This window comes from Plantactinospora sp. CNZ321 (assembly GCF_004217235.1).
This window is the reverse complement of sequence record NZ_SHKQ01000001.1, coordinates 234,666-292,336: the sequence shown is the minus strand read 5'-3', so window position 1 is coordinate 292,336 and position 57,671 is coordinate 234,666. Positions and strand designations below refer to the sequence as shown.

The following is a 57,671-nucleotide window of genomic DNA, read 5'->3' as shown; positions in this document are numbered from 1 at the left end:
ACTACGCGGCGCACGCCGAGCGGTTCCTCGCCGACGAGCCCGCCGACGCCGGTTCGATCGGTGCCACCTCGGCGTACGGCCGCTACTTCCCGATGGGCCCGGTGCTGGCGGTGATGCCGTGGAACTTCCCGCTCTGGCAGGTCATGCGGTTCGCCGCGCCCGCCCTGATGGCCGGCAACGTGGGGCTGCTCAAGCATGCCTCGAACGTGCCGCAGACGGCGCTGTACCTGGACGAGCTGTTCCGTCGGGCCGGTTTCCCGGCCGGCGCGTTCCAGACGCTGATGATCGGGTCGGAGCGGATCGAGCAGGTGCTCGCCGATCCCCGGGTCCGGGCCGCGACGCTGACCGGCAGCGAGGGCGCCGGCCGGGCGGTGGCGTCGATCGCCGGCAGGTACGTCAAGAAGACCGTGCTCGAACTCGGTGGCAGTGACCCGTTCGTGGTGATGCCCTCGGCCGACGTTGCCCGGGCCGCCGAGGTGGCCACGGTGGCCCGCTGCCAGAACAACGGCCAGTCCTGCATCGCGGCGAAGCGGTTCATCGTGCACACGGAGGTGTACGACGAGTTCACCGAGGCGTTCGTGGCCCGGATGTCGGCGCTGCGGCTCGGTGACCCGATGGACGACGGGACCGACGTCGGGCCGCTCGCCACCGAGCGGGGCCGCGACGAGGTCGCCGAGCAGGTCCGGGACGCCGTGGCCAAGGGTGCCCGGGTGCTCTGCGGCGGCGAGGTGCCGGACCGGCCCGGCTGGTGGTACCCGCCGACCGTGGTCACCGAGCTGACCCCGCAGATGCGGATGTACGCCGACGAGGTCTTCGGCCCGGTCGCCGGGCTCTACCGGGTCGGCTCCTACGAGGAGGCGATCGAGGTGGCCAACGGCACCGACTACGGCCTCGGCGCCAACGCCTGGACCCGGGACCCGGCCGAGCAGCAGCGGTTCGTCGCCGACCTGGACGCCGGGATGGTATTCGTGAACGGAATGACCACGTCCTATCCGGAGCTGCCGTTCGGCGGCGTCGGCAATTCCGGCTACGGCCGCGAGCTGTCGGCACAGGGCATCCGGGAGTTCTGCAACCTCAAGGCCGTCTGGATCGGTGTGGGCGCCTCGGCGGGTCCCGGCGCGGGCGCGCACAGCGAGTAGCCCGCCGGCGGAGCGGGCCGCGCGGTCCCCGGTCGCCGAACATTCATCCGCGCGCCGGGTGTGCGGGCCGGGGTCGGCGGGGTACGGGAGACCGCCATGACGGTCTTCGGGCTACACGCCTCACACGAGCAGATCCATCCCGCCGAGTTGCTCCGGACCGTCGTCCGGGCCGAGGAGGCGGGCTTCGACGCGGCCATGTGCTCCGACCACTTCTCGCCGTGGAGTGCCCGGCAGGGGCAGTCCGGCTTCGCCTGGTCCTGGCTCGGCGCCGCGCTCCAGGCCAGCACGCTGCCGTTCGGCGTCGTCAACGCGCCCGGCCAGCGTTACCATCCGGCGATCGTGGCGCAGGCGATCGGCACGCTCGCCGCGATGTATCCCGGCCGGTTCTGGGCCGCGCTGGGCAGCGGGGAGGCGAGCAACGAGCACATCACCGGGGCTGGCTGGCCGCGCAAGGAGATCCGGACGGCGCGGTTGCGGGAGTGCGTCGACGTGATCCGGGCGCTGTTGGCCGGCGAGGAGGTCAGCCACGACGGGCTGGTCACGGTCGACCGGGCCCGGCTCTGGACCCGGCCGGAGGAGCCGCCCGCGCTGGTCGGGGCCGCGGTCACCGAGGCGACCGCCCGGTGGTGTGCCGAGTGGGCCGACGGACTGATCACGGTGAACGCTCCGGTGTCCCGGCTGCGCCGGATGGTCGACGCCTACCGGGACGCGGGCGGTCGGGGAAAACTGCACCTCCAGGTCCACCTGAGCTGGGCACCCGATCCGGCGCAGGCGGCCCGGATCGCGTACGAGCAGTGGCGCAGCAACGTCTTCGCCCCGCCGGTCTGCTGGGATCTGGAGCTGACCGAGCACTTCGACGTCGTCTCCGAGCAGGTGTCGCCGGAACGGGTCGCCGAGGTGGTCAACGTCTCCGCCGACCTGGGCCGGCACGCGGCCATGCTGCGCGAGTACGCCGACCTCGGCTTCGACGAGATCTACCTGCATCACGTGGGGCAGCGGCAGGAGGCCTTCGTCGACGCCTTCGGTGCGAAGGTGCTCCCCGAGTTGCGTACGGGCGGGTGGGAGCGGAGCTGAGCCGGTGCCGGCTCAGCCGGCGGCGCCGTTGGCACACCGTCCATGGTGGCGGAGAATCTATCTACCACGATCACTGCGGACAGCACGACCACTGCGAACCGATCTCGCATCCGGCCCTGATGACCGGAGTCGCCCGGGCGGTGTCCGGGCCACCGGGCCGGTGCCCGTCCCTGGAGGTCACCGATGACGCAGACCGCCGCCGACCGATTTCCGACCAAGCACCTGCCCGGAGTCGCCGTCCGGGACCTACCCCCGCCGCCCCGATCAGCCTGGTCGATCCTCGGGCCGGGGGTGATCGCGGCCGGCGTCGGCCTGGCGTCCGGCGAGTTCATCCTCTTTCCGTACATCGCCTCGCAGGTGGGGCTGGTCTTCCTCTGGGCCGCCGCGGTCGGGATCGTCACCCAGTGGTTCCTGAACATGGAGATCGAGCGCTACACCCTGGCCACCGGGGAGACCGCGCTGACCGGCTTCTCGCGGTTCTGGCGGCACTGGGGACTGGTCTTCGCGATCATGGTCTACTTCGCCAACCTCTGGCCGGGATGGGCGTCCAGTTCGGCCACCATGCTGACGTACCTGTTCGGCGGCGACGCCACCTGGATCGCGGTCGGCCTGCTGCTGCTGATCGGCGCGACGCTCACCCTGGCCCCGGTGGTCTACACCGCGCTGGAGCGGATCGAGTTCGTCAAGGTCGGCCTGGTACTCCTCTTCATCGCGGTCGCGGTGCTCTTCGCCATCTCGGCCCAGGCCTGGGGCGACCTGCCGACCGCGGTGACCGCGCCGGAGTTCCCCACCGAACTCGGCTTCGCGCTGATGCTCTCTGCGCTGGTCTTCGCCGGTGCCGGCGGTGGGCAGAACCTGGTGCAGTCCAACTGGATCCGGGACAAGGGCTACGGGATGGGCCGGTACGTGCCCCGGCTGGTCAGCCCGGTCACCGGCCGGGAGGAGGCCGCCCCGGACGGTCGTGGCTTCGTCTTCGAGCCCACCGAGGAGAACCTGGCCCGCTGGCGGCGGTGGTGGCGGCTGGCCAACCGCGAGCAGTTGGTCACCTTCGCACTGATCTCGTTCCTCACCATCGTGCTGACCTCGCTGCTGGCGTACTCCACCGTGTACGGGGTGCCGGGACTGGCCAACAGCGTGGAGTTCCTCCAGGTCGAAGGGGAGCGGCTGAAGGAGATCGTCGGCCCGTGGTTCGGCACCCTGTTCTGGATGATCGGAGCGCTCTCGCTCTTCGCCGCCGCGATGGGCATCGTCGACTACACCAGCCGGCTCGCCGCGGACGTCGTCAAGACGGCGTACCTGCCCCGGTTCTCCGAGAGCCGGATCTACTTCGCGCTGGTCTGGGGGCTGGTCGGGCTCGGCTGCCTCATCCTGCTGGCCGGCTTCGACCAGCCGCTCGTCCTGCTGGTCATCTCGGCCTGCGTCGGCGGGCTGATGATGTTCTTCTACTCGATCCTGCTGCTGGTGCTCAACCGCCGGGTCCTGCCGGAGCAGATCCGGCCCCGGTCGTACCGGGTGGTGGCGCTGCTCTGGTCGGTACTGCTCTTCGGCGTCTTCTCCGCGTTGACCGTCTGGCAGCAGGGCGACCGGCTGCTCGACTGGCTGCGGTAGCCGGGGGTATCGGGGCCCCGGGGGTATCGGGATCTCGGACGGTACCGGAGAGCCCCCGGGTGGTACCGGAGCCCCGGGCGGGCAGAATCACGGGCCGCGCCCTTCCGGCGGCTCCTCCGGAGGCGGAAGCGTGTCCAGGCCGAGTCGTGCGGTCTCGGCCGCCAGCTCGTGCAGGAACCCGTCGACCCGCTCGTCGTCCATGGTCCGCAACTCGGTGCTGACCCACTCGATCCCGGCGCCGAACGCCTGCCGCTGTTCGGCGGCCATCGGCCACTGCAGCATCGCCCGCTCCGAGGCCCGGGGCTCGCCCCGATAGGCCACCACGGCGTCCGCCGGGAGGGAGTCGAGCAGGTCGTCACCGACGCCGGGAGCGGCACCCCGGTCCATCACCAGTTCCTCCGGATCCCTGGCCGGCCCGCGCGGCTTCGGCCGGCTCATGCGGTCGCACCTGGCCGGCTCCGGCCCGGGCGCGGCTGCTCCACGTCCCGGAGCAGTTCGACGTAGTGATGGAGTTCGTCGCGGAGCCGGAAGAAGAGGTACGCGGCGACGAGCCCGCCGACCAGCCCGACCGCGAAGACGCCGAGGTTCACCCGGATCTCTCCGAGCAGCGGTACGACCGGCCGGGCGACCATCCAGGCCGGCGGCGGCTGTACGTACAGCAGCACGGCGACGAGTGAGGTGGCTCCGGTGGCCACCAGCCCGGCGAAGGTGGTCAGCGAGGACCGTTGCAGTTTCTCCACCGAGTAGCCGACGAAGGTCGCCGCCACCGGCGAGATGGCCAGCAGGAACGCGAGCACGTCGCCGGAGATCCGGTCGCCGTCGTTGACCGGGACCAGGAGGGCGAGCAGGGTTATCACCAGTGCGGAGAGTGCGGCCAGCCAGGAGGTGAGGCCGAGCGCACCGGGCGGCACCTCGTCGAAGACCACCTCCATCACCAGGTCCGCCGGGGCCCGACAGGTGTCGAAACGCCGGGCGTAGAGGTGGGCGTACGGCAGGGCCTGGCGGTGTCGTACCCGCAGGTACGCGCGTTCGCTCATGGCACGGATCGCCGCCTGGTCGATGCTCGCTCCGGACTGCGCCAACTGCACCGAGTGCACCTTCACGTAGGTGTTCGCCCCGGCCCGCATCCGGAAGTGGTAGCTGGTGGCGGTGAAGGGCAGGTTCAGCGGGATGACGAAGGTGTTGGGCGCGAGCCCGAGCCGGACCCGGCGCCGGCCGCGGTGCGAGGTCGCCCGGCCGTACACCGGGATGGTCTTGGTGTAGTGCAGGATCCAGGCGCATCCGTCCGGCGGCGGCACCTCGGCGATGACCACGTAGTTGCGGACCAGGAACGAGCAGACTCCGCGGAGCCGGTGCAGCCGCGTCTGGGCGGCGCTGGCCCGGATCGGCGCGACGTTGCGGTCGAAGTACGCGTCCGCGTCGGCCACCGAGACCCGACCGGCCTGGAACACCAGCCGGAGCAGCGCGAAGAGCACCGCGTCGTGGCGTCGCTCGTCCGCCGCGTGGACCGCCTCGCCGAACGTCTCCCGGAACAGTTGCCGCAGCACGTGCGCGACCACGCCCCGGGCGTCCTCCTGGGACAGGAACGGCACGGGGTCACCGGACCCGTCGAAGGTCTCGACGTTGTCGAGCATCCCGCCCTTGGTGCTCAGGATCATCGGCACCAGCATCACCCGAGGCTGCCCTGCCGGCCCGGCCGGATCGTCCGGGCCGGTGGACCGACCGGTCGGGCCGCCGGTGTCGCCCGGTCCCGCCGTCCGGGTGAGTAGCGCGGAGGAGGCGGCGGTACCGGACGGGCCGCCGAGCCGGCGGCTGCCACCGTTGGCCCCCGAGCTACTCGGCGGGTCTGCTGGGGCCGGAGCATTCTCCGGTCCTCGCGTCGCGGGTGTCGCGGGTACGGCGTCCTCGCGGAGCCCCACCAGGTCCTCCGGGGTACCGCTGAAGGTCGTGGAGACCAGCACCCGTAGACACTCGTCGACCTGCTGGACCTCGTCGGTGATCCGGACCTGGTAGCGGGCCGGGTCGAGCAGGATCTGGCCGAACAGCCGGATGGCCGGGGCGGGATAGGTCCGGCTGACCCGGATCATCGACCGAAGGATCTCCCGGTCGGCGTCGCGCTGGGCGAGCGTGACCGAGGCGGGTCGTCCGGGAGCCCGGTCGAAGCGTTGCCGCCGCCACCAGTGCCGCTGCGCCGTGCGCCGGGCCGACACCACCAGCTCGGCCGCGGCCAGCAGGCCGACCACCCGGATCGCTCCCTCGGCCGGCCAGAGCGCGGTGTCGAGCCACGGGACCGCACGCAGCAGCAGGTCGGCCGGCCCGTCCACGATCGAGGCCACCGCGACGACCGCGGCGACGCCGAGCTGGGCCAGGCAGGTGGCGATCCAGCGAAATGTCTCTCCTCTGCGCACCAGACCTCCCCGGTCGCTCTTCGCCCGGCGAGTTCCGCGACGGCGTGCGCCGTCGGCGGTGGTTGCGCAGGGCAAAGGTGACGTCTCTTCGTGATGACAGCCTTGCGGAAAGTTAAGATCCGCTGCCTCCCCCGGACGGGCGCGGCCACGTCGAGATCGCCCGCCGAACCGGCCGGCCGGGCCGCCGGGCCGTCCCGTCCGGCCGCACTGGACGGAGGGGGTCACCCGGACCGAAGCGCCGACCGCCGATCGACCCACAGACGCCGGGCGATCCGGCCCGCACAGACGCCGGGTGAGCCCGCACAGACGGCGGGCGAGCCCGGACGCGACCAGTCGCGTCCGGGCTCGCCCTGTGGTGCGCCGGAGGTCAGGTGCAGGGAATGCCGTTCAGGGTGAACAGCGTGGGGTTCGGGTTCGGACCACCGGCGGTGGTGGCGTTGAAGCCGAACATCTGGCTGGCGCCCGGCATGATCCGCGAGTTGTACGACTCGTTCCGCGCGGTGACCCGGGCACCCGACTGGGTCACCTTCGCCATCCACGCCTCCCGGACCAACTGGTCTCCGTTGAACGCGAAGCTCAGCGACCAGCCGTTGATCGGGGTGGTGCCGGTGTTGGTGATCGTCGCCTGCCCGGTGAACCCGCCACCCTCGGCCCAGGTGCCGAAGTTGACGTACGTCACCCGGCAGGCCGAGCCGGCCGGCACCGAGGTGCCGGCGCCCTGGTCGGCGAGGAACGAGGCGATCCAGGCCAGCGCCGAGTTCCAGTTGATCGCCACCTCGTTGGTGGCGTACGAGGCGATGTCGTCGACGTAGCAGAACATCGGCGCGCAGCCGTCCAGCAACTGCTTGGCGAACGGGTCGTCGAGGCTGGCGTTCGCGCCACCGGCGATCGAGCCGGGCGGTGGGTTCGGCAGCGACTCGTCGTACTGGTGGCCGAAGATCCGGCTGTGCTGGTTCTTCGACGCCTTCTCGCCCCAGCCGGTCACGTACGACTGGTTGAGCGCGTTGCGGCCGAAGATGTAGTCCATGCCCTGCACCGCGCCGTCCCGGTACTTCGGCTGCCCGGTCAGGTCGAAGGCGGTGGCCAGCACGACCGCGTTGTTGATGATGTTGCTGTTGGCGCCCCAGAAGTAGCTGCCCGGGGTGCCCGGCATCGGCAGCCCGTACGCCTGGCCCTGCGCGGTCACCAGGTGGCGGTCGGCGGCGGCGACCACCGAGGCGCGGATCCGCTCCCGCTCCGCCGCCGGCAGCCCGCTCGGCACGGTGGCCAAATCGAGCCGGCCGAGCGCGGCGGTGCTGCCCCAGCCGAAGCCGTGCGCACCGAAGACATCGTCGTCGGTGTGGTGCGGCGAGGCGGTCAGGTCGGCCAGGTAGGACGCCTCACCGGTGCTCAGGTAGAGCTCGGCGGCGGCCCAGTAGAACTCGTCGGTGACGTCGCCGTCGGCGTAGGAACCGCCGCCGTTGCCGTCGGCCGGGTCGGCGTACCGGGTCGGGTTCGCCTTCGCCGCCGCGTACGCGGCGGTGGCCGCGGTCCGGCAGCGCTGCGCGAACGTGGCGTCGTACGGGGCGAACAGCCGGGCGCACTGCGCGGCGGTGGCGGCCAGGTTCAGCGTCGCCGCGGTGGACGGCGGGTGCAGCTCGCGCAGCTCCGGGTCGTCCTCGGGTTGCAGCGGCAGCCCGGTCCAGTTCTGGTCGTGGATCTTGTGGTGTGCCATCCCGGCCAGCGGCTTCCCGGCCGGCACCTGCATCCGGAGCAGGAACTCCAGCTCCCAGCGCGCCTCGTCGAGGATGTCCGGCACACCGTTGTCGCGTTCGGGCAGCCGCAGCGTGCCGTCGGCCAGCGCCGCACCACCACCGGCGGTGGGGGCGGTCTTGGTCCGTTCGAAGGCGTTCAGCAACTGGTAGGTGGCGATGCCGCCGTTGACCACGTACTTGCCGTGGTCACCGGCGTCGTACCAGCCGCCCCGGACGTCGAGGCGGTAGTCGCAGACCCCGGGCTGGCACGGTACGTCGGTGTCGCCCCGGTTCGGCGCCACGCCGAGGTGCCCGGCCGGCCGGGCGTACTCCTCGCCGACCAGGTCGCCGTCGATGGCGATGCCGCTGCGCTGGATGTAGAAGAACTGGAGCGAGTCGGAGCGCAGCTGCTTCCAGACGTCGGTGGAGATGTCGAACGGGTGGCTGGTCTCGCCGTCCGCGGTCAGCGTGTACCCGGTGCCGGGCGTGCGGAACGTGGAGAAGTCGACGGTGTGCACGTTCTGTGCCGACGCCTGGTCCACACCGCGCGGGGTGCTCTGCCCGCTGGCCAGGACGGCACCCGCGGCCGACTTCAGCTCCCAGCCCAGCGGTTCGGTCGACTCGGTGACGACGGTGGCGTTCTTGGGCCCGGCCGGCAGGTAGCCGACCTGGTTCACCCGGACCCGTGGCCCGGTGTCCGGCACGTACGGCGGCTCCTCCTCGCCGCCGAGCAGCGAGGCGTTGTCCAGGCAGAACTCGAAGGGCTCGGCGTTGCCGCCGACCTGGAACGCCACCTGGGCCACCTCGGTGTCGGCGGTGGCGTTGAAGGTCCGCTCGACGTGCAGTGCCTCCGGACCGAAGGTGATGTCCTCGACGAAGTACGAGGTGTACGGGTCGACGCCGAGCTGCACCGCGATCCGTACGGTCGCGCCGGGTGCCGCGGAGGCGTCGAAGGAGAGCGTGTACGACTCGCCGTTGACCAGCGTCACGTCGTTCTGCCCGACGCCGCCGTCCCAGGGGTTGACCAGTCCGCTCGGCACGGCGGAGCAGAGCCGGCCGTCGGTGACCCCGGTGGAGGTGGTGCCGTAGGAGTACCAGCCGGTGGTGCCGTTGGCGAAGTCGCCGTTGGTCAACTGCTCGGCGCCGCCCGGTGGCGGCCCGGCGTCGGCGTCGCTTGCCAGCGAGACGTCGTCCAGGCAGAACGTGTACGCCTCTGCGACGCCGCCGAGCTGGAACGTGAGGGTGCCGTTTGTCGAGTCGAGGGTGCCGGTGAACTCGTACCCGAACTCCTCGGCGGTGGCGTCGAGCGCGACGTCCCGGGAGAAGACCGTGGTGTACGGGTCCTCGTTGAGCTGCACGTTCGCCTTGACCGTGACCGGTGCGCTGGCCGAGGCGCGGAAGCTCAGCGCGTAGCTGGCGCCGTCGCCCAGCGGGATGTTGTTGTGGCCGATGCTGGCGTCCCAGGGATTGGCGAGGCCGGCGGGGACCTCGGTGCAGAGCTGGCCGTCGACCGGACGCAGCGTCAGGTTGGCGGAGGACCACCACGGTGCGGTGCTGTCGGTGAAGGTGCCGTTGACGATGTGTTCGGTCAGCGCCAGGGTGCCGGTGGAGCCGTCGGGCCGGGCCTGCGCCCCGGTGGCGGTGCCGGTGAGCAGCAGGGCGGCGGTGGCGAGCAGGGTGACCGCGCGGGAGGACCGGCGGTGGCGATGGCGGGGTCGGAGCACGGGGGATCCCTTCCGGTGGGCGTGCCGCCAGCGGCCCGCAGCGCTCGGGTTCGTGGCGGTGAGACCGGCAGCGCTGGTGGGAGCGCTCCCAATACCGTGCCGATGTTGCCAGTCCGTTTCTGGCATGTCAATCGACCATGCTGGATCAGATTTGCGGCCGATCCATGGTGCGGGGCGAGGTACCAGCGCCGGGGCGGCTCGCGGTTCGTGATCACCGGAGCCACGTACGGTAAATTTCGATCGCCACTCCGGTCCGATGGTGATCTACTGCAAGCATTCTGGCCGTCTTTTTGGCAGGCTGCCTGCCATGAGCCTGAAGCTGCGATCCGTGGCGGTGAGCGACCGTGGCCTGATCCGGGGCGCGAACCAGGATTCCGTGCACGCCGGACCCTGGCTGCTGGCCGTGGCCGACGGCATGGGCGGAATGGCCGCCGGCGACCTCGCCAGCACCATCGCCATCGACGCGATCCGGCCGCTGGACGTGGAGACCCCGGAGGAAGGGCTGGTCGCCGCCCTACAGGACGCCGTGGACACGGCGAGCGCGGGCATCCGGGCGGCGATCGCCGAGGACCCGGAACGGCAGGGCATGGGCACCACCCTCACCGCGCTGCTGCTCGCCCGTACCGGGGCCTGCCTCGCCCTGGCCCACGTCGGCGACTCCCGGGCGTACCTGCTGCGCGGTGGCACGATGACCCAGCTCACCCGGGACGACACCTTCGTGCAGATGCTGGTCGACGAGGGAGTGATCACTCCTGAGGAGGCGCACAGCCATCCCCGCCGGGCGGTGGTCACCCGGGCGTTGCAGGGCGAGCCGGTCACCCCTACCTACACCACCGTGGTGCCCCAGCCCGGCGACCGGTGGCTGCTGTGCAGTGACGGGCTCTCCAACGTGGTTCGCTCGGACAGCCTGGCCGATGCGCTGCTCGGCTACCCCGACCCGGCCGACTGCGCTGCGCGCCTGGTCGACCTCGCCCTGCGGGCCGGCGGACCGGACAACATCACCGTCGTGGTCGCGGACGTCCTCGACATCCCCGACCGCGGCTGAGTCTCGGACAGCGCGCCGCCCCGCGGGCTATCCGCGGCGGGGTTGCAGTCCCCGGGTCGGCGGCGCCTCGGTCGGGTCCGCCGGCCACGGATGTCGGGGGTAACGGCCGCGCAACTCGGCACGTACCCGGGGATAGCCGGTGCGCCAGAACGAGGCGAGGTCCCGGGTCACCGCGACCGGACGGCCGGCCGGGGAGAGCAGGTGCAGCAGCACCGGTACCCGCCCGTCGGCGATCCGGGGCACCTCCTGCCAGCCGAACGTCTCCTGCAACTTGACCGCCAGCACCGGTGCCGCCGGATCCGCGTAGTCCACCCGGTGCCGGGACCCGCTCGGTACGGCCAGCCGCTCCGGGGCCACCGCGTCCAGCCGGGCCGCCTCCCGCCACGGCAGCAGCCGGCGCAGTGCCGCCGCGACGTCGATCCGGGCCAGGTCGGCCCGGCGCCGGGCACCGGCCAGTTCCGGGCCGAGCCACTCGTCGGCCCGGTCCAGCAGCGCCGTGTCGCTCACCTCCGGCCACTCGTCGCCGAGCGCCTGCCGGCAGAACGCCAGCCGGGCCCGCAACTCCCGCGCCGGCCGGGTCCAGGTCAGCAGGTCGAGCCCGACCTGACGCAGCCCGTCGCGGAGCGCGGCGGCGACCCGGACCGGATCCGGGCTGGGCAGGGGCCGGTCCAGCAGCACGATCGCGCCCAGCCGCTCCACCTCGCGGGCCACCACGTCCTGCCCGGACCAGGTGATCTCCTGCTCCCGCCGCAGCAGCGCGGCCCCGGCCTCCCGCGCGGTGGCCTCGTCCACCACCGCAGCCTGGCGGATCGCCGCGCCCCGGCGCCCCGGTGCCCGGTCGGCGACCGAGATCGCCAGCCACTCCGCCCCGGAGAGCGGCGAGCCCGGCGCCAGGTTCGCGGCGGTGCCGCCGGCCATCAGGTACGTCTCGGCGCCAGCCTGGCGGACCCGGGCCAGCCGCTCCGGGTACGCCAGCCCGACCAGCAGCCCGGCGGCCAGGTCGTCCGGCAGTGCCGTCCCACCCCGTCGGTCGTCCCGCCCGCTCCGTCGCGCGTCGGGTCCGGTCGGTTGCTCGCCCGGCGCGGTGCCTCGGTGGTCGGCTCCGATCGGTTGGTCGGCGGGTTCGGCCGGTTGGTCGTCGGACGCGGTGCGTGGGGCGTCCGGGCCGGTGCAGGGCGGTGACCCGGCCAGGGCGCCCCGCAGCCGGTTAACCTCCCTCCGCCACCTGGCGCTGGCCGGATCCGTACCGGAGCGGAGGCGACGCCAGGTGGCGACCAGGTCGTCACCGGGGGCGGACTCGGCGAGTACCGCGACCACCTCGGCGGCCCGGTGCGGCCGCACCGCGGCGGCACCGTCCAGCAGGGCCCGGGCCAGCCGTGGGTGCGCGCCGACCACTGCCATCGCCCGACCCCGCCCGGTCACCCGGCCGTCCGGCGCGACCGCACCGAGCGCCGCCAGGGTGGAGCGGGCCACCCGCATCGCCGCCGCCGGGGGCGGGTCCGGCAGCGCCAGCCCGGTGCCGTCCGGGCTGCCCCAGCAGGCGAGCTGGAGCGCGAAGGCGGTGAGGTCGGCAACCGCGATCTCCGGCTCGGGCTGCGCCGGCAGCCGGTCGTGCTCCGCCGCCGACCAGCATCGGTAGACCCGGCCCGGCGCCTCCCGGCCGGCCCGCCCGGCCCGCTGGGTCGCCGCCGCCCGGGACACCGGCACCGTCACCAGGCCGCCGAGCCCCCGGGCCAGGTCGGTCCGGGCGACCCGACTCAGCCCGGCGTCGACCACCACCCGCACCCCGGGCACGGTGAGGCTGGTCTCCGCGATGGCGGTGGCCAGCACGACCCGGCGTCGACCGACGGCCGGGCGCAGCGCGGCGTCCTGCTCGGCACTGGACTGCCGGCCATGCAGGGTCACCAGGTCGGTGCCGGTCAACCCGGCCAGCCGGCCGGCGACACCGCCGATCTCCCCGGCACCGGGGAGGAAGACGAGCAGGTCGCCGTCGTTCTCGGTCAGCGCCCGGCGTACGGTGGCGGCCACCTGGTCGAGCAGCCGGGGATCCACCCGGAGCCCGAGCGGCGGATCCACCGGCCGGGGTGGTGGGGCCCAGACCACGTCGACCGGGTACGCCCGGCCCTCGGCGCGCAGCACCGGTGCCGGCTCCGCCACCGAGCCGAGCAGCGCGCCGAGCCGCTCCTCCTGGGCGGTGGCGGACATCGCCAGCAGGCGCAGCTCGGGCCGGAGCGCCGCCCGGACCTCGATGCCGAAGGCCAGGGCCAGATCGGCGTCGAGCTGCCGCTCGTGGGCCTCGTCGAGGAGTACCGCGCCGACGCCGGGCAACTCCGGATCGTGCTGGAGCCGCTGCACGAGCAGGCCGGTGGTGACCACCTCGATCCGGGTACGGGGGCTGCTCCGGCGCTCGCCGCGCACCGCGTACCCGACGGTCTCGCCGACCCGTTCGCCGCGCAGTTGCGCCATCCGGCGGGCGGCGGCCCGGGCCGCGACCCGACGCGGCTGGGCGACGACGATCCGCCCGTCGATCCGGTCCGCCAGCGCCAGCGGGACAAGTGTGGTCTTGCCCGCCCCGGGCGGCGCCACCAGCACGGCGGCCCCCCGTTCCGCCAGCGTCTCGACCAGGGCCGGCAGGACGTGCCGAACCGGCAGGTCGGCGACGGGTATGTCCCGGACCGGCAGGTCGGCGTCGGGTTCGGGCGCTGGCACCGGGCCAGTGTCGCACCGGCGGCGGCTGGAGCCGGAAACACCTCCGCCCTACCCGGTGGCCGGCGCGGTGGTCCGCTCGGGCCGTCGGGTAGGGCGGAGCTGTTCTCGCGCCGTCAGTGAACCTTTTTCAACCTCCCTTTGCGGTCCGTCGGAGCGCAAGGTCGGAAGCGGTGTGTGAGCGCCGCGTGGTTCAGGTTGAAAAAGGTTCAGTAGGTGTCGGCGAGTTGGGTGCGGAGTTTGGTGAGGGCGCGGGTGAGGAGGCGGCTGATGTGCATTTGGGAGACGCCGATGTGTTCGGCGATTTGGGATTGGGTGAGGTTGCCGTAGAAGCGGAGGGTGAGGATTTTTTGTTCGCGTTCGTCGAGGGTGGCGAGGGCGGGGCCGAGGGCGACGCGGAGTTCGGCGAGTTCGTATTGGTTGTCTTCGGTGCCGAGGAGGTCGCCGAGTTCGGTGGTGCGTTCGCCGTCGCCGGTGGGGGTGGAGAGGGAGACGGCGTTGTAGGCGCGGGCGCCTTCGAGGCCTTCGAGGATGTCTTCTTCGGTGAGGTTGAGGTGGGTGGCGATGTCGGTGATGGTGGGGGAGCGGCCGAGGGTTTGTAGGAGGGTGCTGTTGGCTTCGCTGATGGCGAGGCGGAGTTCTTGGAGGCGGCGGGGGACGCGGATGTCCCAGGTGCGGTCGCGGAAGTGTCGTTTGAGTTCGCCGATGATGGTGGGGATGGCGTAGCCGGCGAAGTCGACGCCGCGGGTGGGGTCCCATTTGTCGATGGCTTTGATGAGGCCGATGGCGGCGGTTTGGGTGAGGTCGTCGGTGGGTTCGCCGCGTCCGCTGTAGCGGTGGGCGAGGTGGTGGGCGAGGGGGAGCCAGGCTTCGATGGCTTTGTCGCGGAGGGTGGGTCGGGAGGGGTGGTGGGTGGGTAGGGCGGTCATGGCGTGGAGGAGGTCGGTGGCGGTGTCGGTGAGGGTGGGGTTGGTGGTGGTGGTTCTGGTGGTGGTGGTCATGTGGTTCCTCCCTGCGCTGGCTGTTCAGGCATCACCTTAGCCCGTTGGTATTGGTTGAGGCTAGCCGAACGGCTGATGTATAAAAGGGATAAACCGCCTCAATGCCGGAGGTTCGTCCGCGATCTTGTGCCTGAACTAGGCTCCGGACCGTGACCTATCCCCCTTCGGAGTGGCCTGCCGCCGTCGGGGCCGATGGCCCGGAACAGCCCGGTCAGCGCCGGGTCGCCGGGCTGGTGCTCGCCGCCGGTGCCGGACGGCGCTACGGCGCGCCCAAGGCGCTGGTCCGGCTCGACGGCCGACTGCTGGTCGAACGGGCGGTCCAGGTCGCCCGGGCCGGTGGCTGTGGGCCGGTGGTCGCGGTACTCGGCGCCGCCGCGCCGACCGTACGGTCCCGGGCGGACCTCGGCGACGCCGTACCGGTGGAGAATCCGGAGTGGGCGACCGGGATGGGTTCCTCGCTGCGGGCCGGGCTTTCCGCGCTACGGGACTCCGACGCGGTTGCCGCCGTCGTCCTGCTGGTCGACATGCCCGGGATCACCGCAGAGGCGGTTCGCCGGCTCGCCCGGATCGCCACGCCGGACACGCTCGGCGTGGCCGGTTACGGCACCCGGCGCGGCCATCCGGTGCTGCTCGGCCGGTCACACTGGCCCGGCGTGGCGGAGTTGGCGGTCGGTGACGTCGGCGCCCGGCCGTACCTGCGCCGGCACGAGGCGCGGCTGTCGGTCGTACCCTGCGACGACGTCGCGGATGACGCGGACCTCGACGTGCCACCGGCGACCGTGGCGTGACTGCGGTGGCCCGGCCCGGACCGGTCGCTGCCGGCAGTCAGGGCACCCGCCGGACGGACCCGTTGGCGCCGAACGGCCCGATCCGGCATAGGTGACTGTCGACTTTCTGTCTTGTCTGCGCCGGGGGCCGGTCGTAGCGTCGCGGCTATCCCAACGCGACAGGAGCCCTGTTGAACCAGCCTGTTCCGCCGCAACTGGTCGTGCACTGCCGGATGCTCCACTTCGGCTGGGTGCCGGCGGATCCCGAGGCGGTGGCGGGGTTGGTACCGCCGGGCCTGCGACTGCCGGAGAACCGGCCGGTCTTCCTCCACCAGTACGTGGTGGACGACCCGGCCCAGACCTCCGGGCTGGACAGTTACTCGGCGGCCGGAATCGGCCTGGACCTCGACCTGCCAGACTCGGACCCGGCCCGCTGGTACACCCACCACCTGAGTTCGATCCCTCTCGCCCAGGCCCAGGTGACGGCACGCGGCGTGCCGACCGGCGCCGGCCGGACCACGATCGAGATCACCGGACAGGCGTTGGTGGCGGTGACCGAGGTCGACGGTGTGACGCTGATCCGCACCACCGCCCGGGTCGGTCGCAACGTCAGCCGGGTCTACCGGGGACACGTCCGCTACCTCAGCCGGGTCGGCAGCCAGTTCGTCGGCGCCACCTGTCCGTACATCTTCGAGCCGGTCACGCCGTTCGAGATCGAGTCGGTGGAGTTCCTCGCGCCGGAGCATTCCGTCTTCCTGCTCCGCCCCGCCAACCCGTTGGAGTTGATGTGGGGCTTCTACTCGCCACGGGCGTCGTTCGCGCTGCCGGGCAGCGAGGGCTGGACCCGATACTGACCGGTCCATCGGAGATCATCGGGGACGGTCGGGTCAGGTCGGTCAGGACCGGCCTGGACGGGGCGGACGGGCTCGGACGTGGCGGACGGGCTCGGACCGGGCGGACGGGCTCGGACGTGGCGGACAGGCTCGGACGGGGCGGACGGACGGCGCGCCGGACCGGGCAGGTTACCCCGGGATCGGGCCTCGCTGCCGGGTTTCCGATCGGCCAGAGTGGCAACTCCGATGTCGGGTCGCCCGATCGCACGCGAGGACCAGGGCCCTGCTTCCACGTGGCCTCGGGCGGCCCGGGCGTCCAGGGGGTGCCCAGGCGAGGGCGATCGACGCGTACCGGCGGGGGCGTCGGAAACCGGTCAGCCGGCGGCGGAACATCGGAGCCGGTACGCGCTGGTTGTCCTGCCGTCCAGAGTAGGTGACGACCAGGGGGAGGACAGCATGTCCAGCAAGATCATGGAGGCGGAGCGGGACCAACCGGACCAGGCGGCGGTGCAGAGTGAGCGGGGCGCCCTCGTCGCGGTGCTGGTGATGGTTCTGCTCGGGGTGGCGGGGATCTTCGCCGTCTCCACGTGACGATCTTCCACTTCCAACCGAACCCTTCCCGACCCGGAAGTCCGGCAGGTTGTCCGGCCGTCTCCTGCCCGGGGGGACCGGCCGCAGGGGTGGGTGCAAGGGTTCACTGGACGGGACCCGTCGGCCGGCTCGGCTGGCGGGTCCGGTAGTCCCTAGGGCCGGGAGCGCGCGCAGGGGCGCGCCGGGTCGAGCGGAACGCGAGCAGCGCTATGCCGAGGCAGAGTACGGCGGCGACGAGCAGTGGCAGGTGGTGGTCCGGCAGGACCAGGACCGCTCCCGCCGGGGTGGCGATCGCGACCGGGGCGAAGAGCAGGGTGTTGGCGCTGCCGGACACCCGCCCGAGCAGTGTGTCGGGAGTCCGGGACTGCACCGCCGTCACGGCGGCCACCAGCGTCCAGGGCAGGCCGATCCCGACCATCACCGAGCATGCCACCGCCGCCGGAGACCACGGGATGACCCGACCGAGTGTCCCGAGGGCGAAGAGGACGGCGCCGAGTGCGCCGACCGGGACACTTCCACTGATACGCAGCAGTCGGCCGACGATCAGGCCGCCGAGCAGCGATCCGGCGCCCTGCCCCGAGGAGAGCACCCCGACGAACGCGGCGGGCTGGTCCAGGTCCTCGGTGACCACCGCGTAGACGGCGGCGGTGGTGAGCCCGGACATCGCGATGGTGACCGAGCCGATCAGGACGGAGCCGCGCAGTTCGGGATGGCCTAGGAGAAAGGCGAGACCGGCCGGGCCGCGTGGCCTCCAGCCCCGTCGCCGAGCACCGCGCCGGGTCGGTTCCGGTTCGGCGGGCCGGTCGGGACCGACCGGCCCGGGTTCGGCGGTGCGTTGCGTCGGCAGCGGGAGCCGCGGACGGATCCGGAGCAGCGTGTAGAGACCGGCGGCCAGGGTCAGCGCCCCGGCGGCGAGCGCGGCCACCGGATATCCGCCCTGCCAGGCGAAGAGTCCCGCCCCGATCAGCGGGGCTACCAGCTTCACCCCCTCCTGGGCGCTCGTCCGCAATCCGTTCACGGCGCCGAGCGCGCCGGGTGGAAGCGCGGCGGGCAGCAGGGCGTTCTCGGCGGCGTCGACCAGGACGACGCTGGTGCCGTAACCGAGCATCACGGCGTAGACCAGCCAGACCTGGGCGTCGGTACGGACCCCGAGCAGCGACAGCACGGCCATGGCGGTGAGCAGGTGGGTCCAGACGATCAGCCGCCTGCCCGGGAGCTTGTCCACGAGTGCCCCGAGGGCCGGGCCGAGCAGGGTCGGGGCGAAGAGGAAGAGGCCGGTGAGCGCGGCCAGGCTACTGGAGCCGGAGAGGTCCAGTACCCACACTCCGGCGACCACGTTCAGCGCGGTGCCTCCGAACCCGGAGATCGACGAGATGCCGACGAAGAGCAGGGTGTTGCGCTTCTCCGGGCTGCGCGCCCGTCCGATACCCACCGTGGACCCTCCAGGGATTGAGTCAGGGGGACTCATATCCTGAATTGATCACTCGTGGCATGTCAAGCCGAACCTGAGTTAACCAGACTCAATCTGCTCACCGTCCGGGCGTCCGGTCGGCCATCCGGTTGGCGGCGGGGTGGCCTGGTCCAGCCCCTGCCGGAGCCGGGTCAGCGCGGCCGACAGCGCTCCGTCGAGCTGTCCGGCCGGGACGAGTTCGAGGTCGTCGACGGCCTGGACGGCGAGCGCGTACAGCCCGCCGGGATCGGCGGCGGCGGCCAGCCCGAGGGTGGTGTGCGCGAGTCGGGCCCGGGGATGCCACCCGTCCCGGTCCGGTTCCGCGCCGAGCTGCCGGTGCACGGCGACAACCGCCGCGCGGAGCCGGGTGACCGGTGCACCGAAGGATTCGTCAACAGATCGTTGACGTCGACGCTCGCTGCGTACCCGGGCCGGCTCACGGGTCGCCGTGCCGGAGAGCCGTACCCAGCGCTGCTCGGCCGCCTGTCGGCTCGCCAGCCCCAGGGCGGCGGCGATCCGGGCCCAGCTCGCCCGCTGCTCCCGGGCGGCCTCGACGAGCTGGCGCTCCGCCTCGTCCAGCCCGGCCCGCAAGTCGCCGAGCAGCCGTAACGCTGCAAGCGGCTCGGGCTCGCCGGCCCCGGACGCGGCAGCCAACACGGCCGCGTACCCGGCGAGCCGTCGGTGCATCTCGTCCGCCGGCCCGGTCGTCGCAGGGGCGCCCCGGTCGCCGTCGATGGTCGAGGGCGGTGCCGAGGCCAACTCGGCGGAGGACCCGTCGCCGGGCCGATTTTCCGGTCGCATTCCCGCATGATCCTGGCCGTCGGAGGGAGATGTCAACGGACCGTTGACGCACCTACCGTTCCGGTCGCGGCCCCGGCGGACCGTCACGGCCACGGCGGACCGTCACGGCCACGGCGGACCGTCGCGACTAGGCTCGGTGGGGTGGAGGAACTGGAACTGGCGGACTGGCGTGAGCAGGTGACCCGGCTCTACCTCTCCGACCTCGACCTGGCCGGATTCCGGGCGGCCCGGGACGCACTCTTCGCCGGGCATCCGCAGTCGCCGATCCCGCTGGCCGAGCGACCCGGTTTCATCGGCCTGCGTTATTTCCCGCCGGCGCCGTCGGCCGTGGTCGACGTGCCGGTGCGCCCCGCCGACGGGACGCTGAGCATCGACACCGGTGGCCCGGACGGGGTGGTGCACTACCGTCGCTCGGGCATCGCCGAGACTCCGTGGGGTCCACTGACGCTCTGGTGGATCGAGGCGTACGGTGGCGGGCTCTTCCTGCCGTTCCGGGACGGCACCGCCGGCCAGGAGACGTACGGTGGCGGGCGCTATCTCACCGACACGGTCAAGGGCACCTACGGTCGGGGGTTGACCGTGCTGCCCGGTGGCCGGCTACGGCTGGACTTCAACTACGCCTACAACGCCTCCTGCGCGTACGACGACCGCTGGGCCTGCCCGCTCGCGCCGGAGGAGAACCGGATTCCGGCACCGATCCGGGCCGGCGAGCGCGTCTACCAGTGAACCTTTCCCGGCTGGAGAGGGTTCACCGGCTCGCCGGCCCGGCCGGTACGCCGGACCTGGGAGGGCGGGACAACGGGTGGTGTGCCGGTCAACCGGCAGCGCCGGCCGGCCGCTGGCTCTGCCAGTTCATCCGGTTGATCAGCTGACGGGCCTGGTCGGCGAGGGTCGCGTCGACGGTCACGGCGTACTGGTTGGCCCGAATGCTGCTGGCCGAGGTGAAGTCGCGTCGGCCGCCGGTCATGGCGTGTGCGATGGCGCCGAAGATCGCGCCCCAGGCCGCACCGATGGCGAGCCCCACCAGGATGACGGCCCACCAGTTGCCGACGGTGAAGATGCCGAAGAGCAGACCGATGAAGAGCCCGAACCAGGCACCGGTGGCGGCGCCGGCCAACGCCGCCCGGCCGGTCGTCATCCGGCCCAGTACCGTTTCGACCAGCCTGAGGTCGGTGCCGACGATAGCGGCGCGTTCGACCGGGAACTCGTTGTCGGAGAGGAAGTCCACGGTGTACTGCGCCGACGGATAGTCCGGGTACGAGGCGATGGTCACGGTGGACTGCGGTCCGGGTGCCATCGCGCCCTCGCTGCTCGGCGCCCTGGACTGGTCGCCAGAAGGCCCGGAAGGTAGGTTGTTGCCTCCGGCCACGCCCGGCATACCGGACATACCGGGTCCCCAGGCCGCCGTCGGGTTCCTGGACATAATGAATCAGCCTCCTTTGTCACGGCTCGATTCCCCGCCTGCCCCATTGGGTAACCCGGACCGGCGGCCGGTAAACGGAAGGGCGATGACGGGCGCGACGTCCGGTTCGCACAGATCGGCCCGGAACCCGGACCACCGGCGTCGACGGATCGGCGCCGGGCCCGGGCGCGGCGGAGGGACGGCGCGGCCCGGGCCCGGCGGACGCGGCAGGGGGTCAGCGCGGCCCGGGCCCGGCGGAAGGTCAGCGCGCGGAGACGCTGCCGACCCGTTCCTCCTCGTGCTCGGCGGCCGTGCGCACCGCCGCCGCCGTGTAGTCGTCGAGCGGGAAGAACGACTCGACGGAGAGCTCCGCGACGGTGACATCCAGCGGGGTTCCGAAGGTGGAGACGGTGCTGAAGAAGGCCAGCTCCCGGTCGCCGTCCCGGATCCGCAGCGGCACCACGACCTCACCCGGGCCCGGAAGTTCGACCTCGGGCTCCGGCTGGTCGCAGGGGTACCCCCGCAGCTCGTCGTAGAGGTCGGTCAGCTCGGCGTCGCCGCTCTGCGCGACCTGCCGGCGGAGCCGCCCGAGCAGGTGCGTCCGCCACTCGCCGAGGTTGACGATCCGGGGCGCCAGTCCGGCCGGGTGCAGGGCCAGCCGGAGGGCGTTGACCGGCGGGGTGAGCAACGGGGCCGCCACGCCCGCCGTGAACAGGCCGATGCTGGCGTTCGCCTCGGCCAGGTACCAGCGCCGGTCGACGGCGATCGCCGGATAGGGCTGGTGGGCGGTGAGTAACTGGCGGACCGCCGCGCGTACGGCGGCCAGGGCGGGGGAGTCCAACGGCGTACGCGGGTAGATCGGTGCGTACCCGGCCGCCAGCAGCAGGTGGTTGCGCTCCCGCAGCGGCACGTCGAGCTGCTCGGCGAGCCGGAGCACCATGTCCCGGCTCGGCATCGCCCGGCCGGTCTCCACGAAACTGAGGTGCCGGGTGGAGATGTCCGCCTGGATGGCGAGTTCGAGCTGGCTGAGCCGCCGCCGCTCGCGCCACTCGCGCAGCAGCTGGCCGACCGGTCGCTGCCGCTGTCCGGCGATCGTCATCGAGAGCCGCCCGAGAAACCCCTGGCCTCGGCCATGGGGAGGAGAGGGCGGTCAGGGCTGGTGTCGGTTCTCGGCATGACGTCGGCTCCTCCGGGTGGACGGAACTGTCGGATGCGGCGCAGATGCTTGCGGCTGTGCACGGGACGGTTGCGGAACACCTACCGGTTGTGCCCGACGCCAACGCGGAGGTGGCGCTGTCGGCCGGGCGGGGGTGAGGGGGGTGGTGGTGGTCGGGGTGGTCTGCCGGGGTGGCCGGGTCGCCGTCCGCGCGACGCGGACGGCGACCCGGCCGGAGGGGGTGGCGGGGGTCAACTCGTGCAGGCGTTGCCGTTCAGGGTGTAACCGGTCGGGGTGCCCAGGGTGCCGCTGTAGGTGCCCTGGAAACCGACGCTGGTGGTGCCGCCGGTCGGCAGCGACCCGTTCCAGGCCGCGTTGCCGACGCTGATCTGGGTGCCGGACTGGCTCCAGGCGCCGTTCCAGCCGTTGCTGTACCGGACGTTGGAGCCGACGGTGAAGGTCAGGGTCCAGCCGTTGATCGCCGGCCCGTTGTTGGTCACCCGGATCTCGGCGGTGAATCCGCCGGTCCAGGCGTTGGCCGTCCAGGTCACCTGGCAGCTGGTACCGGCCGGCGGGGTGGTCGGGGGCGCCGTTGTCGGCGGCGCGGTCGTCGGGGGTGCGGTCGTCGGCGGCGCCGTTGTCGGGGGTGCGGTCGTCGGCGGCGTGGTGGGCGGGTTGGGGGCCGCCATCGCCAGGTCGTACGCGCGCTGCGGGACGAACTGGCCGGCGGTGGCGATGCAACCGTCCGCCTCGCCCGGCAGCTTGATCCAGAGGAACGCGTCGACCGCCGAATCGCCGGTCTGGGTGGTGCTCGGGGTGCCGATCGCCCGACCCGCCGGGTCGCACCACTCGCTCCGGGGATCCGGACCGTTGCCGTTCCGGCTGGTGTCCACCACGATCTTCAGGTTCGGTGCGCCGGTCGCCGCGACCACCGCCTTGGCATAGTTGACCGACTCGGCCGTGGTGCGGTAGTTGGAGACGTTGACCGAGATCCCGTGCGCGCTGTTGGCGATGTCCGCCCCGACCAGTCGGGACGCCATCGCGGACGGGCTGAGCCAGGCCGAGTTCGCCGCGTCGAAGTAGACCCTTGCCTGGCTGGAGGCGGCCTTGAACGCCTTGCCGGCGTACGCCATCGACGCCTGGGTCTCGGCCTGCTGGGAGGAGTTCATGCAGTTCGACATCAGCGCGAGTACGTCGGGTTCGAGGATGATGCTGGCCGGTCGCCCGTTCAGGCCGCCGGCCACCTGGTCGATCCACTGTCGGTAGGCGGTGTGGCTGGGCAGACCCCCGCTGCTGGCGCCGCTACAGTCCCGGTTGGGGATGTTGTAGACCACCAGGATCGGGATCTTCCCGGCTGCGGCTGCGGCGCCGACGAAGGCGTCGACCTGACCGCGTACGGTTCCGGGGTTGTTCTGGGTGAACCACCGGCCCTGCGGGACGCTGGCGATCCGGTCCCGGATGACGGCGGCACGGTAGTCGTTGGGGTTGGCGGCGACCCAGCGGGCGGCACTGGTGTCCGGGTCGACATAGAAGGCCGAGTCGGCGGCCTTGGCCGGGGTAGGGTTCAACAGGCCGACACCGACCGCTGTCGTCACGGCGAGTGCCGTGACGGCGACGGCACCGACCGCGGCGAGCGCGGGTCTGAGGTGCATGCGGTACTCCCTTCGAGGTGGTGGGAGATCGAGGGGCATCACTGGAAGCGCTCCCATAGACATCGACAACGGTAAGGCCATGTTGCGTCCGTGTGAAGCCCCGGTTTCCGTCGTCCGTCATCACCGCAGGTCAGCGGCTTGTGCCCGGAGTCTTCCCGGTGGCCGCATCGGCAGTCCGCGGCACTTCGGCACGGCGCCGGCACACCCCTGCGAACCGGTCCGTTGACTCTGCGTGGCCGGAATTTGCCGGTGCCGCGTACGCTGCTGCACGGAGGTGGGTGGTGGACGTGTCGCGTACGGTCGGTGGGCGATGAGCTTCGAACGAGCCGCCCGGCCGGAGGCCGGCACCCTGCGGCACGACGCCCTGTTCTACCGGACCGACGACGATTACGTCAGCGGCATCCGATCCTTCGTGGAGGCCGGGCTCGGTGCCGGGGAACCGGTGCTGGTCGCGGTGCCCGGCATCCGGCTCGACCTGCTGCGCGCCACCCTCGGCGCCGGCACCGAGCTGCGCTTCGTGGACATGGCCCGCGAGGGGCGCAACCCGGGGTGGATCATTCCCGGTGTGCTGCACGCCTTCGTCGAGGAGCACGCGCCGGCCCGGGTACGCGTCGTCGGGGAGCCGGTCTGGCCCGGCCGCTCGGCGCTGGCCTACCCCCGGTGCGTTCAGCACGAAGCCCTGATCAACATCGCCCTCGCCGACCGGGCGGCCAGCGTGCTCTGCCCGTACGACGCGGCGCGGCTGGACGCCGACGTCATCGCCGACGCGGCGAGCACCCACCCCTTCCTGATCCGGGACGGTGACCGGCGGGCCAGCGCCGGATACGGCCGCCCGGAGGGCGTGGTCGACTCGTTGAACCTCCCCTTTCCGGCCCCGCCGTCGACGGCTTCCACGCTGTTCTTCGAGGCCGCCGGCCTCTCCGGGATGCGGGCCATGGTCGCCGCGCTGGCCCGTGAGGCCGGGCTCGACCGGGATCAGGTCGAAGACCTGCGGTTGGCGGCGAACGAGATCGCCACCAACGCCGTGGTGCACTCCGGACGGCCGGCGGTGGTCCGGGTCTGGCCCGACGGAGACGGACTGGTCTGCGAGATCACCGGCTCCAGCGTGCTGACCGACCGGCTCGCCGGTCGCCTCCCGCCGTCGCCGGTCAGCGACACCGGGCGCGGCCTGCTGCTGGTCAACTACCTCTGTGACCTGGTCCAGGTGCACACCGACAGCACCTCGACCACCGTCCGGCTGCACATGGACCGCCGAGCCCAGCCGCCGACCGGTTAGGCACCGGCCGTCGGGGGGATCATCATCTCGAACCAGACCGTCGAGCCGCGTACCGTCGGATCGGTCCCCCAGGCGTCGCTGAGCTGCTCGATCAGCCCGAGACCCCGGCCCCGGCTGCTCAGTTTCTCGGTCCGGGCCCGGGTAACCGCGCCCCGGGTGCCGCTGTCGGCGACCGAGACCAGCAACCGCTCCGGGCTGAGGTCGATCTCCACCCGGGCGGCGGTGCCGGCGTGCAGCAGCGCGTTGGTGGTCAACTCGCTGGTGCAGAGCACCGCCGCGCCGACCACCTGCTCGGGCACCCCCCACAGGTTCAGCTGGCCGGTCATCCAGTGCCGTACCCGGCCCGGCGCGGTCGGCTCCGCCGGCACCTCCATGCTCGCCGACCGGCTGGGCGTGCTCGCGTGCTCGACGGCGAGGACCGCGACGTCGTCCTCGGTGCTGCCCGGCACCGCGCCGCTGGCCAGCGCGCAGAGCGTACGCGGGTCACCGGTCGCCGCCCCGGCCACGGTGCCGGCGAGCGCCGCGAACCCGTCGGTCAGGCTCCGCTGCCGCCGCTCCACCACACCGTCGCTGAACAGCAGCAGCGTGTCGCCCGGCGGGAAGTCCACGGTCACCGCCGTCCGGTGCCCGTGCAGTCCGAGCGGCACCCCGGGCGGCACCTCGACGTACCCGGCGGTGCCCGGCTTCCCGGGGGAGCCGCGCCGGATCAGCGGCGGCGGATGGCCGGCGCTGGCGATCGTCAGCCGCTCGGTCTCCGGCTGGATCAGACCGTAGACCACGGTGACGAAGAGCTCGTCGCTGTGCGCCTCCGCGCTCAGGCTCGCCACCAGTAGATCGAGCCCGGCGAGCACCGGAACCGGATCGGGGTCGCTCAGGGCCAGCGCCCGCAGCGCGGCGCGTACCTGCCCCATCAGCGCGGCTGCCTGCACGTCGTGCCCGGCGACGTCGCCGAGGACCACCGCCAACCGCCCGTCCGGCAGCGCGAAGGCGTCGTAGAAGTCGCCGCCGGCCGCGTTGCCGTCGACCCCGGCGTCGTACCGGGCGGCGATCCGCAGCAGCGGCAGGTCGGGCAGGTGCTCCGGCAGCATGCTGCGTTGGAGGAGTTGCGCCGTGCCGTGCTGGGTTTCGAACCGGCGGGCCCGCTCGGCGGCCTGGGCCACCAACTCCGCCGAGGCGGCCAGCAGGGCGCGCTCGGCCGGCGGCCAACGGTGCGGCCGCCGGTAGCCGACGGTCAACCCGCCGCGCAGCGCCGGCGTACGCAGCGGCAGCGCGGCCAGTGCTCTGATCTTCTCGTCGTGCCGGTCGACCGCGCTGTCCAGCAGCGGCTGGCCGTCACTGGCGAAGCTCGGCGTACCGCTGTCGGCGGTGCGCACCAGCGGGGCGCGGGAGTCGGCACCGTGCCGGCGCCACAACGGGGGGAGCCGTTCGTCGGCCTCGTCCAGCACCTCGCCCCGGACCCGCCGGACCAACCGCCAGCCGCTGCCGTCGTCCACCCCGAACTCGACCTGGTCGGCGACGAACGCCGTGCTGGCGTTACGCAACGTGACCCGTGCGACGTCGTCGAGGGTGAGTGTCCCGGCCAGCGCCGAGGCCAGCTCGCTGAGGTTCTGCAGGCGTTGCGTGACCTGGGTTGCCTCGGTGGCCACCGTGAGCACCCCGACGATGGTGCCGGTGGAGTCCCGGACCGGCGAGTGGCCGCGAACCGGAAGGGACTGCTCCGAGATGCCGAGCTCGTCGCGGACCAGTGGTAGCGGGCTGTCCCGCTCCAGGAACGGCTCCCCGGTCCGGTAGACCCGCTCGATCACGTCGCCGACGCCCGGCACGTGCCAGACCTCGGCGAAGACCTCGGCCGCCGGCCGGCCGAACGCGTCCGGGTGCCGGGCCGAAATGAGGTCGGCGAAGCCGTCGTTGTAGACGAGCGCGAGCTGCGGACCGTACGCCAGGGCCATCGGCACCGGGGCGGAGAGCACCAGGTCGACGGCCGCCCGCAGCGCGGGATCCCAGCGGGCGGGCGGGCCCAGCGGGGTGTCCGGCCAGCGGCCGTCGGCCGATGGCCCGACGGCGGGAACCGGAGTCGGCGGCGCATCGGCCACGGTGGAGGGGGGAGCGGGTACCCGCCCGACCGTGCCTGGCATGCCAGCAGCCTAACCGGAGCCGCCGAATCCGCCCGTCGGACGCGGTCCGGGCACGGCCCGCGCGGTGATCCGCCCGGCTTGGAGCAGCCGCGGGCGGTGGTTGGTCGACCTACTCGATCGAGCCGGCGTCCGCCGGCCGGCGCCGCATGGCATCGTCGGCCAGGATCACGGTGGCGACCATCAGCGAGACGCAGAGGCTGAACAACCAGGAGCCGTCGTCGACCAGGCCGGCCGAGACCGGCGCCTGCACCGCGGTGATCAGGAAGGCGAGCCATGCGAGGCGACGCTGACGGACGGAGAGGAAACCAGGAGCCTGACGCATCCCGAAATTCTGCCTCGCCGGATCCCGGCTGCCGGTCGTCCGTTCGGACGAATTCAGGGCACGTGTCCCGTTGATCCGGCTCTGCGGGGCCGGTAGGCATTCCTCGCGGGTCGGGCGTTGGCCGGGGTCCGCCCGTCCGGCATGATCGGCGGACGTGTCCACTCCCTCCCGTCGCAGGACGGGTCTCGCCGTACTCGTTCTGGCCTACCTGGCCTTCGTCAGTCTCGGTCTCCCGGACGACCTGCTCGGCGTCGGATGGCCGTCGATCACCGTCGAGCTGAGGGTGCCGATCGAGGCGGTCGGGCTGCTGCTCGTCGCGAGTACGGTCGGCTACCTCCTCTCCAGCGTGGTGGCCGGGTTCAGCATCGCCCGGGTCGGTGTCGGCTGGCTGCTGGCCGGCAGTACCGCCCTGAGCAGCCTGGCCCTCGCCGGCTATGCCGGTGCGCCGGGGTTGCCGGTCATGATCGGCTGCGCGCTGCTGCTCGGCCTCGGCTCGGGCGCCATCGACGCGGGGCTGAACGCCTACGCCGCCGGTGCGTTCGGACCGCGCCAGATGAACTGGCTGCACGCCTGCTTCGGCCTCGGCGTCGCGATCGGGCCGCTGGTGATGACCACGGTGCTCGGCGTCGGGCTGGGCTGGCGCTGGGCGTACGGCGTGGTGGCCGCCGCCCAGGCCGGGCTGGCGTTGGCCTTCGTGCTGACCGTCCGGATCTGGGAGCGGCGTCCCGCCGCCGACCAGTCGATCGACGAACCGGCGCCTGCCGAGCCGGTACGCATCGGCGCCACCCTGGCCATCCCGGCCGTCTGGCTCGGCGCCCTGACCTTCGCGGTGTACGTGGCGATCGAGGTGGGTGCGGGACTCTGGGCCTTCCTGTTGCTCACCGAGGACCGTGGGGTCAGCCGAACCGTGGCCGGCCTCTGCGTCTCGCTCTACTGGGGCAGCCTCTTCGTCGGCCGGGTGGTGCAGGGGTTGATCGCCGAGCGGCTGGGCACCCGGACGGTGCTGCGCGGCAGCATGTACGCGATGGCGGCCGGCTCCGGGCTCGTCGCGATCCCCGGGCCGGGCTGGCTGGCGGTGTCCGGCCTCGCCGTCGTCGGGTTCGGCGCGGCGGCGGTCTTCCCGCTGCTCACCCTGACCACCGCCGATCGGGTGGGGCAGCAGCACGCGGATCGGACGATCGGGTTGCAGATCGGGGCCTCCGGGTTGGGCGGGGCGCTGATCCCGGGCGCACTGGGGGTGCTGATCGGGCGTACCTCGGTGGCGGTGCTCGGGCCGGCGCTGGTACTGCTCTCGCTGACCATGATCGGTCTGTACTGGGCGTCCAACCGGCGGGCGGCCCGGCACCCCGTACCGGCCGGCTGAGCCGGGTCAGTGCGGCCCGCTGCGCCCGGTGGTGGACGGCCGGTACCGGCGCTGGTCGTCGGTCCGCTGCGCGGCCTGCTCCTCGTCGTACGACCCGTCGGGGTCGTCCGCCTCCGCGCCGTGCCCGAACGCCGACTCGGCGCCCGCGTCGTTGCCGGTCACGTCGTCGACCTGCCCGTCGGGCGTCGACGCACCCATCGCCCCTTCCAGATCCCGTAGCGGCAACCGGTCCTCGTCGCGCCAGGCGTGCCTGTCCCTGTCGGTCATGCCTGTCGCCCTACCCGGCCCGCCCGAGGGGCAAACACCGCCCGTCGCGCCGAACCTCCGGTACCCGGAACCGGGTCCACCCGGACGAAACGGCGTCCGGCCACCCGGGCGGAACGGCGTCGTCCACCCGGGCGGAACGGCGTCGTCCGCCCGGGCGGACGACGGTGGCCGCCGGGCGGGGGGTACCCCTTCCGGCGGCCACCGGGCGTCGTATCCGGACCGGGGTTACGGCTGTGGCCGGGCGACCGCGCCGCGCCAGGCACCGGTCTCGGTGCCGCGCCGCTCGATGAACTCCTTGAACCTGTTCAGGTCACCGGCGACCCGCCGGTCCACCATGCCGAGCTTGTCACCGGCCTTCTCGGTGATGCCGTGCGGTTCGAACTCCATCTGCGCGGTGACCCGGGTGTGGTTCTCGTCGAGCCGGTGGAACGTCACCACGCCGGCCTGCCGGGTCCCGTCGGTCGAGGTCCACGCCACCCGCTCGTCGGGCAGCTGCTCGGTGATCCTGGCATCGAACTCCCGGTTGACCCCACCGATCTCGACCTTCCAGTGCGTCATCGTGTCCGAGATCTGCCGGACCTCCTCGACGCCCTCCATGAACTGCGGAAAGTCCTCGAACTGGGTCCACTGGTCGTACGCGGTCCGGATCGGCACCGCCACATCGACGGACTTGGTCACGCCACTCATCTGGCATCCTCCTTGTCGGTCGGTCTGTTCCTGCGCCACCGGGCCGGTGAGCCCGGGGACGTCACCAGCGATGGGTCTCGTTCGCGTGTCCGAGCGCGGCCCACACCTCGGATACGGTCTGGAACTGGGTATCCGGGGGCAGTTGGTCCAACTGGGCGAGGACCTCGTCCGGCGCCTCGTTCTCCTCGGCGCTACGGCGCAGTCCCTCCCGGTCACCAGGCAGGGCGGAGAGCGGGATGAACCGGCCCAGCCGGCTCCGCTGCTCGACCTCCTCCGAGGTCATCCCCTGCGGAGCGCCGGACCTGGTGTCGTTGCTGGGCGCCCTGGTCAGACCGGGTTGGTCCTCGCCGGCCGGCTCGGGGTCGCGCCACTCCTGCGCGCGGCCGCCGACCGAGCCCTGTACGGTGCCCTGCACCTCCCGGTCCAACTGCTCGTCCAGCCGGGGGCCGTGCTTGCTGTTCCCACGTTCCATGTCTAATCCGCTACCCGAGGGGAATCGCGCTAAACGGAATACCGGCCCTCACCGCGGCTCGTCCGCCGGTGACCTGGGCGGTAGTGCGGGATCCACCGGCTCCTCCGCGCCGCCCTGGCGGGCCCGGCCACGCTGCAACTCGGCGTTGATCTCCACGCCGAGCATCACCGCGCAGTTGGAGAGGTAGAGCCAGACCAGGAAGGCGATGACGGCACCGAGGCTGCCGTAGGTGACGTTGTAGGAGTCGAACCGGGAGACGTAGAAGCCGAAACCGGCCGAGACGACGCCCCAGGCGACGAGGGCCACCGCACCGCCGACCGTGAGCCAGCGGAACCGGGGCTGCCGGACATTGGGGGCGATCCAGAACAGCAGCGAGAGTAGCAGCATCATGATGGCGACCAGGACCGGCCACTTCGCCACCGTCCAGGCGGTCCGGGGGGCGTCGCCGATCCCCAGCCGGTCGCCGACCGCCTCGGTGACCGGGCCGCTCACGATCAGCCCGGTGGCCACCACCGCCAGCAGTATCAGCGCGATCGCGGTCAGCCCGAGTTGCAACGGACGCAGCAGGTAGAAGGGGCGCCCCTCGGCGACCCCGTAGATCGCGTTGGAGGCCCGGGTGAACGCGCCGACGTAGCCCGAGGCGGACCAGAGCGCGGCCAGCACACCGAAGCCGAGCAGCACCTTCGCCGACCCCTGGCTGTTGACCACGTCCCGCAGGACGTTCAGCACGCCCTCGTTCGCCACCACCGAGCCGGCGCCGATATCCTCGGCGAGCCCGGCGATGGTGTCGATGGTCCGTTCGCCGTTGGAGACCAGGCCGACCAGTGCGACGATCACGATCGCGGACGGGAACAGCGCCAGCACCCCGTAGTAGGTCAGTGCGGCGGCCCAGTCCGCGCAGTTGTCCCGCAGGAAGTTCCGGACACTCTGCACCAGGACCCCGCGCCAGGTCGACCAGCGCAACTGGCGCAGCCGGCGGGGGATGCGCCGGTCCCGGCCGCGTACCGCCGGGACCGGCTCGGTGGTCGACGTCATGTTCCCCCCTCGTCTGCGTTGTCGGCCAGGCCGACGGGTTGCGTCGCGGCTGGGCTGCTTGCGTCGCGGCCGGGTTGGGCTGCCCGGTACCCAGCGCGGGAATCGGACAAACTTCCGGTGCCGTGGGGACCGACAGCGGGTGGCCGGGCGGGGGTCCGGTTCGGGTTTGCCGGCTGGTCGGGTTCGGGTTTGTCGGCGGTGGCTCGGGAAACCGAAGCACGGAGACAGTCGACGATACGAGAGACAGGAACGATCCGGAGGAGGAAGATCATGCCCGGACGCGAGGTTCTGCCCAGCACCCTGCGACGCTCCCCGCAGAAGGCCCAGCGGACCTGGGCGAAGACCCACGACTCGGCGGTCGAGACCTATGGCGAGGGGCAGCGGTCGCACCGGACCGCGTTCGCCGCGCTGAAGCACTCGTTCGAGAAGGTCGGTGACCATTGGGAGCCGAAGGGGCGCAAGGGCCCGAGTGACGAGCAGGCGGCCGGCGGTGGGCCGGCGCGGCGCGCACCGACCGCCGGTGGGGTGGACGCCAACGCCCCGAAGGAACACCTGATGGAGGTGGCGAGGCGCCTCGACCTCAAGGGTCGGTCCCGGATGACCAAGGCCGAACTCGTCGACGCGATCCAGAAGGCGAACAACCGGAAGACCACCGCCTCCCGTGGGCGGGAGAAGAGCCGGAACCGCCGCTGAGCCGCAGGGCGGATCAGCGGGGGAGGGGCATGGGTTCGGGGAGGGGCACGGGCGCTGGGCGCGGCGGGGCCGCGGGGTTCACCACCGGCCGCCTTCCCCACCCGGTCCCTCGATGTGTACGACCTTGGTGGCGATCAGCTCGTCCAGCAGCTCCGGGCCGTACCCGAAGCCCTGACCGCTGCAGCCCCGAGGCTCGGCGGCGCCGCCGGGTGCCCCGCCGAAGATGGCATTGATCTTCACGGTCCCGACCGGCAGCTCCCGCCAGGCCCGCTGCGCGTGGCTCATCGATCCGGTGAGCACTGTCGCCGCCAGCCCGTACGGCGAGGAAGACGCCCTGGACAGCGCCTCGTCGAACGAGTCGACCACCATCACCGGGGCGACCGGGCCGAAGGTCTCCTCCCGCATCACCGCCATCTGGTCGGTGCAGTCGGCGAGCACGGTGGGCGGGTAGAAGGAACCGGGCCCGTCCGGAACGGTGCCGCCGCACAGCAACCCGGCACCATCCGCCACCGCCGCCTCGACCTGCCCGTGCACCTGGTCACGGTGTCGCCGGTCGACCAGTGGCCCGAGGTCGTGCTGCGGGTCGCGGCCCGGTCCGGGCCGCAGCGCCCCGGCCCGTTCCACCAGAGCGGCGAGGAACGGGGTGGAGACCGGCCGGAGGACGTAGATCCGCTCCACCGAGACGCAGAGCTGCCCGGCGTTGGCGAAGGCACCTGTCGCGGCCTGCTCGGCGGCCCAGAGCGGGTCGACGTCACCGTCGACGATCAGCGGGTCGCTGCCGCCGTTCTCCAGCAGCGCCTTGGCGCCGGAGCGGGCGCAGGCGGCGGCGATCGACCGTCCGGTGGCGCTCGAACCGACGTGCGCGACGACATCGACCTTCTGCTCTGCCAGCGCGGCACCTACCGATCCATCGCCGGTGAGCAGGGAGAGCACCCCGGACGGCAGGTGCTCGTCGAGCAGCCGGGCGAGCAGCCAACCGCTGGCCGTACTCCGCTCGCTCGGCTTGTAGACGACGGTGTTTCCGGTGGCCAGGGCCGCGCCGAGCAGCCCGCAGGAGACCGCGACCGGGTCGTTCCACGGCGTGACGACGGCGACCACGCCGCGCGGTTGCGGCACCATCAGATCGATGGCGTCGGGGTCGCCGTCGAGCGTGCGACCGCCCCGCACGGGGGCGAGTTCGGCGTACTGGCGCAGCGTCGACACACCGGCCTGGACTCCGGCGCGGGCGGCGGCCAGCGGTCGGCCCATCTCGGCGGTCTCCGCCTCGGCGAGCCGCTCCGCGGACGCCTCGATCGCGTCCGCGGCGCGGTGCAGCGCAGCGGCGCGGTCGGCGGGTGTGGTCCGGGCCCACTGGGGGGCCATCGACCTGGCCGCCTTGACCGCCGCCTCGACCTCGGCCCCGGTGGCCACCGGGACCCGGCTGACCGGGGTACCGTCGGCCGGATCGACCACGGTCAACCATCCCGCATCGCCACTGCCGTCCCACACCCCGGCGACGAGTTGCTGCACCTGATACATGGAGCGCAGTTTGCCCCGGTCCGGGGGGTCCAAACCATTCCCGCCACCGGCACTCCGGCGGGTGATCAAGCCGGCCGGGCAGGCCGGGCGGGATAGGGTGCTCGGGTGACGGCGCTGGGGGACACCGCCGACGCGGTCGTCGTCGGTGCGGGACACAACGGCCTGGTCGCCGCGAACCTGCTGGCGGATGCCGGGTGGGACGTGCTGGTCCTGGAGGCGACCGGCGAGCCGGGTGGCGCGGTCCGGTCGGCCGAGGTGACCGCCCCGGGTTACCTGAGCGACCTCTACAGCGCCTTCTATCCGCTCGGCTACGCCTCGCCGGTGCTGCGCCGGCTGGGCCTGGACGGCTACGGACTGACCTGGCGGCATGCCCCGCACGTGCTGGCGCACCTGTTTCCCGACGACGACGCCGTACTGCTCGACCGCGATCCCGAGGTCACTGCCGCCTCGCTGGCGCGGTTCGGCGCCGGGGACGACGAACGGTGGATCGAGGCGTACGCGCAGTGGCGGCAGATCTCCGCGCCCCTGCTCGACGCGCTCTTCACGCCGTTCCCGCCGGTACGCGGCGGCCTGGCGCTCGCCCGCCGGCTGCGTACGGCCGGGATGCTCCGGCTGGCCCGCCGGCTGGTGCTGCCCAGCACCCGACTCGGGGCGGAACTCTTCACCGGATCGGGCGGCCCGGCCCTGCTCACCGGCTGTGCGCTGCACACCGATCTCACTCCGGACGAGCCCGGTTCCGGTGTGTACGGCTGGTTGCTGGCCATGCTGGGCCAACAGGTCGGCTGGCCGGTACCGGTCGGTGGGGCACAGCGGATCACCGACGCGCTACTGGCCCGACTGCGGGACCGGGGCGGCCGGCTGCGTACGGGCACTCCGGTCGACCGCGTGCTGGTGGCCCGGAACCGGGCCGTGGGGGTGCGCTCGGCGGACGGCCTGCTGTGGCGGGCCCGCCGCGCCGTGCTGGCCGACGTGCCCGCCCCGGCGCTCTTCCTCGACCTGGTCGGTGCCGGGCGGCTGCCGTCCCGGCTGGTGGACGACCTGGCGCACTTTCGGTGGGACGGCTCCACGGTCAAAGTGGACTGGGCACTGGCCGGGCCGATGCCGTGGCGCGATCCGGCGGTGGCCGGCGCCGGCACCGTGCACCTCGGCGGCGACGTCACCGAGCTGCGCCGGTACGCGGCCGCGCTGCACCGGGGCGAGGTGCCGGTTGAGCCGTTCGTGCTGGCCGGACAGATGACGGTCGCGGACCCGAGCCGCTCGCCGGCCGGTACCGAGTCGCTCTGGGCGTACACCCACCTGCCGTTCCGGCGGGGCTGGCGGGCGGAGGAGGTCGGGGCGCACGTCGAGCGGATCGAGGCGGTGCTGGAACGGGCGGCCCCCGGTTTCGGACGGCTGGTCAGGGCACGACACGTGGCTGGGCCGGCCGAGTTGGCGGCCGGCAACCCGAGCCTGGTCGGCGGCGCGGTGGGCGGAGGTACCTCCGCCGCGTACCAGCAGCTCTTCCTCCGCCCGGTGCCCGGGCTCGGCCGGGCGGACACCCCGATCGACAGGTTGTTCCTGGCCAGTGCATCGGCACACCCGGGCGGCGGGGTGCACGGTGGCCCCGGGGCGAACGCGGCGCGAGCGGCACTGGCCCGGGATCGTACCCTGACCGGCGGGGCGTACGCCGCCGTCCTCTCCCGGGCCCAGCGCGCCGTCTACGCCTGATCCGCGCCGCTCACCCCTGACCCGCGCTTACCCGGGGTCGGCCTCGGCGCCGCGGGTACCTTGTCGGCGGGGCCGCTCTCGTCAGACGCGGCAGCCACGGCCGGCTCCGCGACCGTTGCCGGCTCGCTGGCCGTTACCGGCTCCGCCACGGTCGCGGGCTCGCCGACCGGCGCCGGCTCGATGGCTTCGACCGGCTCAGCCACCTGCACCGATTCGGCGACCTTTGCCGCCTTCGCTGCCTTTGTGGCCTTAGTAGCACTCGAGGCCTTCGTAGCCTTCGTAGCCTTTGTGGCCTTCGTGGCCTTCGTGGCCTTTGTTGCCTTCGTAGTTTTCGTAGCCTTCGCCGGCTTCGTGGCGTCGGTCGACTTCGTGGCCCTCGGCCTCGTCGCCTTCACCGGTTTCGTAACCTTGGCTGGCTCCTCCGTAACCTTGGCCGGCTCGTCCGCCTTGGCCGCCTCCTCCGTAACCTTGGTCGACTGCTTCGCCTTGGCAGGCTGATCGGTGACCTCGGCCGGCTGCTGCACGGCCTCTGCGGGCTCCGCGACCTGGGCAGGTGCCGCGACCTGGGCAGGTGCCGCGACCTGAGCAGGTGCCGCGACCTGAGCGGGTGCCGGCGGCACGGTCGATGCCGGAACCTCGGTCGACGCCGGGTCCCCGACCATGGAGGGCGCCTTCGACGACCGGGTGATGTTGCGGTGCCGTCCGCGCAGCTTGAACGGCATCAAGGCGCTTTCGATCTTGGTCGCGGTGGTCATCTTCGAGTCGCCGTCCAGGCGCTCCTGGAACCGGATCGGCACCTCGAGAATGGTGTGCCCGAGCTTGGTGGCGAGGTAGTGCATCTCGACCTGGAAGCTGTATCCGTTGGACTGCACCCGGTGCAGGCCGATGTCGCGCAGCGCGTCCGCCTGCCAGATCTTGAAGCCGGCGGTGAGGTCCCGGATCCGCACCTGGAGCAGGGTGTGCACGTAGAAGTTGGCCCAACCGCTGAGCGCCCGCCGGTAGAGCGGCCACGCCTCGTCGAGCTGCCCGCCGGGGACGTACCGGGAGCCGATCACCACACCGGCCCGGGTGGAGAGCAGTGAACCGAGCATCCCGGGCAGCGCCTCCGGCGGGTGGGACAGGTCCGCGTCCATCTGCGCGACGTACTCCGCACCGGACTCCAGAGCCCGGGTCATCCCGTCGACGTACGCCCGCCCGAGCCCCTCCTTGCCCGCGCGGTGCAGGACCTGGATCCGGTCCGGATGCTCGATCGCGAGCTTGTCCGCCACCTCGCCGGTGCCGTCCGGGGAGTTGTCGTCGGCGACCAGGATGTGCAGCCCGGGCAGCGGCAATGCGAGTAGTCGCTCGACCAGCACAGGCAGGTTCCCCGCCTCGTTGTAGGTGGGGACGACGACGGTCAGGCGAACGTCCCGCCAGGGAGATGGCAGCTGCACGGGTTCGATCATCGGGGCATCCTCGGTTGGCCGACAGCGGTCAGGGGCAAAGCCTAACTTGACACAACGCGCGGGCCGCAACACGGGCCGGAAGGGGCATACCGGCCCGCACCTCGGTGAACCTCACGTGGCGGCCCGAAAATCCGGGGTTGGCGGCCGGGTAACGGTTCGGCTCTGGATAGCGGCGACCCACCCGGGGTATGCCGACTGGCGACGACGACCAGAGCTGACCGCGACGACGACCAGAGCGGACCGCAGGCCCGACGGGGACGTCGGACGGGTCCGGCGCGCCCCGCGGGCCGGGACGAATTGATGTTTACTCCTCCTGCTCCCGGGAACCCGCGGCCGTGCGCAACGACCAGGTCGACCCGCATCAGTGCAGGTCAGGGGCACCGCACGGTGGCCCGGCCGGGGTGTGGGCCAGGGCTGGTCTGTTCGACGCGGTGCTCTTCGACCGGGACGGCACGCTGGTGCACGACGTGCCGTACAACGGGGATCCGGCCCTGGTCCGGCCGATGCCGGGCGCCCGGGATGCGCTCGACCGGCTCCGTGCCGCAGGGCTGCGGTTGGGGGTGGTGACAAACCAGTCCGGGGTGGCCCGCGGCCGGTTCAGTTCCGCCGATCTGGCCCGGGTCAATGCCCGGGTCGACGAACTTCTGGGGCCCTTCGACACCTGGCAGGTCTGCCCGCACGCCGAACCGGCCCCGGGGGCGCGTGGCTGTCACTGCCGCAAGCCCGCACCCGGGATGGTCCTGGACGCGGCCCGCGCGCTCGGCACCGAGCCGACCCGCTGCGTACTCGTCGGCGACATCGGTGCCGACATGACCGCTGCCGGCGCGGCCGGCGCGAGCGCGGTACTGGTACCGACGCCAGCCACCCGGCCGGACGAGGTGGCCGCCGCGCCCGCCGTCGCCGGTGACCTGCGCGGCGCGGTCGACCTGATCCTCCGTCGGCACCGTTCCACGCTGGGCGGCGCGGCTCCCGGCGCCCCGCCCCGACGCCCCCGCTGCGTGCTGGTGGCCCGGCCGGACTCGGCCGGGGACGTGCTGGTGACCGGCCCGGCGATCCGGGCGGTCGCCGCCGGTGCCGACCGGGTGGTGCTGCTCTGCGGGCCACGGGGCCGGGCCGCCGCCGAACTGCTGCCGGGAATCGACGAGCTGGTCGAGTGGCGGCTGCCCTGGATCGACCCGGAACCCGGCCCGGTCGACCGGACCGAGGTCGACCGGCTCACCGCCCGGCTGGCCGACACCGGGGCCGACGAGGCGGTGCTGTTCACCTCGTTCCACCAGTCCGCGCTGCCGCTCGCCCTGGTGCTGCGGATGGCCGGGGTGGGCCGGATCTCGGCGATCAGCCCGGACTACCCGGGCTCGCTGCTCGATGTGCGGCACCGGGTGTCGCCGGGGGTCCCCGAGGCCGAGCGGGCGCTGTCGCTGGCGGCGGCGGCCGGTTTCGTGCTGCCGCCCGGGGACGAGCCGGTGCTGCGGCTGCGCGCGGAGACGGGTGCGGCGCCCGCCGACGGCACCCTGCCGGAGCCGGGGTACGTCGTGCTGCACCCCGGGTCGTCGGTGCAGGCCCGGGCCTGCCCGCCCGAACTGTGTGCCGAGATCGTCACGGCGCTGACCGGCGCAGGGCATCGGGTGGTGGTGACCGGCGGTCCCGGGGAGCGGCCGCTGACCGCCCGGGTCGCCGGGCGTACCGGGATCGACCTGGGCGGGCAGACCTCGCTGACCGGGCTGGCCGCGATCATCGCCCGGGCGGGTTGCCTGGTCGTCGGGAACACCGGCCCGGCACACCTGGCCGCCGCGCTCGGCGTACCGGTGGTGAGCCTCTTCGCCCCGACCGTCCCGTTCGGACAGTGGGGGCCGTACCGGGTGCCGACCGTGCGGCTCGGTGTCGCCGCCGCGGGCTGCCGGCACACCCGGGCCACCACCTGCCCGGTGCCCGGACACCCGTGCCTGTCCGACATCGAGCCGCGCGAGGTGGTCGAGGCGGTCCGGCTGCTCGGCGCCGCCGCCCGACGCGGTGGCCTGGCTCGCCCCGCCCCGGCGGCACCGCCGGGCCCGCCGCCGTCGGCTGCGGTGGCGCTGGCCGGCGCGGAGGAGGTGCGGCGGTGAACATCCTGCTCTGGCACGTGCACGGCTCCTGGACCACCGCCTTCGTGCACGGCAAGCACCGGTACCTCGTCCCGGTCACCCCGGACCGCGGCCCGTACGGCCTGGGCCGGGCCCGCACCTACCGGTGGCCGGACACCGTCGACGAGGTGACCCCGGAGGAGCTGGCCACCGCCGACGTCGACCTGGTGATCCTGCAACGGCCGGAGGAGGTCGACCTGGTCGCGCAGTGGCTGGGCCGGCGGATCGGCCGGGACGTTCCGGCGGTCTTCGTCGAGCACAACACCCCGAAGCAGGGGGACGTGCCGAACAGCCGGCACCCGCTGGCCGACCGGGACGATCTGCTGATCGCGCACGTCACGCACTTCAACGCGCTGTACTGGGACACCGGCACCACCCGGACCACCGTGGTCGAGCACGGCATCGTGGCACCGACCGCGCAGCACACCGGCGAACTCGACCGGCTCGCCGTGGTGGTCAACGAGCCGGTGCGCCGCTGGCGGGTCACCGGCACCGACCTGCTGCCACTCTTCGCCGGGATCGCCCCGCTGGACGTCTTCGGCATGGGGGTCGCCGGGCTGCCGGACCGGCTGGGACTCCCCGCCGACCGGCTCGCCGTCTACGACGACCTGCCGCAGGGGCGGATGCAGGCGGAGATCGGCCGGCGGCGGGCGTACCTGCACCTGTGCCGGTGGACGTCGCTGGGGCTGAGCCTGATCGAGGCGATGGCCATGGGCATGCCGGTGGTGGTGCTCGCCGCCACCGAGGCGGTCGAGGCGGTACCGCCGGGGGCGGGTGTGCTCTCCACCCGACTCGACACCCTGCTGGCCGCCACCCGGCAGCTCGTGGCGGAGCCCGAGACCGCCCGCCAGCTCGGGGGGCGGGCCCGCGAGGTCGCGCAGGCCCGGTACGGCCTGGACCGGTTCCTCACCGACTGGGACCGGTTGCTGGAGGAGGAACTATGCGCGTCGCGATGATCTCCGAGCACGCCAGCCCGCTCGCGGTGCTCGGCGGCGAGGACGCCGGTGGCCAGAACACGCACGTCGCCGAGCTCTCCGCCGCGCTCGCCGACGCCGGTCACGACGTGCGGGTCTACACCCGGCGGGACAGTGCCGACGCGCCGGAGGCGGTACGGCTGCGCGACGGGGTCGAGGTGGTGCACGTACCGGCGGGGCCGCCGGAGCCGATCGCCAAGGACGAGCTGCTGCCGTACATGAAGGACTTCAGCCGCTGGCTGGTGGCGCGTTGGCGCGGCGACGAGTGGGTGCCGGACGTCGCGCACGCGCACTTCTGGATGAGCGGGCTGGCCGGGATCGCCGCCGGGCGGCAGACCGGGATCCCGGTGGTGCAGACGTACCACGCGCTCGGCACGGTGAAGCGGCGGCACCAGGGCGCCGCCGACACCAGCCCGGCCCGCCGGGTCGGCTACGAGCGGGCGCTGGGCCGGGCCGTCGACCGGGTCATCGCGCAGAGCCAGGACGAGGTCCGCGAGCTGGTCCGGATGGGCGTACCGCAGGCCCGGATGACGGTGATCCCGTCCGGGGTCAACGACGAGACCTTCTCGCCGGACGGTCCGGCCGTGCCCCGGGTGCCCGGCCGGCCCCGGATCCTCACCGTCGGGCGGCTGGTGGAACGGAAGGGCTACCAGGACGTGATCCGGGCGATGCCGCTGGTCCCGGACGCCGAGTGCGTGGTGGTCGGTGGGCCACCGGCCGGCGAGGTCGACCACGACCCCCAGGTCCGCCGGCTGCGCTCGCTCGCCGAGGAGGTCGGGGTGGCCGACCGGGTACGCCTGATCGGCGCGGTGCCCCGCGAGGAGATGCCGTACTGGTACCGGTCGGCGGACGTGCTGGTCGCCGCGCCGTGGTACGAGCCGTTCGGGTTGACCCCGCTGGAGGCGATGGCCTGCGGGGTACCGGTGGTCGGCACCGCCGTCGGCGGGCTCACCGACACGGTCGTGGACGGGCGCACCGGGGACCTGGTGCCGCCGCGCGATCCCGAGGCGCTCGGCGCCGCCGTCCGGGACCTGCTGGCCGACCGGGTACGCCGGTTCGGGTACGCCGCCGCCGCGCTGGACCGGGCCCGCCGCTGGTACTCCTGGACGCGTACCGCCGACCAGATCGTCGCCGTCTACACCGCGGTCAGCGAGGTGCGCCGGCCGAGCGGGGTGGTCGCCGGATGACCGGGTCGATGGAGGTGCTGGACCGCCACCTGGCCGGGCTCGCCGCCGCGCTGGTGCCATACCGGACCGAGGCCGCCCGGCTGGCCCGCTGGGGCGACGAACTGGCCCGGCTGCTCGCCGGCGGCGGCCGGATCCTGGTCGCCGGCAACGGGGGCAGTGCCGCCGAGGCGCAGCACCTCGCCGCCGAGCTGGTCGGCAAGCTGCGCGACGACCGGGCCCCGCTGTCGGCGATCGCACTCTGCGCCGAGACCTCCTCGCTGACCGCGATCGGCAACGACTACGGCTTCGACGAGGTCTTCGCCCGGCAGGTACGCGCGCACGGCCGACCCGACGACGTCCTGCTGCTCCTCTCCACCAGCGGGCGCAGCGCCAACCTGGTCCGGGCGGCCCGGGCCGGTCGGGAGCTGGGCATGCGCTGCTGGGCGCTGACCGGCCCGACGCCGAACCCGCTCGCCGACGCCTGCACCGAGGTGCTCGCCGTACCCTGCCCGGACAGCCAGGTGGTGCAGGAACTCCACCTGGTCTCGGCGCACGTGCTCTGCGGCTACGTCGACGCGTACCTGCCGGTGCCGTTCGGCCCGGCCAGCCATGCCGGCCCGGCCCCGGCGGTGGCCCGCGCGGCGTCGCCGGCCACCGGCCCGGCCGGCCGCCCCGGACCGGTACGCCCGTCCGGGGTGGAGGACGAACTGGTGCTGCGGGTGCCGGGAACGCTCCGGCCGGGCGGGTCCGAGGAGGTGCCGTGACCGGAAGGATCGTGGTCGTCGGCGACACGCTGCTCGACCGGGACGTCGAGGGCGTGGTGAACCGGCTCTGTCCGGACTCGCCGGTGCCGGTGCTGGACGAGAACAACAGCGTCGACCGGCCGGGCGGGGCGGGGCTGGCCGCGCTCTTCGCCGCCGGTCGGGGTTACGAGGTCGCCCTGGTCACCGCGCTCGCCGACGACGAGGGCGGTGCCCGGCTGAGCCACCTGCTCACCGCCGCCGGGGTGCAGGTCTACGGGCTGGCGCTGCCCGGGGCGACGCCGGAGAAGGTCCGGCTGCGGACCCGGGGCCGGGTGCTGCTCCGGCACGACCGGGGCGGGCCGGCCGGTCCGCCCGGCGAGCCGAGCGAGGCGGTACTCGAGCTGCTGGCCGGGGCGGCCGGGATCCTGGTCAGCGACTACGGCCGGGGCGTGGCCCGGCTGCCGACCCTGCGTACCGCGCTGGCCGGCACCGCCGCGCCGATCGTCTGGGACCCGCATCCGCGTGGTCCGGTGGCGACGCCCGGCGTCCGGCTGGCCACCCCGAACGAGGTCGAGGCCCGGGAACTCGCCGGGGTGACGACCGGCGGCTCCCGACTGGTCAGCGCGGCCCGGTGCGCCCAGGCGCTGCGCCAGCGCTGGCGGGTCGGCGCGGTGGCGGTGACGATGGGCGGCGAGGGTGCCCTGCTCGCGCACGCCGGCTCCACCCCGCTGGTGGTGCCGTCGCCGACCTGCGCCGACGGCGACACCTGCGGTGCCGGTGACCGGTTCGCCGCCGCCGCCACCGTGGCACTCGCCGACGGCGCGCTGGTCTCCGAGGCGGTGCAGCAGGCCGTGACCGAGGCGTCCGGATACGTGGCGGCCGGCGGGGTGGCGAACGCCGTACCGGCGGCTCCGGCCCGGGTCGCGGTGGCCGGCGGCGCGGGGACGACGGCGGCCCGGCCCGGCGCGGTGCGCGGGGCTGGCCCGGTCGGGCGCTCCGGTGCGGTCGGCCGGTCCGGTGCGGTCGACCCGAGCCGTGCCGGAGGCGCCCAGCACACCGACACCGTGCGGATCACGGCGGTGGACTGGAGCGACCGGATCGGCCCCCGGGCCGCCGGTGAGGTGGTCGCCCGGGTCCGCGCGGCCGGGGGCACGGTGGTGGCCACCGGCGGCTGCTTCGACCTGCTGCACGCGGGACACGTGGCCACCCTGGAGGCGGCCCGGCAACTCGGGGACTGCCTGGTGGTCTGCGTCAACTCCGACGACAGCGTGGCCGGACTGAAGGGCCCGGACCGGCCGCTGGTCCGGCACGCCGACCGGGCCCGGCTGCTGGCGGCGCTCGGCTGCGTGGACGCGGTGGTCGTCTTCGACGAGTCGACCCCGCACGCGGCACTGTCCTGGCTACGGCCGGACATCTGGGTCAAGGGCGGCGACTACGGCACCGGCGCCGACGGGCCGGACCTGCCGGAGGCCGAGATCATGCAGCGTTGGGGCGGCCACACCGTGGTGGTGCCCTATCTGGACGGGCGCTCGACCACCGGGATGATCGCCGCCGCCCGGGCCGGCCGCCGACCGGTGGGACGGGCCCGGTGAGCGGCGGTCTCGACGGGGCCGGCGGCGCGCTGGCGCCCCCGCCGGGTGAGTTGCCGGCCGCCACCGGCAGCGGCGCCGGAGGGCTCGGCGGGGCGGTCCTGGTCAGCGGCGGATCCAGCGGGCTCGGCGCGGCGGTGGTGGCCGCGATCGCCGACTCGGGCGGTCGGCCGCTGGTGCTCGACCGGCAGGCGCCGACCGGGGCCGTGCCATGGGTGCACTGCGACCTCTCCGACACCCGGGCCGCCGAGGCGGCCACCCGGGAACTCGCCGAGCAGGCCGGCGGGCTCGCCGGGGTGGTCACCGCCGCCGGAGTCGACGTACCGGGGCGGCTGGCCGAGGTGCCGGCGCAGACCTGGGAGCGGGTCGTCACCGTCGACCTGCTGGCCACCGCCGCGGTGATCCGGGCCGCGCTGCCCTACCTGGAACGCTCGCACGGCACCGTGGTCACCGTCGCCTCGACCCTCGGTGTCAAGGCGGTCGGGGACGCGACCGCGTACTGCGCGGCCAAGTTCGGGGTGGTCGGCTTCACCAGGGCACTCGCCGCCGAACTGGCCGGGACGGTCGGGGTGACGCTGCTGGTGCCGGGCGGGATGCGTACGGCCTTCTTCGACGAGCGCGACCCGCGGTACCGGCCGGGTGCCGACGCGGTGCTGAACGATCCGGCGCACGTCGCCGACGCCGTACTCTTCGCCCTGCGCCAGCCGCCCGGGTGCGCGATCCGGGAGATGGTGGTCTGCGCCGACCGGGAAACGTCCTATCCGTGATCCTGGTGTTGCGGGCGCTCGGGGTGGGTGACCTGGCGACGGCGGTGCCGGCGCTGCGCGGGCTGCGCGGCGCGTTCCCGGAGCACACCCTGACGGTGGCCGCCCCGGGCTGGCTCACCCCACTGGTGGAGCTGGTCGGCGACGTCGACAACGTGCTGCCGACCGACGGGCTGGACCCGGTCCGCTGGGCCGGGCCGGCACCGTACTGGGCGGTCAACCTGCACGGCCGGGGGCCGCAGTCGCACCGGCTGCTCGCCTCCGCCGGTCCGCGGCGGCTCTGCGGCTTCCACTGCGCCGAGGCCGGTCACCTCGACGGCCCGTACTGGCGGGCCGAGGAGCACGAGGTACGCCGCTGGTGCCGGCTGCTGGGCTGGTACGGCGTCGAGTGCGACCCGGACGACCTGGACCTGCGCCGCCCGGCGCCCCGGCGGGTACCGGTCGGGGTGACCGTCGTGCACCCCGGCGGGAAGGGCACCGCGCGCCGCTGGTCGGCGACCCGGTTCGCCACCCTGGCCCGGGAGCTGACCCGGGCCGGGCACCGGGTGGTGGTGACCGGTTCGCCGGACGAGCGGGACCTGGTGCGGCGGGTGGCCACCGGGGCCGGACTGCCGAACACGGCGGTGCTCGCCGGTCGGCTCGGCCTGGTCGAGCTGGCCGCCGTGGTCGCGCACGCCCGCCTGGTGCTGAGTACGGACACCGGGGTCGCGCACCTGGCCACCGCGTACCGGACGCCATCGGTCGTGCTGTTCGGACCGATCCGGCCGCAGCTCTGGGGCCCGCCGCCGGACCGGCCATGGCATCGGGCCCTGCACCGCTCGCCGGGCCCGCTGCCGACGCGCCAGGCAGACCCGGACGACTCGTCCCGGGTCCATCCGGCGCTCGCGGCGATCGAGGTGGACGAGGTGTTGGCGGCCGCGGGCGAGGTCGACCGGATGGGGCGGGGCCACCGTGCGGTTACGGCGTAGCAACCTGTCGGCCCCGGGCTACGGCCGGCGCCGGCACGGTCGCGGCGTCGTCTTCCTGGACACCGACGGGCGGCCGATCCGGGACCGGGACGAGCTGACCCGGCTCCGCGAACTGGTGATCCCGCCGGCCTGGAAGGACGTCTGGATCTGTCCGCATCCGGCCGGGCACATCCAGGCGGTCGGGGTCGACGCGGCCGGGCGCCGGCAGTACCTCTACCACCCGACCTGGCGGCTGCGGCGGGACCAGGCCAAGTTCGACCACGTGCTGGAGGTCGCCGCCCGGCTGCCGGTACTGCGCGAACAGGTCTGCGCCGACCTGGCCGGGCGCGGACTGCGCCGTCCCCGGGTGTTGGCGACGGTGGCCCGGCTGCTGGACATGGGCACCTTCCGGATCGGCAGCGACCAGTACGCGGCCGGCGACGACCCGACGTACGGGGTGGCGACGCTCCGACCCGAGCACACGCGTACCCGGCACGGCGCGGTGGTCTTCGAGTTTCCGGCCAAGGGTGGCATCGACCAGGTGTTGCGGATCGACGACACCGAGGCCTGCCGGGTGCTGCGGGAACTGCGCCGGCGGCGGCGGGCCGCCCAGCGACTCTTCGGGTACTGGGACGGCCGCGGCTGGCGGGACGTACGCAGCGACGAGGTGAACGAATACCTGCGGACGGCGAGTGGCGGCGAGATGACGGCGAAGGACTTCCGCACCTGGCACGCGACCCTGTGGGCGTCCCGGGCACTCGCCGAGGCGGGGCCGCAGCAGTCGGTGACCGCCCGGCGCCGGGTGATCGCCGAGGTGATGCGCCGGGTCTCCGGGCGGCTCGGCAACACCCCGGCGGTGGCTCGGGCCTCCTATGTGGACCCTCGTCTGATCGACCTCTATCGGAGCGGCACCGTCGCCGAGGTCGGCCCGGGCAGCACCGACGCCGAGGCCGAACGCGCCGTCCTGGCGCTGCTCGCCCGGTAGCGACCCGCGTCGATCGGTCGGATCCACCCGCCGGGCACGCCGCGCGTCGAGCCGGCAAACGCCCCGGCTGGAAAACCCTGAGCGGCCTGCTGACGTGCCACAATGCCAGCAATCTTGGCTAGCGACGGGAGGCGCCATGAGCACGGCGGCGACGTCCTCCTCCGTATCCGGCGAGCCCGCCGCGATCTCCGCGGTGGCGCTGGTCGGTCGGGACCGTGAGCTGGCGGCGCTGGTCGAGGCGACGAGTCGGCCGCCCTCGCTCGTGGTGGTGGAGGGCGAGGCCGGCATCGGCAAGACCCGGCTGGTGGACGAGTTGCGTTCCGGTGAGCGGAACGCCCGGGCGCCGGTCGTGGTGGCGGCGTGCCGGCGGGTGAGTGACCCGTTCCCGCTGTTTCCGGTGATCGAGGCCGTTCGTCAGCTGCGGGGACCACTGCGCGGCGCCACCCTGTCCACGGTGACCGGCGCCCTGCGCCCCCTGGTGCCGGAGCTGACCGACGTGCTGCCGCCGCTGCCGGAGCCGACCTCCGACCGGCGGGTCGAGCGGCATCGCGTCTTCCGGGCGCTGGTCGAGCTGCTCCGGGCGGCGGGGCCGCTGGTGCTGGTGCTGGAGGATCTGCACTGGGCCGACGCGGACACCCCCGACTTCCTGCGCTACCTGCTGGCCGATCCGCCGCCGGAGCTGTCGCTGGTGCTGACCTACCGGGACGAGGAGGTCGCCGCGCAGGTCCGCGCGATCCCGGCCCGCCTGCCGGCGGTGGTGCACCAGGCCCACGTACGTCTGGCGCCGCTGGACGTCGCCGGCACCGGCGCCCTGGCCGCTGCCATCCTCGGCATCGACCGGATCTCCGAGGGTTTCGCCGGCTATCTCTGCGAGCGGGCCTCCGGCCTCCCGTTCGCGATCGAGGAACTGCTGGCGCTGCTCCGTGCCAAGGGCAAGATCATGTACCGGCAGCGCGGTTGGGCCCGTCGTGCGCTGGACCGCCTGGACGTACCGGCCGGGATCCGGGACCAGGTACTCGAACGGATCGGCCACCTCGCGCCCGAAACCCGGTCGGTGCTGGCCGGCGCGGCCGTCCTGCAGGGCTTCGTGCCGCTGGAGGTGCTCACCGACACCTGCCGGCTGCCCGCACCGCGGGTGTGGCGCGCGGTGGAGGAGGCGCTGGCCGCCGGGGTGCTGGCGGAGGAGGGTGACCGGGTGGGCTTCCGGCACGTGCTCGCGGCCCAGGCGGTCTACGACGCGATCCCCGAGGTCCGGCGTGCCCGGCTGCACGCCCAGGCGGCGGACGCGCTGCAACTGCTGGACCCGCCACCGCTGGGCCGGATCGCCGCGCATCTGCGCCGGGGGAGCCGGACGGATGCCTGGGTGGATGCCGCCGAGCGGGCCGCCGAGCAGGCGCTGGCGGTGGGGCACGGCGCGCAGGCCGTCCGGCTGCTGGAGGAGGTGCTCCGGGACGCACCGCTGGACGCCGACCGGGCGGGGCGGCTCGCGGTGACCCTCGGCCGTACGCTGGCCGCCGACACCAGCGGTGACGAGGAGATCGTGGACCTGCTGCTGGGGGTTCTCGACCGGGAGCTGAGCTCGCCGGTCCGGGGCGAGCTGTCCCTGTTGACCGCGATAGCGATGGACGCGGGTCGCAGCGATCTGCACCGGCAGCGGGAGTTGTGCCGGGTGGCGGTGGAGCATCTCGATCCCCACCGGCACGACCTGCGGGCCTGGGCGATGGCCTGCCTGGGAATCCCGCTCGACCTGGACGTGCCCCTGGCGGAGTACCGGGACTGGCAACAACGGGCCCTGGCCGAGCTGGCGCGGGTCGCCGTGGTGGAGGACCAGATCCGGATGCTGGGCAAGGTGGCGATGGTGCAGGTCCTCAACGGTGACCGGCAATGGCTTGAGCTGCTGGACCGGCTCGCCCGGATCGCCGAGGCCGACCCGGGCGCGGCGCGACGGCAGCACCGGGTCGAGGCGTGGGCGTGGTACGCGATCGGGGTCGAGGCGTGTTATGCCGGCCACCACGACCGGGCGGCCGAGCTGGTCGCCCGGGCGTTGGCGTACTCCGGAGCCTGGGAGCTGCCGCAGCGCGCCGCCAGCCTGCTGTCGGCCCGGGCCCTCCTCGACTACTGCACCGGCGAGTGGGACGGCCTGCTGCCCAGGGTGGAGCGGCTCTTCGCCGAACTCGTCGACTTCGTACCGGCGCGTACCGAGGTGGAGCTGATCGCCGGTGGACTGCGGCTGGCAAGGGGTGAGTTGGCCGAGGCACGGGAACGGCTGGGTGCGCCGGCCACGGAAGGCTCGGCCGTGCTCAGCCACGGTGGCCTCGGCACCGCCGCCGCGCTTCGTCTCGCGCTCGCCGACGGCGACTCGGCGGCAGCCGCGGAGATGACCCGGCAGCAGATCGCGGTGATCCGGCGACGCGGCATCTGGGCTCCGGTTGCCCGCTGCCTGCCGGCGATGACCGAGGCGCTGGTCCTCGCCGGTGATCTGGCGGGTGCTCGGGAACTGCTCACCGAGGCGGCCGGGGAACTGCGAGCCCTGGACGTCCCGCTGGCCGGGGCTGCTCTGCGGCATTCCCGGGGAGTGCTCGCGGCGGCGTGCCGGCGGCACCGGTCCGCCGCCATCGGACTGCTCGCCGCCGCCGCCGAGTACGACCGGCTGCGCTGCCCGTACGAGGCGGCGCAGGCCTGGGAGCGGGCGGCCGGGAGTCAGTTCGCCGGCGGGGACCCGGCGGCGGCGGGTGAGTCGTTGCGTACGGCGCTGGCGACGTACCAGCGGCTGGGCGCCAGCTGGGATCTCGACCGGGCCGCCGGCTCCGCCCGCCGGTACGGAGTCGCCGTCCCGGCCCGGCACCGCCGGGGGCGGCGCGGCTATGGTGACCAGCTCTCGCCGCGCGAGCGCGAGGTCGCGGCGCTGGTGGCCGACGGCCGGACCAACCAGGAGATCGCGGACGCGCTGTACCTGTCGGTCAGTACCGTCGAGAAGCACGTCGCGGCGGTGACCCGCAAGCTCGATGCGGGATCCCGCCGGCAGGTCCGGGACCGGATGCGCGGCGCACCCGCCACCGTTGGTGGTACGCCGACCAATTAGTTGGCGGTCTTCCCGCCATTGCTACGCCGCGTTGACCTGCGCACGCTGCAAGCGTGAATGCCGGAGCATCCCCGCCCGACGTCGACCCGGACCCGAAGCCGGCCCCGAAGCCGAAGCTGGCCCCGGAGCCGAATCCGAATCCGGACCCAGGGCCGAAGCTGCCCCCGGCCCCGGAGCCGAATCCGAATCCGGGTCCTTCACCGTCTGCGGTCACCGCCGCCGTCGACGACGACGATCCGACGGAGAAGCCCCAAAGTGGACAGACTGACGAAGACTGGCTGCCGTTGTGAGCGATCGGGAATCTGACCGCTCCTGCTCGCCAGCGACCCCTGGCACGCGGGCACGGCGGAGGCGGCCGGGACGGCGGGGGATCACAATCCGCGGCACACAGATCAGGTAGGAGAGCAGATGCACCCATACCGTCGATATACCGCTTTCGCCACGGCCCTGCTCGTGGCGCTGCCGCTGGCGGTGGCCAGCGCCCCGGCGAACGCCGAACCACCCGCAGCCCGGCCGGTCATCCCGGCACTGCGGGAGCTTGCCGGCGGCGCACCGCAGGTCCACGACATCACGCTGGTCACCGGCGACCGGGTGCAGGTGACGATCCCCGCCTCCGGCAAGCCCCAGGTCGAGACGGAGGTGTCGGCCCGCCCGGACGGCCGGCAGGTCCTCGTCCGGGCGCTGGTCGACCAGGACAACCTCTACGTGCTGCCGTCGGACGCGGCGGAGCTGGTCGCGGCCGGGCGGCTGGACCGGCGGCTCTTCGACGTCCGCCGGTTGATCGCGGAGAACCGCACGGACGGCTCGGCGGCCACCGTGCCGGTCGTCGTCGGCTATCAGGGGGCTGGCCCGGACCTGCGGTCGGCCCGTTCCAGGGCGACGGCCGAGAAGACGTTGCGGGCCAGGGCGGACGAACTGCCGGGCAGCCGGGAGGTGCGGGCCCTCGACAGCATCAACGGTGCCGCGCTGGACGTGGCGAAGAACGAGGCGGCAGCGTTCTGGGCGCAGGTGTCGCCCAGGCCGGGGCAGCTCGGTGCCGGCCTGGACCGGCTGTGGCTGGACGGCACGGCCCGGGTGTCGCTGGACGTCAGCGTCCCGTTGACCGGTGCGCCGCAGGCGTGGGCGGCTGGCTTCGACGGCACCGGGGTCAGGGTCGGGGTATTGGACACCGGCATCGACGCCCAGCACCCGGACCTCGCCGGCAAGGTGGTGACGAGCCAGAGCTTCGTGCAGGGGCAGACGGTCGCCGACGGCCACGGGCACGGTACTCACGTCGCGGCCACCATCGCCAGCACCGGCGACAGCTTCCGGGGCATGGCACCCGGAGCGAACCTGCTGGTCGGCAAGGTCTGCAACGACGGCGGCAACTGTTACGACTCGGACGTGATCGCCGGGATGGAGTGGGCCGCCGCCGACCAGGACGCCGACATCGTCAGCATGAGCCTCGGCGGTGACCCCACCGACGGCACCGACCCGGTGAGCATGGCTGTCAACACCCTCACCGCCAGCACCGGTGCCTTGTTCGTGATCGCTGCCGGCAATGAGGGAGCGCCCCGCAGCGTCGGCTCGCCCGGGGCGGCCGACGCGGCGCTGACCGTGGCGGCGGTGGACAAGTCCGGCCAGCTCACCAACTTCTCCAGCAACGGTCCCCGGCTCGGGGACTACGCGCTCAAGCCGGAACTGGCCGCGCCGGGCTTCGAGATCGTCGCGGCCAAGCCGGGCGGTGGCCACCAGCCGATGTCGGGCACCTCGATGGCCACCCCGCACGTGGCGGGCGCCGCGGCGATCCTGGCCCAGCAGCACCCGGACTGGACCGCGGCCCAGCTCAAGGCGGCGCTGATCGGTACGGCGAAGGACGACCGCTTCACCGTCTACCAGACCGGCTCCGGCCAGCTCGACGTGGCCGCCGCCGTCCGGTCGACGGTGGTCCCGACGACCTCGGCGGCGGACTTCGGTCGGCTCAGGTACCCCCAGCAGGGCTCCGCCAGCCGCACGGTGACCTACCGCAACACCGGATCCGAGCCGGTGACGCTCGCCCTTACGGCGGCCCTGGCGAATCCGGACGGCGCGGCACCGGCCGGCATGCTGACGGTGACGCCGTCCAGCGTGCAGGTGCCGGCCGGCGGCACCGCCGACGTGACGGTGGCGCTCGACACGGAGAAGGGTACGGCCGGGCTCTACTCCGGCCAGATCGTCGCCACGGCCGGCGACCTGACCCTGCGGACGCCGGTCGGCGCCTACAAGGAGTCGCTGGGTCACGACCTGACGGTGAAGGTGGTGGACCGGACGGACGCCGCCGCCGTGGCGCGGGGCTCGGTCATCATCCGGCGGACCGACGTGGACACCGGCGAGTGGATCATCCTGCCGGCGGCCGCGACAGTGAGCGAACACCTGGACGAGGGCGTCTACGCGGTGACCTCGGTCGCCCTCTTCGACTACGACACCAACGAGTTGAACAACGCGGTGGCGCTCGCCGACCCGCAGGTGGAACTCTCCGCCGACACCACGATCACGCTCGACATGAACCGGGCCGTACCGATGGAGGTCCGCACGGACCGGCCGACCGAGGAGTACGGAGTCAGCTTCAACTTCTGGCACCAGGTGGACGGTTCACCGATGGGCTTCGGCGAGGTGACCGGACAGGCGCCCTACGGCGTCAAGGGCTGGGCGCTGCCGACCGAGCGGGTCACGGTCGGGAAGTTCTTCTTCGAACACGGGCACCTGCTCGGTACCCCGGTGCTCACCGCCCGGGTTCCGGAGCTGAAGGGACAGGGCAACCTGCATCCGCGATACCAGCACTACTCGGCGAGCGTGCAGCGGCTGGACGGCAAGGGCCGGTTGCCGATCGTCGATGTCGGCGCGGGCGAGGAGGCGGACTTCGCCCGGGCCAAGGTGCGCGGCAAGGTCGCGCTACTGGCCGTCGGTGACCGGTCGGTCGTCCCGTCCCTCGGCGCCGAGAGCGTACTCCCGGCGCTGAACCGGGCCGCGCGGGCCGGCGCCGCCGCGGTGCTCGCCTACGGCAACGAGGGGATGCCCCGGCTGACCGGATTCCAGTTGCCGTACAGCGTCTTCCCGCTGCCCACCATCGCGGTGCCGGCGGCGGAGGGGAAGGCGATCCAGGCCCGGCTGGCCCGGGGCAAGGGGGCCAGGGGCAACGGACCGGCCAGAGGCAAGGCCACCTTCCACTACCACGGCCAGCCGTCCATCCCGGACGTCTACACGCTGTCCTACCTGGAGCAGAACCAGATTCCCCGCTCCCTGACCAACCGGGTGCGGGACAGGGACCTGGTGAACCTCCGGCAGGAGTACCACGCCGACCGGCCGGTCGCGCAGGAGCTGGGGGCGCTGCCGTCTTGGCCGACCCTGGTCCCGGTCGACGCCCTCGCCTCGTCCTTCTCCCTGCTGACCCTGGAGGAGACGGTCGGACCGACCGCCCGCACCCAGCACATCGGGCCGGTCTCCGACACCACCCTCTGGTTCCGCCGGGTGGTCACCGCCGACCTGGCGGAGTGGCTGGTCAAGGGCCCCGGTCACCAGCCCTGGTACCAGCTCGGGGGGATGTACGACTACCAGGTCTTCACCCGGCCGCACAACGGGGTGGAAACCTGGGGCGAGGGACCCACCCCGCCGAGCTCACTGGCTGTTGACCAGCAGACGATGGCCGTACTGTCAGAGGGTCCGCCGTGCGCCGTCTGCCGGTACACCGGGTGGTTCTCCGGCGACATGATGCCGATCTTCACGATGACCGCCGACGAGGACGGACACTACGACCAGCCGACCACCTACTCGAACTCGAAGGAGTTCGAGGGCATCGAAGGGGTCGACGAGATCCACCTCTACGCCGACGGCGTGGAGCTGCCCCAGCAGAGCCTGGTCGGGATCCCGGGCATGATGCCGTACTACGAGCTACCCGACCGACCCACCTCGTACCGGATGACTCAGCACTTCGAGGACATCTCGCCGCACGGTGGGTACGGCACCAAGGTGGACAGCGAGTGGGTCTTCCGGTCGCAGACTCCGGATGGCAAGGAGATCCCGCGCGGCTACGACGGGCTCGACCTCTGCGTGGACAAGTGTGGCGTGCAACCGCTGATCTTCCTGCGGTACGACCTCGACCTCAACCTCGACAACCGGTTGCCGGCTGGTCGCAAGCACGTGTTCACGGTCGAGCCCTATCGGCAGCCGACCACCGCAGCGCTGCCGAAGATCGCCGGCCTGAGGATGGAGGCGAGCTACGACGACGGCCGGACCTGGACGAAGCTGCACGTCAGGCAGCTGCCGGACGGGACGTACCGGGTCCAGGCGGACCACCCGAGGCGGCCGGGCTCGGAGACCGTGAAGTTGCGGACCGAGGCGTGGGACGCCGCGGGTAACCGGATCGTGCAGACGCTGCACAACGCCTACGGGTTGACCACCCGACGCTGATCGCTCGCAAGAAAGGGGAAGCCGCCCACTCAAGGGCCTGCCGCCCGTCACGCCGCGCCCAGAGCGCGACGTGGCGGGCGGCGTGCTGTGCCCTGCGCCGTTTGTGGGTCTGGCTCGGCCGCTCGCGGGCCTGCCTGGCCGGCTCGGCGGTTGTGCCGGTGCCTGTGTCGGTGCATGGATTGAAGCCTGCGCCCAGTGATGGAACAATCACACCGCGCCACGGATTGGGTTTCGATCGCCGGGTACGTCCGATAAGGAGTTGGAATGAACCATGCCCTCAAAGTCGCGATGGCCGAAACCGGTCAGACGGCCGAATCGCTCGCGGGTCAGATCGGCGTGGACCCCAAGACGGCGGCACGGTGGGTGACCCCTGGACGGATTCCGCAGACTCGACATCGTGCCCAGGTCGCGGCGGCCGTCGGCCGGGACATAGGGGACCTTTGGCCGGACGTACTGCGCCGCCGCGAGCCGGTCTGGCTGCGCGAGTGGCTCGAAATCGAACGGGAGGCGCGGCTGCTCCGCTGGTTCGAGCCGGCACTGGTGCCCGGCCTGTTGCAGACCGAGGCGTACGCGCGGGCGGTGCTCGGCTGGGGCGGCCTGATGACCGCCGACGAGGTGGAGCAGCGCACCCAGTCCCGGATGGAGCGGCAGGGCATCCTCGCCGGCTCGAAGCCGCCACAGTTCTTCGTCATGGTCGACGAGGCGGTGCTGCGCCGCTGCGTCGGCGGCCCGGCGATCATGGCCGAGCAGTGCGAACGCCTCGTCCAGTTCGCCGAGCGCCCGCACATCCACATCCAGGTCGTCCCCGCCACCGCCGGGGGACACGTCGGCCTCGCCGGAGGATTCATCCTGGCCAAGGGACCGTCCGGGGCGGCGGCGCACCTGGACAACCGGCTACGCGCGCACGTGGTCAGCCAGCAGGACGAGATTGATACCCTCGAAGAGGCGTGGGAGGCCATTCGGGCGGTAGCCCTGCCCACCGAGCAGACCCTCGGACTGATCAAGGAAGTGGCGGCGACATGGCAGACCTGACCGGTGCCATCTGGCGGAAGTCGACCCGCAGCAGCAACGGCGGATCCACCTGCGTCGAGGTGGCGAAGAACCTTCCCGACATCGTCGGCGTGCGGGACAGCAAGGACCCGGCCGGACCGGTGCTGACCTTCGGCCCGACGGCCTGGCGCGCGTTCGTCCGCGACGTCACGCCCCGCTGACCGCAGCAGCACCCGTGCCCCGTACCGTCGCGGTACGGGGCACCGCCGTACCCGGCACTCAGTCGTTGAGTACGTGCGCCAGCTCGTCGCGGAAGCGCCGCTCCGACTCGGTCACCTCGTCGCCGCCGAGCCCCAGCACCCCACCGGTCGACGCGGCGGTCACCACGTACTCGGCGATGGTCAGAAGCCAGTGCCGGTACGCCCCGGCCTCGCCCTCGGAGACCCGGCCGGCGAGCAGCTTCGAGGCGCTCCGCGCCCGGCTCAGCACGTCGGCGATCAGCGCCTTCGGGTCGTCCGGTTCGATCACCGGCAGTTCCTCGCCCACCTCCGGGTCACCGATGCGGATGATCAGCTCTCCGGCGACGGCGGCGACCAGCGGGCTGGCCGACTCCCGTCCGGCGGCGATCCTCTCCAGCCCGGCGGCGTTCTCCGTCCGGGTCCGACGGCCACCGTCCGACTCGGCGGCGCTCGCCGCGGTCAGCACCGACTGCGGCAGGCCGACCAGCAGACCCCACTCGTCGTCGGAGAATCCGAACTCGCTCGCATACAGCGGTTGCTCGGTCACGGCAACCTCCCTCCACTGAGAACAAACCATCACATCCCACGGCACGGCGGGCCCGAGGGCAAACCGAATCGCCGTACGACGTCCCGGGCGTCCCGGCGTCCTGTGCTCCGTACCCCGAGACACCGCAGCTCAGTCGTCAATTGGCTCCAGCAGGCCCTGCTCGCTGACCACCGGCACCGACAGCGTCTTGTAGCCCACCTCGTCGAAGAGCACCGTCATCCGGTCACCCTCGTAGCTGAGTACCATTCCGGAACCCCACTCGGTGTGCCGGACCGTGCTGTGCACCGGGAAGGGTTCGCTGGCTTTGGAGGCGTTTCGGGCAGCACGCCGGCCGGGGCGGCGCCGTTTCGTGCCGGTGCCGTTCGACCCGGTGGCGTCCCGTCCGGTGGCGTCCAGTCCGGCGTGGCAGTTGTCGCAGTGTCCGCAGGGTTTCGACAGCCGCTCGCCGAAGTACGCCAGCAGCGTCTGCCCCCGGCAGCTCCGGGTCTCGGCGAACGCCCGCATCATGTCGGTACGCGAGCGCTGCACCGTCTGCTGCCGTTCCGCCTCGGCCAGCGCGGCGGTGGCCGCGTCGACGGGCTTCGGGGCGTACCGGGGGCTGCCGAGCCGGTTGTCGGCCCGGGTGTCGGCGGCGCCCACCTGTTCCAGCAGGGCGAGGAGCTGGCCGAGCTTGCGGGCACCGAGCCCGGTCCGCTCGCGCAGCGCCTTCCGGGTGGTCGGCCCCTCCCGGAGCAGCGCGGCGAGGTCACGCAGCTCCTCCGGGTCCGGGGTGCCGCCGTTGAAGTACCGGCGCAGCCCGACGTCCTCGGCCCGCCAGAGCAGCAGCGCGCGGGCCGGCTCGCCGTCCCGCCCGGCCCGGCCGATCTCCTGGAGGTAGCTGTCCGGCGCGTCCGGCAGCGCCATGTGCGCCACCCAGCGGATGTTCGGCTTGTCGATCCCCATCCCGAACGCCGAGGTGGCGACCATGATCGGTACCCGGTCGGCGAGGAACTCCTCGTGCAGGTCCTCGCGGGCCCCGGCCGGCATCCCGCCGTGGTAGTACTTCGCCGGGAAGTCGGCAGCGGTCAGCCGCTCGGCCAACTCCTCGGCGGCCCGGCGGGTCGGCACGTAGACGATCCCGGGCGGGGACTCGGCGCGGAGCAGCGCGAGCAGCCGCCGCCACCGGTAGTCCTCGGTGGCGCAGTTCGCCACCTCCAGGAACAGGTTGGCGCGGTCCAGCCCGGAGACCACCACCCGGGGCTTGCGCAGGCCGAGCCGGCTGACGATGTCGTCCCGGACCGGCGGCGACGCGGTGGCGGTCAGCGCGACCACCGGCGGGCGGCCCAGCTCCCGGATCAGGTGCCCCAGCGCCAGGAAGTCGGGACGGAAGTCGTGCCCCCAGGCCGAAATGCAGTGCGCCTCGTCGACCGCGACCAGGGCCGGGCGCAGCGCGCGTACCTCGGCCAGCCGGTCCGGGTTGCTGAGCTGTTCGGGGGTGGTGAAGAGGAACCGGGCCCGGCCGGACCGGATCTCGTCCAGGGCGGCGATCTGCTGCCCGGGGCTCTCCGCCGAACTGATCCGTACCGCGCGCAGCTCCGGTCGGCCACGGTCGTTGAGCGCGGTGATCTGGTCCTGCTGGAGGGCGAGCAGGGGCGAGATCACCACCGTCGGTCCGGGCAACAGCGTCGCCGGTACCTGGTAGACGGCCGACTTTCCGGCCCCGGTCGGCAGTACGACGAGAGCGTCCCGGCCGCGCATCAGCGCACGCATCGCGGTGAGTTGGTCGGGGCGCAGCGATCGCCAACCGAACCGGTGCCGTGCGGTACGGCGGAGCCGGCTGGCGTGCAGGGGTGTCAGCTTCATCGGTCGCCGGTGGTACCCAGCGCATCCCACACCGAAACGACGGCCGCGCCGCCGGCCGGCGGCCGGCATCGGCTCGGCCGGTCCGGGGGTGCGTCGCGGGGCGTGTGGGAGTAGGTCGACGGTCGGGTGATGTGTTTTGAACGGGTGGTGCTGGCGAGGGATTGCCGGCACCACCCGTTCGGTTTCATTGCTGGCTGGGTGTCAGCCGATGGTCTTGGCATCAGTAAGGGCTTGATCGTGGTAGGAGGTGTCGTCTGTATCGTCGCGTCCGCTGGCGCTTGCACCGTCGTCGCCGGAGCGGCCCTTGTTGGCGGCGTTCTCGTGGACGGTTACAAAAACGACTGGGATCTTTCCGAAATGAACTGGCGCGGGCACATTACTGACGCTGCCTTCATTATCGCCGGTGCTGGACTGGCTCGGGCGGCGGCTGGATCCGGACGTGCGTACCTGCGGGACACCCCCTGGAAATTCAACCCGGGCCTAGCCGAGAAGATGCCGACTCGCACGACTGTGATGGGCAACGCGGTCAGGGCCAGGGCCCCAATATCGGTGATCAACGCAGGGTACGTAACGGATGATGTAATTCACTCAATTCCGGCTCTGAGTTATGCGTCCACTAGGTCCAAGCAGCTGATCAACACCTTCGATCCGGTTGCTACACTTCCAGCTCTGTCTGGTAACGCGAACATGTGGGCCGCGACCAACGGCCCTGACCGTTGGTGACGATGGGATGGCAATGAGGAGTTGGACCAACTGGGCGGGTGGGCTCCTGCTCTGTCTGCTCTGCGTCTTTATGATGGTGATGTTCAGCCTGAATCCGGCGAACAGCTGGGCCGAGCTCGTGACTGTCGCCACGTTCCTCACCGTCGTCTGCTATCTTATAGCGCTGTTTACGATGTTCTCTTATGTAGAAGCGACTGCCGTCGGCCTGGTAGTCGTTAATCCAGGATCGACTCACCGCATTTCTTGGGGAGAAGTCAGTGGGGTTTCGACTGAGCGGGGTCTCGTCGTCAGGACCGAAGGGGGCAGTGAAATTGACTGCTACGCCTTCCAGGCGTCGCTTGTCGGACGTGTTTTGGGCTATCCTGGGGCACGCCGGGCAGCGCGTAAGATAGAACGGGCCCGGGCTGGAGAAGTCGTTCCGGCGCTGGCTGGCGGTGGTGCTGTTCCCGCGTTCCCATGGCGGCGCCATACGTATTGGATCCTCGGCATCTGGGTTATGCTGGCGCTGCTGATTCCTGCGCTAGT

The 57,671-nt window shown here is 72.9% G+C and carries 44 protein-coding genes and 1 pseudogene (1 of these 45 only partly in view); 25 read left to right on the top strand and 20 right to left on the bottom strand.

The window, feature by feature from the left end:
- From EV371_RS01255 to EV371_RS01245, 3 genes are all read left to right on the top strand, one after another.
- Positions 1–1,139, top strand: partial view of an NADP-dependent succinic semialdehyde dehydrogenase gene (locus EV371_RS01255; RefSeq protein ID WP_130460411.1) — the 3' portion only. 277 nt of this gene lie to the left of the window's left edge; the window shows 1,139 of its 1,416 coding nt (coding positions 278–1,416); the start codon falls outside the window, past its left edge; its stop codon occupies positions 1,137–1,139.
- A gap of 96 nt (positions 1,140–1,235) precedes the next feature.
- A complete protein-coding gene (locus EV371_RS01250) occupies positions 1,236–2,213 on the top strand; it encodes a TIGR03885 family FMN-dependent LLM class oxidoreductase (RefSeq protein ID WP_130460410.1) in 978 nt (325 codons plus the stop codon).
- A 183-nt stretch (positions 2,214–2,396) separates the two neighbouring features.
- Positions 2,397–3,821, top strand: coding sequence for an Nramp family divalent metal transporter (locus tag EV371_RS01245; protein WP_130460409.1), 1,425 nt, complete (start codon positions 2,397–2,399; stop codon positions 3,819–3,821).
- Between the two features lie 87 nt (positions 3,822–3,908).
- Here EV371_RS01245 and EV371_RS01240 read toward each other — a convergent pair whose 3' ends face one another.
- From EV371_RS01240 to EV371_RS01230, 3 genes are all read right to left on the bottom strand, one after another.
- Positions 3,909–4,259: a hypothetical protein gene (locus EV371_RS01240; RefSeq protein WP_130460408.1), complete on the bottom strand. Its 351-nt coding sequence runs from the start codon at positions 4,257–4,259 to the stop codon at positions 3,909–3,911.
- Positions 4,256–6,229 carry a hypothetical protein gene (locus tag EV371_RS01235; protein WP_130460407.1) on the bottom strand — a complete coding sequence of 658 codons (1,974 nt, stop codon included), beginning with the start codon at positions 6,227–6,229 and terminating at the stop codon, positions 4,256–4,258. Before EV371_RS01235 ends, EV371_RS01240 begins: the two co-directional genes overlap by 4 nt.
- Before the next feature lie 367 nt (positions 6,230–6,596).
- Positions 6,597–9,686 (bottom strand): glycoside hydrolase family 9 protein, encoded by a 3,090-nt coding sequence (locus tag EV371_RS01230; RefSeq protein ID WP_486484429.1) that lies wholly within the window; start codon positions 9,684–9,686, stop codon positions 6,597–6,599.
- A 307-nt stretch (positions 9,687–9,993) separates the two neighbouring features.
- Between EV371_RS01230 and EV371_RS01225 the strand changes: the two genes are divergently transcribed.
- Positions 9,994–10,731, top strand: a complete 738-nt coding sequence (locus EV371_RS01225) for a protein phosphatase 2C domain-containing protein (protein ID WP_130460405.1) — start codon at positions 9,994–9,996, stop codon at positions 10,729–10,731.
- A gap of 27 nt (positions 10,732–10,758) precedes the next feature.
- Here the strand turns inward: EV371_RS01225 and EV371_RS01220 are convergent, their stop codons facing one another.
- On the bottom strand, positions 10,759–13,440 hold the full coding sequence (locus tag EV371_RS01220; protein WP_486484428.1) for an ATP-dependent RNA helicase: 2,682 nt from the start codon (positions 13,438–13,440) through the stop codon (positions 10,759–10,761).
- Positions 13,441–13,646: 206 nt separating this feature from the next.
- Positions 13,647–14,438 carry an RNA polymerase sigma factor SigF gene (locus EV371_RS01215; RefSeq protein WP_130460404.1) on the bottom strand — a complete coding sequence of 264 codons (792 nt, stop codon included), beginning with the start codon at positions 14,436–14,438 and terminating at the stop codon, positions 13,647–13,649.
- A gap of 149 nt (positions 14,439–14,587) precedes the next feature.
- Here EV371_RS01215 and EV371_RS01210 point away from each other — a divergent pair, with 149 nt between their 5' ends.
- From EV371_RS01210 to EV371_RS34030, 3 genes are all read left to right on the top strand, one after another.
- Complete coding sequence (locus EV371_RS01210; protein ID WP_486484427.1) at positions 14,588–15,226, top strand: nucleotidyltransferase family protein; 639 nt, start codon at positions 14,588–14,590, stop codon at positions 15,224–15,226.
- A 170-nt stretch (positions 15,227–15,396) separates the two neighbouring features.
- Positions 15,397–16,059, top strand: a complete 663-nt coding sequence (locus tag EV371_RS01205; protein ID WP_130460403.1) for a hypothetical protein — start codon at positions 15,397–15,399, stop codon at positions 16,057–16,059.
- A 435-nt stretch (positions 16,060–16,494) separates the two neighbouring features.
- Positions 16,495–16,629 carry a hypothetical protein gene (locus EV371_RS34030; RefSeq protein WP_349341020.1) on the top strand — a complete coding sequence of 45 codons (135 nt, stop codon included), beginning with the start codon at positions 16,495–16,497 and terminating at the stop codon, positions 16,627–16,629.
- A 103-nt stretch (positions 16,630–16,732) separates the two neighbouring features.
- Here EV371_RS34030 and EV371_RS01200 read toward each other — a convergent pair whose 3' ends face one another.
- Together EV371_RS01200 and EV371_RS01195 are read right to left on the bottom strand one after the other, a co-directional pair.
- On the bottom strand, positions 16,733–18,061 hold the full coding sequence (locus EV371_RS01200) for an MFS transporter (RefSeq protein ID WP_486484426.1): 1,329 nt from the start codon (positions 18,059–18,061) through the stop codon (positions 16,733–16,735).
- Positions 18,062–18,139: 78 nt separating this feature from the next.
- Entirely contained in the window at positions 18,140–18,880 is a 741-nt protein-coding gene (locus EV371_RS01195) for a hypothetical protein (RefSeq protein WP_130460401.1), read from the bottom strand.
- Between the two features lie 141 nt (positions 18,881–19,021).
- On the opposite strand from EV371_RS01195, the gene EV371_RS01190 reads away from it, so the two are divergent.
- On the top strand, positions 19,022–19,606 hold the full coding sequence (locus EV371_RS01190; RefSeq protein ID WP_130460400.1) for a DUF1684 domain-containing protein: 585 nt from the start codon (positions 19,022–19,024) through the stop codon (positions 19,604–19,606).
- 88 nt (positions 19,607–19,694) lie between these two features.
- On the opposite strand, the gene EV371_RS01185 is transcribed toward EV371_RS01190, so the two are convergent.
- The 3 genes from EV371_RS01185 to EV371_RS01175 all read right to left on the bottom strand — a co-directional run bounded on the left by EV371_RS01185 (position 19,695) and on the right by EV371_RS01175 (position 23,090).
- Entirely contained in the window at positions 19,695–20,303 is a 609-nt protein-coding gene (locus tag EV371_RS01185) for a general stress protein (RefSeq protein ID WP_130460399.1), read from the bottom strand.
- 241 nt (positions 20,304–20,544) lie between these two features.
- The gene (locus EV371_RS01180) at positions 20,545–21,381 is read right to left on the bottom strand and encodes an MmyB family transcriptional regulator (protein ID WP_130460398.1); all 837 of its coding nucleotides are present in this window, start codon (positions 21,379–21,381) and stop codon (positions 20,545–20,547) included.
- A gap of 308 nt (positions 21,382–21,689) precedes the next feature.
- On the bottom strand, positions 21,690–23,090 hold the full coding sequence (locus EV371_RS01175) for a glycoside hydrolase family 6 protein (protein WP_130460397.1): 1,401 nt from the start codon (positions 23,088–23,090) through the stop codon (positions 21,690–21,692).
- A 310-nt stretch (positions 23,091–23,400) separates the two neighbouring features.
- Here EV371_RS01175 and EV371_RS01170 point away from each other — a divergent pair, with 310 nt between their 5' ends.
- Complete coding sequence (locus EV371_RS01170) at positions 23,401–24,366, top strand: sensor histidine kinase (protein WP_130460396.1); 966 nt, start codon at positions 23,401–23,403, stop codon at positions 24,364–24,366.
- Here the strand turns inward: EV371_RS01170 and EV371_RS01165 are convergent.
- Both EV371_RS01165 and EV371_RS01160 read right to left on the bottom strand, forming a co-directional pair.
- On the bottom strand, positions 24,363–26,501 hold the full coding sequence (locus EV371_RS01165) for a SpoIIE family protein phosphatase (protein ID WP_130460395.1): 2,139 nt from the start codon (positions 26,499–26,501) through the stop codon (positions 24,363–24,365). The two genes, EV371_RS01170 and EV371_RS01165, sit on opposite strands and share 4 nt — an antisense overlap.
- A 109-nt stretch (positions 26,502–26,610) precedes the next feature.
- Complete coding sequence (locus EV371_RS01160; RefSeq protein WP_130460394.1) at positions 26,611–26,823, bottom strand: hypothetical protein; 213 nt, start codon at positions 26,821–26,823, stop codon at positions 26,611–26,613.
- 154 nt (positions 26,824–26,977) lie between these two features.
- Here EV371_RS01160 and EV371_RS01155 point away from each other — a divergent pair, with 154 nt between their 5' ends.
- Complete coding sequence (locus tag EV371_RS01155) at positions 26,978–28,186, top strand: MFS transporter (RefSeq protein WP_130460393.1); 1,209 nt, start codon at positions 26,978–26,980, stop codon at positions 28,184–28,186.
- Positions 28,187–28,192: 6 nt separating this feature from the next.
- Here EV371_RS01155 and EV371_RS01150 read toward each other — a convergent pair whose 3' ends face one another.
- The 4 genes from EV371_RS01150 to EV371_RS01135 form a co-directional block, all read right to left on the bottom strand.
- The gene (locus EV371_RS01150) at positions 28,193–28,453 is read right to left on the bottom strand and encodes a hypothetical protein (protein WP_130460392.1); all 261 of its coding nucleotides are present in this window, start codon (positions 28,451–28,453) and stop codon (positions 28,193–28,195) included.
- 225 nt (positions 28,454–28,678) lie between these two features.
- Entirely contained in the window at positions 28,679–29,140 is a 462-nt protein-coding gene (locus EV371_RS01145; RefSeq protein ID WP_130460391.1) for an SRPBCC family protein, read from the bottom strand.
- A gap of 61 nt (positions 29,141–29,201) precedes the next feature.
- A complete protein-coding gene (locus EV371_RS01140) occupies positions 29,202–29,612 on the bottom strand; it encodes a DUF2795 domain-containing protein (protein WP_130460390.1) in 411 nt (136 codons plus the stop codon).
- Between the two features lie 48 nt (positions 29,613–29,660).
- Entirely contained in the window at positions 29,661–30,647 is a 987-nt protein-coding gene (locus tag EV371_RS01135; RefSeq protein ID WP_130460389.1) for a YhjD/YihY/BrkB family envelope integrity protein, read from the bottom strand.
- Positions 30,648–30,917: 270 nt separating this feature from the next.
- Between EV371_RS01135 and EV371_RS01130 the strand changes: the two genes are divergently transcribed.
- Complete coding sequence (locus EV371_RS01130) at positions 30,918–31,340, top strand: ChaB family protein (RefSeq protein WP_130460388.1); 423 nt, start codon at positions 30,918–30,920, stop codon at positions 31,338–31,340.
- 78 nt (positions 31,341–31,418) lie between these two features.
- Here the strand turns inward: EV371_RS01130 and EV371_RS01125 are convergent, their stop codons facing one another.
- Entirely contained in the window at positions 31,419–32,858 is a 1,440-nt protein-coding gene (locus EV371_RS01125) for an aldehyde dehydrogenase family protein (RefSeq protein WP_130460387.1), read from the bottom strand.
- 114 nt (positions 32,859–32,972) lie between these two features.
- On the opposite strand from EV371_RS01125, the gene EV371_RS01120 reads away from it, so the two are divergent.
- Entirely contained in the window at positions 32,973–34,565 is a 1,593-nt protein-coding gene (locus EV371_RS01120) for a phytoene desaturase family protein (RefSeq protein ID WP_130465565.1), read from the top strand.
- 680 nt (positions 34,566–35,245) lie between these two features.
- Here the strand turns inward: EV371_RS01120 and EV371_RS01115 are convergent.
- Positions 35,246–36,010 (bottom strand): annotated as a pseudogene (locus EV371_RS01115) (polyprenol monophosphomannose synthase); the annotation flags it as partial.
- Between the two features lie 401 nt (positions 36,011–36,411).
- Between EV371_RS01115 and EV371_RS01110 the strand changes: the two are divergent.
- The 12 genes from EV371_RS01110 to EV371_RS01055 all read left to right on the top strand — a co-directional run bounded on the left by EV371_RS01110 (position 36,412) and on the right by EV371_RS01055 (position 54,016).
- Positions 36,412–38,112, top strand: coding sequence for an HAD-IIIA family hydrolase (locus tag EV371_RS01110; RefSeq protein WP_486484899.1), 1,701 nt, complete (start codon positions 36,412–36,414; stop codon positions 38,110–38,112).
- Complete coding sequence (locus EV371_RS01105; protein WP_130460386.1) at positions 38,109–39,086, top strand: glycosyltransferase; 978 nt, start codon at positions 38,109–38,111, stop codon at positions 39,084–39,086. Before EV371_RS01110 ends, EV371_RS01105 begins: the two co-directional genes overlap by 4 nt.
- Entirely contained in the window at positions 39,071–40,291 is a 1,221-nt protein-coding gene (locus EV371_RS01100; RefSeq protein ID WP_130460385.1) for a glycosyltransferase, read from the top strand. The genes EV371_RS01105 and EV371_RS01100 overlap by 16 nt, the downstream gene beginning before the upstream one ends.
- Entirely contained in the window at positions 40,288–41,034 is a 747-nt protein-coding gene (locus tag EV371_RS01095; protein ID WP_130460384.1) for an SIS domain-containing protein, read from the top strand. Before EV371_RS01100 ends, EV371_RS01095 begins: the two co-directional genes overlap by 4 nt.
- A gap of 11 nt (positions 41,035–41,045) precedes the next feature.
- Complete coding sequence (locus EV371_RS01090) at positions 41,046–42,605, top strand: PfkB family carbohydrate kinase (RefSeq protein ID WP_486484898.1); 1,560 nt, start codon at positions 41,046–41,048, stop codon at positions 42,603–42,605.
- 50 nt (positions 42,606–42,655) lie between these two features.
- The gene (locus EV371_RS01085; protein ID WP_130465563.1) at positions 42,656–43,369 is read left to right on the top strand and encodes an SDR family NAD(P)-dependent oxidoreductase; all 714 of its coding nucleotides are present in this window, start codon (positions 42,656–42,658) and stop codon (positions 43,367–43,369) included.
- On the top strand, positions 43,366–44,334 hold the full coding sequence (locus tag EV371_RS01080; RefSeq protein ID WP_130460382.1) for a glycosyltransferase family 9 protein: 969 nt from the start codon (positions 43,366–43,368) through the stop codon (positions 44,332–44,334). The genes EV371_RS01085 and EV371_RS01080 overlap by 4 nt, the downstream gene beginning before the upstream one ends.
- Entirely contained in the window at positions 44,318–45,298 is a 981-nt protein-coding gene (locus EV371_RS01075; protein ID WP_130460381.1) for a DNA topoisomerase IB, read from the top strand. The genes EV371_RS01080 and EV371_RS01075 overlap by 17 nt, the downstream gene beginning before the upstream one ends.
- 136 nt (positions 45,299–45,434) lie before the next feature.
- Positions 45,435–48,380 (top strand): helix-turn-helix transcriptional regulator, encoded by a 2,946-nt coding sequence (locus EV371_RS01070; protein ID WP_130460380.1) that lies wholly within the window; start codon positions 45,435–45,437, stop codon positions 48,378–48,380.
- Between the two features lie 453 nt (positions 48,381–48,833).
- On the top strand, positions 48,834–52,805 hold the full coding sequence (locus EV371_RS01065) for a S8 family serine peptidase (RefSeq protein WP_165436573.1): 3,972 nt from the start codon (positions 48,834–48,836) through the stop codon (positions 52,803–52,805).
- 264 nt (positions 52,806–53,069) lie between these two features.
- Positions 53,070–53,837: a Scr1 family TA system antitoxin-like transcriptional regulator gene (locus EV371_RS01060; RefSeq protein ID WP_130460378.1), complete on the top strand. Its 768-nt coding sequence runs from the start codon at positions 53,070–53,072 to the stop codon at positions 53,835–53,837.
- Positions 53,825–54,016, top strand: a complete 192-nt coding sequence (locus EV371_RS01055; protein ID WP_130460377.1) for a DUF397 domain-containing protein — start codon at positions 53,825–53,827, stop codon at positions 54,014–54,016. Before EV371_RS01060 ends, EV371_RS01055 begins: the two co-directional genes overlap by 13 nt.
- Before the next feature lie 58 nt (positions 54,017–54,074).
- On the opposite strand, the gene EV371_RS01050 is transcribed toward EV371_RS01055, so the two are convergent.
- Positions 54,075–54,581 carry a hypothetical protein gene (locus tag EV371_RS01050; RefSeq protein WP_130460376.1) on the bottom strand — a complete coding sequence of 169 codons (507 nt, stop codon included), beginning with the start codon at positions 54,579–54,581 and terminating at the stop codon, positions 54,075–54,077.
- A gap of 129 nt (positions 54,582–54,710) precedes the next feature.
- Positions 54,711–56,423 carry a RecQ family ATP-dependent DNA helicase gene (locus EV371_RS01045; RefSeq protein WP_130460375.1) on the bottom strand — a complete coding sequence of 571 codons (1,713 nt, stop codon included), beginning with the start codon at positions 56,421–56,423 and terminating at the stop codon, positions 54,711–54,713.
- A 129-nt stretch (positions 56,424–56,552) separates the two neighbouring features.
- On the opposite strand from EV371_RS01045, the gene EV371_RS01040 reads away from it, so the two are divergent.
- Positions 56,553–57,146 (top strand): hypothetical protein, encoded by a 594-nt coding sequence (locus tag EV371_RS01040; protein ID WP_207230373.1) that lies wholly within the window; start codon positions 56,553–56,555, stop codon positions 57,144–57,146.
- Positions 57,147–57,671: the final 525 nt, after the last annotated feature.

Coding starts and splice junctions, on each gene's coding strand:
- EV371_RS01130 (WP_130460388.1), top strand. CDS start 30,918: ATGCCCGGACGCGAGGTTCTGCCCAGCACCCTGCGACGCTCCCCGCAG.
- EV371_RS01245 (WP_130460409.1), top strand. CDS start 2,397: ATGACGCAGACCGCCGCCGACCGATTTCCGACCAAGCACCTGCCCGGA.
- EV371_RS01135 (WP_130460389.1), bottom strand. CDS start 30,647: ATGACGTCGACCACCGAGCCGGTCCCGGCGGTACGCGGCCGGGACCGG.
- EV371_RS01225 (WP_130460405.1), top strand. CDS start 9,994: ATGAGCCTGAAGCTGCGATCCGTGGCGGTGAGCGACCGTGGCCTGATC.
- EV371_RS01125 (WP_130460387.1), bottom strand. CDS start 32,858: ATGTATCAGGTGCAGCAACTCGTCGCCGGGGTGTGGGACGGCAGTGGC.
- EV371_RS01150 (WP_130460392.1), bottom strand. CDS start 28,453: ATGACCGACAGGGACAGGCACGCCTGGCGCGACGAGGACCGGTTGCCG.
- EV371_RS01215 (WP_130460404.1), bottom strand. CDS start 14,438: ATGACCACCACCACCAGAACCACCACCACCAACCCCACCCTCACCGAC.
- EV371_RS01140 (WP_130460390.1), bottom strand. CDS start 29,612: ATGGAACGTGGGAACAGCAAGCACGGCCCCCGGCTGGACGAGCAGTTG.
- EV371_RS01180 (WP_130460398.1), bottom strand. CDS start 21,381: ATGACGATCGCCGGACAGCGGCAGCGACCGGTCGGCCAGCTGCTGCGC.
- EV371_RS01250 (WP_130460410.1), top strand. CDS start 1,236: ATGACGGTCTTCGGGCTACACGCCTCACACGAGCAGATCCATCCCGCC.
- EV371_RS34030 (WP_349341020.1), top strand. CDS start 16,495: ATGTCCAGCAAGATCATGGAGGCGGAGCGGGACCAACCGGACCAGGCG.
- EV371_RS01170 (WP_130460396.1), top strand. CDS start 23,401: ATGAGCTTCGAACGAGCCGCCCGGCCGGAGGCCGGCACCCTGCGGCAC.
- EV371_RS01070 (WP_130460380.1), top strand. CDS start 45,435: ATGAGCACGGCGGCGACGTCCTCCTCCGTATCCGGCGAGCCCGCCGCG.
- EV371_RS01145 (WP_130460391.1), bottom strand. CDS start 29,140: ATGAGTGGCGTGACCAAGTCCGTCGATGTGGCGGTGCCGATCCGGACC.
- EV371_RS01160 (WP_130460394.1), bottom strand. CDS start 26,823: ATGCGTCAGGCTCCTGGTTTCCTCTCCGTCCGTCAGCGTCGCCTCGCA.
- EV371_RS01060 (WP_130460378.1), top strand. CDS start 53,070: ATGAACCATGCCCTCAAAGTCGCGATGGCCGAAACCGGTCAGACGGCC.
- EV371_RS01095 (WP_130460384.1), top strand. CDS start 40,288: ATGACCGGGTCGATGGAGGTGCTGGACCGCCACCTGGCCGGGCTCGCC.
- EV371_RS01195 (WP_130460401.1), bottom strand. CDS start 18,880: ATGCGACCGGAAAATCGGCCCGGCGACGGGTCCTCCGCCGAGTTGGCC.
- EV371_RS01175 (WP_130460397.1), bottom strand. CDS start 23,090: ATGCACCTCAGACCCGCGCTCGCCGCGGTCGGTGCCGTCGCCGTCACG.
- EV371_RS01100 (WP_130460385.1), top strand. CDS start 39,071: ATGCGCGTCGCGATGATCTCCGAGCACGCCAGCCCGCTCGCGGTGCTC.
- EV371_RS01165 (WP_130460395.1), bottom strand. CDS start 26,501: ATGCCAGGCACGGTCGGGCGGGTACCCGCTCCCCCCTCCACCGTGGCC.
- EV371_RS01185 (WP_130460399.1), bottom strand. CDS start 20,303: ATGTCCAGGAACCCGACGGCGGCCTGGGGACCCGGTATGTCCGGTATG.
- EV371_RS01240 (WP_130460408.1), bottom strand. CDS start 4,259: ATGAGCCGGCCGAAGCCGCGCGGGCCGGCCAGGGATCCGGAGGAACTG.
- EV371_RS01055 (WP_130460377.1), top strand. CDS start 53,825: ATGGCAGACCTGACCGGTGCCATCTGGCGGAAGTCGACCCGCAGCAGC.
- EV371_RS01040 (WP_207230373.1), top strand. CDS start 56,553: ATGTGTTTTGAACGGGTGGTGCTGGCGAGGGATTGCCGGCACCACCCG.
- EV371_RS01045 (WP_130460375.1), bottom strand. CDS start 56,423: ATGAAGCTGACACCCCTGCACGCCAGCCGGCTCCGCCGTACCGCACGG.